The 55,143-nt window shown below is 71.7% G+C and carries 53 protein-coding genes, 1 tRNA gene, 1 pseudogene and 1 riboswitch (1 of these 56 only partly in view); of the genes and pseudogenes, 35 read left to right on the top strand and 20 right to left on the bottom strand.

The features are described 5' to 3' along the window. On the top strand, positions 1-675 hold the 3' portion of the coding sequence (locus V2J85_RS28510; protein ID WP_261951197.1) for a dihydrolipoyl dehydrogenase family protein. The gene continues 807 nt to the left of window position 1, outside the view; 675 of the gene's 1,482 nt are visible here — the last part of the coding sequence; its start codon lies beyond the left edge, outside the window; the stop codon is at positions 673-675. Positions 676-718: 43 nt separating this feature from the next. Here V2J85_RS28510 and V2J85_RS28505 read toward each other — a convergent pair whose 3' ends face one another. Then, complete coding sequence (locus V2J85_RS28505; RefSeq protein WP_330823134.1) at positions 719-1,204, bottom strand: SsgA family sporulation/cell division regulator; 486 nt, start codon at positions 1,202-1,204, stop codon at positions 719-721. On the opposite strand from V2J85_RS28505, the pseudogene V2J85_RS28500 reads away from it, so the two are divergent. The 3 genes and pseudogenes from V2J85_RS28500 to V2J85_RS28490 form a co-directional block, all read left to right on the top strand. Next, positions 1,203-1,538: pseudogene (locus tag V2J85_RS28500) on the top strand (hypothetical protein); the annotation flags it as partial. The gene V2J85_RS28505 and the pseudogene V2J85_RS28500 sit on opposite strands and share 2 nt — an antisense overlap. Position 1,539: 1 nt before the next feature. Further along, positions 1,540-2,946, top strand: coding sequence for an RDD family protein (locus V2J85_RS28495; protein ID WP_330823133.1), 1,407 nt, complete (start codon positions 1,540-1,542; stop codon positions 2,944-2,946). Between the two features lie 129 nt (positions 2,947-3,075). After that, on the top strand, positions 3,076-3,819 hold the full coding sequence (locus V2J85_RS28490) for an RDD family protein (protein ID WP_330823132.1): 744 nt from the start codon (positions 3,076-3,078) through the stop codon (positions 3,817-3,819). A 29-nt stretch (positions 3,820-3,848) separates the two neighbouring features. Here the strand turns inward: V2J85_RS28490 and V2J85_RS28485 are convergent, their stop codons facing one another. Beyond that, entirely contained in the window at positions 3,849-4,178 is a 330-nt protein-coding gene (locus tag V2J85_RS28485; RefSeq protein WP_261951201.1) for a hypothetical protein, read from the bottom strand. Positions 4,179-4,618: 440 nt separating this feature from the next. Between V2J85_RS28485 and V2J85_RS28480 the strand changes: the two genes are divergently transcribed. Beyond that, positions 4,619-7,009, top strand: a complete 2,391-nt coding sequence (locus V2J85_RS28480; protein ID WP_330823131.1) for an immune inhibitor A domain-containing protein — start codon at positions 4,619-4,621, stop codon at positions 7,007-7,009. 123 nt (positions 7,010-7,132) lie between these two features. After that, entirely contained in the window at positions 7,133-7,549 is a 417-nt protein-coding gene (locus tag V2J85_RS28475; RefSeq protein WP_261951203.1) for a hypothetical protein, read from the top strand. Between the two features lie 306 nt (positions 7,550-7,855). Here V2J85_RS28475 and V2J85_RS28470 read toward each other — a convergent pair whose 3' ends face one another. Continuing rightward, on the bottom strand, positions 7,856-8,452 hold the full coding sequence (locus V2J85_RS28470) for an isochorismatase family protein (protein ID WP_261951204.1): 597 nt from the start codon (positions 8,450-8,452) through the stop codon (positions 7,856-7,858). Positions 8,453-8,899: 447 nt separating this feature from the next. After that, a complete protein-coding gene (locus V2J85_RS28465; RefSeq protein ID WP_261951205.1) occupies positions 8,900-10,228 on the bottom strand; it encodes a nicotinate phosphoribosyltransferase in 1,329 nt (442 codons plus the stop codon). A 344-nt stretch (positions 10,229-10,572) separates the two neighbouring features. Between V2J85_RS28465 and clpS the strand changes: the two genes are divergently transcribed. The 8 genes from clpS (at position 10,573) to V2J85_RS28425 (ending at position 16,837) form a co-directional block, all read left to right on the top strand. After that, positions 10,573-10,926, top strand: coding sequence for an ATP-dependent Clp protease adapter ClpS (clpS, locus tag V2J85_RS28460; RefSeq protein WP_051733358.1), 354 nt, complete (start codon positions 10,573-10,575; stop codon positions 10,924-10,926). Continuing rightward, positions 10,923-11,519: a DUF2017 domain-containing protein gene (locus tag V2J85_RS28455; RefSeq protein ID WP_030414512.1), complete on the top strand. Its 597-nt coding sequence runs from the start codon at positions 10,923-10,925 to the stop codon at positions 11,517-11,519. Before clpS ends, V2J85_RS28455 begins: the two co-directional genes overlap by 4 nt. 462 nt (positions 11,520-11,981) lie before the next feature. Next, complete coding sequence (locus V2J85_RS28450) at positions 11,982-13,433, top strand: amino acid permease (protein WP_261951206.1); 1,452 nt, start codon at positions 11,982-11,984, stop codon at positions 13,431-13,433. A 112-nt stretch (positions 13,434-13,545) separates the two neighbouring features. After that, positions 13,546-13,971, top strand: coding sequence for a M67 family metallopeptidase (locus V2J85_RS28445; RefSeq protein WP_261951207.1), 426 nt, complete (start codon positions 13,546-13,548; stop codon positions 13,969-13,971). Positions 13,972-14,170: 199 nt separating this feature from the next. After that, positions 14,171-14,344, top strand: a complete 174-nt coding sequence (locus V2J85_RS28440; RefSeq protein ID WP_199816418.1) for a putative leader peptide — start codon at positions 14,171-14,173, stop codon at positions 14,342-14,344. A gap of 175 nt (positions 14,345-14,519) precedes the next feature. Continuing rightward, complete coding sequence (locus tag V2J85_RS28435; RefSeq protein WP_261951209.1) at positions 14,520-14,798, top strand: MoaD/ThiS family protein; 279 nt, start codon at positions 14,520-14,522, stop codon at positions 14,796-14,798. A 2-nt stretch (positions 14,799-14,800) separates the two neighbouring features. Then, entirely contained in the window at positions 14,801-15,751 is a 951-nt protein-coding gene (locus V2J85_RS28430; RefSeq protein WP_261951210.1) for a PLP-dependent cysteine synthase family protein, read from the top strand. A 333-nt stretch (positions 15,752-16,084) separates the two neighbouring features. Further along, entirely contained in the window at positions 16,085-16,837 is a 753-nt protein-coding gene (locus V2J85_RS28425) for an MBL fold metallo-hydrolase (RefSeq protein WP_261951211.1), read from the top strand. A 100-nt stretch (positions 16,838-16,937) separates the two neighbouring features. Here V2J85_RS28425 and V2J85_RS28420 read toward each other — a convergent pair whose 3' ends face one another. Together V2J85_RS28420 and V2J85_RS28415 are read right to left on the bottom strand one after the other, a co-directional pair. Then, positions 16,938-18,191 carry a PTS transporter subunit EIIC gene (locus tag V2J85_RS28420; protein ID WP_261951212.1) on the bottom strand — a complete coding sequence of 418 codons (1,254 nt, stop codon included), beginning with the start codon at positions 18,189-18,191 and terminating at the stop codon, positions 16,938-16,940. A 226-nt stretch (positions 18,192-18,417) separates the two neighbouring features. Continuing rightward, complete coding sequence (locus tag V2J85_RS28415; RefSeq protein ID WP_261951213.1) at positions 18,418-19,719, bottom strand: PTS transporter subunit EIIC; 1,302 nt, start codon at positions 19,717-19,719, stop codon at positions 18,418-18,420. 251 nt (positions 19,720-19,970) lie between these two features. On the opposite strand from V2J85_RS28415, the gene V2J85_RS28410 reads away from it, so the two are divergent. The 4 genes from V2J85_RS28410 to rdgB all read left to right on the top strand — a co-directional run bounded on the left by V2J85_RS28410 (position 19,971) and on the right by rdgB (position 22,471). Further along, positions 19,971-20,210: a PTS sugar transporter subunit IIB gene (locus tag V2J85_RS28410; protein WP_261951214.1), complete on the top strand. Its 240-nt coding sequence runs from the start codon at positions 19,971-19,973 to the stop codon at positions 20,208-20,210. 120 nt (positions 20,211-20,330) lie between these two features. After that, on the top strand, positions 20,331-21,062 hold the full coding sequence (gene rph / locus V2J85_RS28405) for a ribonuclease PH (protein WP_330823130.1): 732 nt from the start codon (positions 20,331-20,333) through the stop codon (positions 21,060-21,062). A 293-nt stretch (positions 21,063-21,355) separates the two neighbouring features. Beyond that, positions 21,356-21,757 carry a hypothetical protein gene (locus V2J85_RS28400; RefSeq protein WP_261951216.1) on the top strand — a complete coding sequence of 134 codons (402 nt, stop codon included), beginning with the start codon at positions 21,356-21,358 and terminating at the stop codon, positions 21,755-21,757. 78 nt (positions 21,758-21,835) lie between these two features. Beyond that, positions 21,836-22,471, top strand: a complete 636-nt coding sequence (gene rdgB, locus V2J85_RS28395; RefSeq protein WP_330823129.1) for an RdgB/HAM1 family non-canonical purine NTP pyrophosphatase — start codon at positions 21,836-21,838, stop codon at positions 22,469-22,471. Between the two features lie 48 nt (positions 22,472-22,519). Here the strand turns inward: rdgB and V2J85_RS28390 are convergent. From V2J85_RS28390 to V2J85_RS28375, 4 genes are all read right to left on the bottom strand, one after another. Continuing rightward, positions 22,520-22,594 (bottom strand) — tRNA-Leu (locus tag V2J85_RS28390). Positions 22,595-22,606: 12 nt separating this feature from the next. Then, a complete protein-coding gene (locus tag V2J85_RS28385) occupies positions 22,607-23,473 on the bottom strand; it encodes an HNH endonuclease signature motif containing protein (protein WP_261951218.1) in 867 nt (288 codons plus the stop codon). Continuing rightward, positions 23,470-24,096, bottom strand: a complete 627-nt coding sequence (locus tag V2J85_RS28380; RefSeq protein WP_261951219.1) for an HNH endonuclease signature motif containing protein — start codon at positions 24,094-24,096, stop codon at positions 23,470-23,472. The genes V2J85_RS28385 and V2J85_RS28380 overlap by 4 nt, the downstream gene beginning before the upstream one ends. A 110-nt stretch (positions 24,097-24,206) precedes the next feature. After that, entirely contained in the window at positions 24,207-25,745 is a 1,539-nt protein-coding gene (locus tag V2J85_RS28375) for an MFS transporter (protein ID WP_330823128.1), read from the bottom strand. A gap of 335 nt (positions 25,746-26,080) precedes the next feature. On the opposite strand from V2J85_RS28375, the gene V2J85_RS28370 reads away from it, so the two are divergent. Beyond that, the gene (locus V2J85_RS28370; RefSeq protein WP_261951221.1) at positions 26,081-26,587 is read left to right on the top strand and encodes a hypothetical protein; all 507 of its coding nucleotides are present in this window, start codon (positions 26,081-26,083) and stop codon (positions 26,585-26,587) included. A 38-nt stretch (positions 26,588-26,625) separates the two neighbouring features. Continuing rightward, complete coding sequence (locus V2J85_RS28365; RefSeq protein ID WP_261951222.1) at positions 26,626-27,861, top strand: sensor histidine kinase; 1,236 nt, start codon at positions 26,626-26,628, stop codon at positions 27,859-27,861. A gap of 4 nt (positions 27,862-27,865) precedes the next feature. Here the strand turns inward: V2J85_RS28365 and bcp are convergent, their stop codons facing one another. Then, positions 27,866-28,333 (bottom strand): thioredoxin-dependent thiol peroxidase, encoded by a 468-nt coding sequence (gene bcp / locus V2J85_RS28360; protein WP_261951223.1) that lies wholly within the window; start codon positions 28,331-28,333, stop codon positions 27,866-27,868. Between the two features lie 181 nt (positions 28,334-28,514). Between bcp and V2J85_RS28355 the strand changes: the two genes are divergently transcribed. The 3 genes from V2J85_RS28355 (at position 28,515) to V2J85_RS28345 (ending at position 29,796) form a co-directional block, all read left to right on the top strand. Beyond that, the gene (locus tag V2J85_RS28355) at positions 28,515-28,832 is read left to right on the top strand and encodes a DUF3618 domain-containing protein (RefSeq protein WP_030805917.1); all 318 of its coding nucleotides are present in this window, start codon (positions 28,515-28,517) and stop codon (positions 28,830-28,832) included. A 167-nt stretch (positions 28,833-28,999) separates the two neighbouring features. Further along, on the top strand, positions 29,000-29,302 hold the full coding sequence (locus V2J85_RS28350) for a GroES family chaperonin (protein ID WP_051798423.1): 303 nt from the start codon (positions 29,000-29,002) through the stop codon (positions 29,300-29,302). Positions 29,303-29,374: 72 nt separating this feature from the next. After that, positions 29,375-29,442, top strand: a riboswitch (guanidine-III (ykkC-III) riboswitch). A 33-nt stretch (positions 29,443-29,475) separates the two neighbouring features. Further along, positions 29,476-29,796 (top strand): DMT family transporter, encoded by a 321-nt coding sequence (locus V2J85_RS28345; RefSeq protein ID WP_261951224.1) that lies wholly within the window; start codon positions 29,476-29,478, stop codon positions 29,794-29,796. A 36-nt stretch (positions 29,797-29,832) separates the two neighbouring features. Here V2J85_RS28345 and V2J85_RS28340 read toward each other — a convergent pair whose 3' ends face one another. Beyond that, positions 29,833-32,034 (bottom strand): transglycosylase domain-containing protein, encoded by a 2,202-nt coding sequence (locus V2J85_RS28340; protein ID WP_261951225.1) that lies wholly within the window; start codon positions 32,032-32,034, stop codon positions 29,833-29,835. A gap of 292 nt (positions 32,035-32,326) precedes the next feature. Between V2J85_RS28340 and V2J85_RS28335 the strand changes: the two genes are divergently transcribed. The 4 genes from V2J85_RS28335 (at position 32,327) to V2J85_RS28320 (ending at position 35,856) form a co-directional block, all read left to right on the top strand. Next, positions 32,327-33,124, top strand: a complete 798-nt coding sequence (locus V2J85_RS28335) for an ABC transporter permease (RefSeq protein ID WP_261951226.1) — start codon at positions 32,327-32,329, stop codon at positions 33,122-33,124. Between the two features lie 85 nt (positions 33,125-33,209). Then, positions 33,210-33,974 (top strand): ABC transporter permease, encoded by a 765-nt coding sequence (locus V2J85_RS28330; protein WP_330823150.1) that lies wholly within the window; start codon positions 33,210-33,212, stop codon positions 33,972-33,974. Between the two features lie 56 nt (positions 33,975-34,030). After that, positions 34,031-35,065 (top strand): ABC transporter ATP-binding protein, encoded by a 1,035-nt coding sequence (locus tag V2J85_RS28325; RefSeq protein WP_261951227.1) that lies wholly within the window; start codon positions 34,031-34,033, stop codon positions 35,063-35,065. Positions 35,066-35,133: 68 nt separating this feature from the next. Further along, positions 35,134-35,856 (top strand): DUF1707 SHOCT-like domain-containing protein, encoded by a 723-nt coding sequence (locus tag V2J85_RS28320; RefSeq protein WP_261951228.1) that lies wholly within the window; start codon positions 35,134-35,136, stop codon positions 35,854-35,856. 72 nt (positions 35,857-35,928) lie between these two features. Here V2J85_RS28320 and V2J85_RS28315 read toward each other — a convergent pair whose 3' ends face one another. Next, entirely contained in the window at positions 35,929-37,239 is a 1,311-nt protein-coding gene (locus tag V2J85_RS28315) for an SGNH/GDSL hydrolase family protein (protein WP_330823127.1), read from the bottom strand. Between the two features lie 283 nt (positions 37,240-37,522). Here V2J85_RS28315 and V2J85_RS28310 point away from each other — a divergent pair, with 283 nt between their 5' ends. The 3 genes from V2J85_RS28310 (at position 37,523) to V2J85_RS28300 (ending at position 40,972) form a co-directional block, all read left to right on the top strand. Further along, complete coding sequence (locus V2J85_RS28310) at positions 37,523-38,854, top strand: DUF445 domain-containing protein (protein ID WP_261951230.1); 1,332 nt, start codon at positions 37,523-37,525, stop codon at positions 38,852-38,854. A 394-nt stretch (positions 38,855-39,248) separates the two neighbouring features. Continuing rightward, positions 39,249-39,467, top strand: a complete 219-nt coding sequence (locus tag V2J85_RS28305) for a DUF3311 domain-containing protein (RefSeq protein ID WP_261951231.1) — start codon at positions 39,249-39,251, stop codon at positions 39,465-39,467. Beyond that, on the top strand, positions 39,464-40,972 hold the full coding sequence (locus V2J85_RS28300) for a sodium:solute symporter family protein (protein WP_330823126.1): 1,509 nt from the start codon (positions 39,464-39,466) through the stop codon (positions 40,970-40,972). Before V2J85_RS28305 ends, V2J85_RS28300 begins: the two co-directional genes overlap by 4 nt. Here V2J85_RS28300 and V2J85_RS28295 read toward each other — a convergent pair. From V2J85_RS28295 to V2J85_RS28285, 3 genes are all read right to left on the bottom strand, one after another. Further along, entirely contained in the window at positions 40,956-41,918 is a 963-nt protein-coding gene (locus V2J85_RS28295) for an SCO0930 family lipoprotein (RefSeq protein ID WP_261951233.1), read from the bottom strand. The two genes, V2J85_RS28300 and V2J85_RS28295, sit on opposite strands and share 17 nt — an antisense overlap. 152 nt (positions 41,919-42,070) lie before the next feature. After that, the gene (locus tag V2J85_RS28290; protein ID WP_261951234.1) at positions 42,071-43,621 is read right to left on the bottom strand and encodes an NADH-quinone oxidoreductase subunit NuoF family protein; all 1,551 of its coding nucleotides are present in this window, start codon (positions 43,619-43,621) and stop codon (positions 42,071-42,073) included. Beyond that, positions 43,618-44,376, bottom strand: a complete 759-nt coding sequence (locus V2J85_RS28285; RefSeq protein WP_261951235.1) for a hypothetical protein — start codon at positions 44,374-44,376, stop codon at positions 43,618-43,620. The genes V2J85_RS28290 and V2J85_RS28285 overlap by 4 nt, the downstream gene beginning before the upstream one ends. 590 nt (positions 44,377-44,966) lie before the next feature. Here V2J85_RS28285 and V2J85_RS28280 point away from each other — a divergent pair. Beyond that, entirely contained in the window at positions 44,967-45,767 is an 801-nt protein-coding gene (locus V2J85_RS28280; protein ID WP_261951236.1) for a PucR family transcriptional regulator, read from the top strand. A gap of 147 nt (positions 45,768-45,914) precedes the next feature. Here V2J85_RS28280 and V2J85_RS28275 read toward each other — a convergent pair whose 3' ends face one another. Next, positions 45,915-46,529, bottom strand: a complete 615-nt coding sequence (locus V2J85_RS28275) for a TetR/AcrR family transcriptional regulator (protein ID WP_261951237.1) — start codon at positions 46,527-46,529, stop codon at positions 45,915-45,917. A 121-nt stretch (positions 46,530-46,650) separates the two neighbouring features. On the opposite strand from V2J85_RS28275, the gene V2J85_RS28270 reads away from it, so the two are divergent. Beyond that, the gene (locus V2J85_RS28270) at positions 46,651-47,610 is read left to right on the top strand and encodes an alpha/beta fold hydrolase (protein ID WP_330823125.1); all 960 of its coding nucleotides are present in this window, start codon (positions 46,651-46,653) and stop codon (positions 47,608-47,610) included. Positions 47,611-47,716: 106 nt separating this feature from the next. On the opposite strand, the gene V2J85_RS28265 is transcribed toward V2J85_RS28270, so the two are convergent. The 3 genes from V2J85_RS28265 to V2J85_RS28255 form a co-directional block, all read right to left on the bottom strand. After that, on the bottom strand, positions 47,717-49,198 hold the full coding sequence (locus V2J85_RS28265) for a DUF1996 domain-containing protein (protein ID WP_330823149.1): 1,482 nt from the start codon (positions 49,196-49,198) through the stop codon (positions 47,717-47,719). Between the two features lie 195 nt (positions 49,199-49,393). After that, positions 49,394-50,041 (bottom strand): DUF4142 domain-containing protein, encoded by a 648-nt coding sequence (locus V2J85_RS28260; RefSeq protein ID WP_261951239.1) that lies wholly within the window; start codon positions 50,039-50,041, stop codon positions 49,394-49,396. Between the two features lie 235 nt (positions 50,042-50,276). Continuing rightward, a complete protein-coding gene (locus tag V2J85_RS28255) occupies positions 50,277-52,355 on the bottom strand; it encodes an AMP-dependent synthetase/ligase (RefSeq protein ID WP_261951240.1) in 2,079 nt (692 codons plus the stop codon). A 172-nt stretch (positions 52,356-52,527) separates the two neighbouring features. Between V2J85_RS28255 and V2J85_RS28250 the strand changes: the two genes are divergently transcribed. The 3 genes from V2J85_RS28250 (at position 52,528) to V2J85_RS28240 (ending at position 54,986) form a co-directional block, all read left to right on the top strand. Further along, a complete protein-coding gene (locus V2J85_RS28250) occupies positions 52,528-52,833 on the top strand; it encodes a DUF6412 domain-containing protein (RefSeq protein ID WP_261951241.1) in 306 nt (101 codons plus the stop codon). 133 nt (positions 52,834-52,966) lie between these two features. Beyond that, positions 52,967-53,989: a YidC/Oxa1 family membrane protein insertase gene (locus tag V2J85_RS28245; RefSeq protein WP_330823124.1), complete on the top strand. Its 1,023-nt coding sequence runs from the start codon at positions 52,967-52,969 to the stop codon at positions 53,987-53,989. A 139-nt stretch (positions 53,990-54,128) separates the two neighbouring features. Beyond that, positions 54,129-54,986: a fumarylacetoacetate hydrolase family protein gene (locus tag V2J85_RS28240; protein ID WP_261951243.1), complete on the top strand. Its 858-nt coding sequence runs from the start codon at positions 54,129-54,131 to the stop codon at positions 54,984-54,986. Positions 54,987-55,143 lie beyond the last annotated feature (157 nt).

The following is a 55,143-nucleotide window of genomic DNA, read 5'->3' as shown; positions in this document are numbered from 1 at the left end:
GGAGGCGCCGGCCGGGACGACATCGTCGCCGACGAACTGCTCATCGCCACCGGACGCGCCCCGCGCACCGCCGACATCGGCCTCGAAACGGTCGGCCTGGCGCCCGGCTCCTGGCTCGACGTCGACGACACCTGCCGGGTCACCGGCGTGACCGGCGGCTGGCTCTACGGCGTCGGCGACGTCAACCACCGCGCCCTCCTGACCCACCAGGGCAAATACCAGGCCAGGATCGCCGGCGCCGCCATCGCCGCGCGCGCCCGCGGCGTCCCCATCCTGGAATCCGACCCCTGGGGCGCGCACGCCGCCACCGCGGACACCCGCGCCGTCCCCCAGGTCGTCTTCACCGACCCCGAAGCCGCCTCCGTCGGCCTGACCGCCGCCGCGGCCGAACGCGCCGGGCACCGCTTCCGGGTGGTCGACCAGGACCTCGGCGCGGTCGCCGGGGCCTTCCTGTACGCCGACGGCTACCGCGGCCGCGCCCGCATGATCGTCGACCTGGACCGCGAGGTGCTGCTCGGCGCCACCTTCGTCGGCCCCGGCGTCAGCGAACTGCTGCACTCGGCAACCGTCGCGGTGGCCGGCGAGGTCCCCATCGAGCGGCTCTGGCACGCGGTCCCCGCCTACCCGACCATCAGCGAGGTGTGGCTGCGACTGCTGGAGACCTACCGCGGCTGACCGCCCGCCGGGGGAGGCCCTTCCCCATACCCCCGCGCGGCCCCTACGCCCCCGGCTCCGGTGAGTCGTCCGGCGACCAGCCGGACGACTCACCGCCCGGCCGCGGCTCGTCCCGGGACGCCATCGCGAACAGCTCGCTCAGCCCTTTGTCCAGGCCCAGATACCCCTGCTCCGCACCGGGCGGCACCACCCGCAGAGTGCGCTCCAGCCACGCCGAGACCGCCGTCGCCGGCGCCTCCAGCAGGGCCTCCCCGTCCGGCGAGTCCAGCGCCATGCACACCAGGCTCCGGCCGTCCACCTTCACCGGCCACACCCGCACATCACCCTCACCGCACGGCCGGAACACGCCCTCCACGAGCAGCTCACGGGCGAACGTCCAGGTCACCGGCGCGTCCGAACCGACATGGAAGGTGACATGGACGGCGTAGGGGTCATTCGTCCGGTACGTCAGCCGCGCCGGCACCGGAACGCTGCGCTCCGGGGACAGCACCAGGCCCAGTTCCAGTTCTCGTTCCACCACGGTGTGCATGAGGTCCGCCTCTCCGATCCCGTCTGCGCGGACGCCCTGGGAGCGGGCCCGCACCAGGAGAGAGGCACCAGGTGCCGGACTCTTACACGACTTCGTACAACTTTTTTCCCGGGCCTCTTCCAGGTGGTCGAAGGCGGGCACGGGCACCGTCGTGACCCGGGGTCTGATAGATGTGGACGCCGCGTTGCGGCAGACTGCACCCCACACCCACCAGGCCGAGTACAGATACGGGACTTCGGACATGAGCGCCCCTACCTCAGGATCCGCCGGCGGCAGCCCCACGCCAGGCTTCTACCCGGACCCGTCCATCCCCGGCTACATCCGGTACTGGAACGGTGCCGCATGGGTGCCGGGCACCAGCCGCCCCGCCACCCACCCCCGCCGTCGAGGAGACCGGCCCGGTCTTCCTCGACGAGGACGAGCCGGCCGCCGGCGACGCCGGGCTGCCCGTGGTGCGCCGCGGCGGCGAGGTCGAGACCCGCCCCGCCGCCGCGGGCTGGGACGACCCGGCCCGGCTGCACGGCGCCGGCCCGGAACCGGCCCCCGCCTGGCAGGCCGACGCCTCCCGGCAGAGCGGCTTCGGCAACGAGGCCGACCGCCGCATCTCCTGGGGCGCCCACGACCAGGCCCCCGCCGGCACCCCGTCCGGCGCCGCCTCCTGGGGCTCGGTGCCCCCGCAGCGCGACGAACAGCCCGCCGCCGACCCCGCGTCGGGCGACGTGCCCGGCACGTCCTCCTCCGCGACGCCCGCGCCCGGCGCGCCCGACGCCCCGTCCGACGGGACGGTCGCCATCCGCGCCGTCAACCCGGCCGCCCGCCGCGGGAACTCCGGCGACCAGGGCACCACGGCGATCCGCGCGGTACGCCCCGGCGCCGCCGCGCCCGCCAAGGGCAACGAGACCATGGCGATCCGCGTCGCGGGCGGCGGCCGCAACACCTCCCCGACGCCCGGCGGCGCCCCGCAGTCGCTGCCGTCCGTCGGCGCCCAGGCCCGGCAGAACCCGGCCCAGCAGAGCCCCGCACCGCAGCACCCGGCCCCGCAGCAGGCGCAGCAGGCCCCCGGCGGGCAGCAGCCCCCGGCCGGCTTCCCGGCGCAGCACGCCGCCGCGCCCACCCCGTCCGCGCCTCCCGCCTCCGCGTCTCCCGCCTCCGCGCCTCCGGCCTCCGGGCCCGCCCAGGGCGCCGGCGCCGAGGGCGTCATCCCCTGGAAGCCGCCGAGCGCCGCGGACCCCTTCTTCGCGGCCGCCCAGGCCGCACAGGGCCACCCGGCCGGACTCGGCCGCCGGCTCGCCGCCCGGCTGATCGACACCCTCGTGCTGGGCGCCGCCACCGCCGCCGTCGCGGTCCCGATGTGGAGCACCGTCACCGACCACATCGACGCCAAGGTCGAGGCGGCCCGGCAGTCCGGCCGGCAGGTGACGGTCTATCTGATCGACGGCACCACCGCCCCGGTCTTCGCCACGATCCTCGCCGTCCTGCTCATCGGCGGTGCGCTCTACGAGGCGCTGCCGGTCCTCAAGTGGGGCCGCACGCTGGGCAAGAAGCTGTGCGGTGTACGGGTGCTGGACATCGAGAGCCACGACACCCCGATGCTCGCCGCCGCGCTCAAGCGCTGGTTCTGCTACAGCGTGCTCGGCGTCCTCGCCGTCGGCCTGGTGAACGTCGTCTGGTGCGTGTTCGACCGGCCGTGGCGGCAGTGCTGGCACGACAAGCTGGCCCGGACGTTCGTCGCCGCCGACTGATCCGCCCCCGCCCGGGCCGCGACCGATCCGCCCGCCGCCCGGGCCGCGACTGATCCGCCCGACCGGAATCCGTCCCCCGAACGGACTTCGCCGGATGCGGCCGGTCGCGACAAGCGGTCGACTCGGGCCATGAGCACCGACCAGCCCGGCAACGGCTCCCCCCGTAACAACGCACCGCAGGGCGGCGGCACGGGCGGCGGCGAAGGCGGCGCACCGCCCCCGGGCGGAACCCCACCGCCGGGCGGAACCCCGCCTCCTGGCGGTACGCCCCCGGGTGGGCCCCCGCCTCCTGGCGGCACGCCCCCCGGTGGGCCCCCGCCGCCCGGTGGGACGTCGCCCTACGGTGGCCCCCCGTACGGCGGCGGCCCCTACGGTGACCCCTACGGCAGCGGGTACGGTGCCGACCCGCTGGCCGGTATGCCGCCGCTGGCGAACCGCGGCCGCCGGCTGGTCGCGCGCATCATCGACGCGATCCTCATCGGCGTCCCGGTGTCCATCATCATGACCTTGATCGTCGGCGGGGTGGACTACTTCAGCACGAGCAGCGTCGAGGCCGGCCGGCAGTCGACGGTGTCGGGCGTGACCATGCTCGCGTATCTGATCTACGAAGGGCTGATGCTCGCCAACCGGGGCCAGACCGTCGGCAAGATGGCGATGAAGATCCGCGTGGCGATGCTCGCGAACGGCTCGATCCCGACCGGCCAGGCGGCCTGGATCCGCGCCGCCGTCTACACCCTGCCGGAGATCGTGCCGTGCTGCGGCTTCATCTTCTGGCTGGTCAACGTCCTGTGGTGCACATGGGACAAGCCGTACCAGCAGTGCCTGCACGACAAGGCGGCGAAAACGGTGGTGGTCTCCACGGAGCCGCGGTAGCGCCGAGCCCGGCGTTCAGCGCTCGGCGCTCAGCGCGAGTGCTCGCCGACCCGGGCCTCCGGCGCGCCCGCCGTCTCGGTCAGCCGCGGCCGCGGCACCCGGTCGTACGGCGACGGCACGGCCCTCAAGGGGGCGGGCGCGGCGGGCGACTTGGCCCGTACGACGTGCCGGCGGACGACCCGGGACACTCCGGGCATCGGTGCCGTCATGGCGACCAGCAGGCCGAGCCCGAGTCCGGCGATGGCGATGACCGCGACCCCGATCCCGGTCCGCGTCTGCGAGAGCAGCAGCATCGCGAGGGTGGAGAGAAAGACGGTGGCCGAACCGTAGGCGAGCTGGGTTGCGGTAGGACGAGGCATGGCGGAATCCGTCCTCGGAGGGTCGGCAGGAAGTGTCGGTCAAGGGCGCGCCATCACACGAGCCTACGGTCCTTACTGCCCGAGCGGAACGGCAAGTAAGCGTGACCTAACCCACCGCGCGGAGGCACAGGGGGCGCACACGGCAAGCGCGTGAACGTATGTGCGGGAGCGTCCTGGCTGTTGACACAGGGGGCGCATGCCCGGCAGGCATATACGCCCGGCGCCTGCGCCGGTTATCCGGAGCCGATTCTTCCGGCCTGTTCCCAACCCCTCTGCCCGACCGGCGTGTTCACCATTCGGACGACTGTCCGATACCCGTAATCGGCGGACCGGTTAACGTACTTCGCTGACGTGACCAAGTCAAGACCTGTCTTTTCCCCCGTACTTCCGGTCGAATGCCCTCGAACAGTGACCGTGTTCGAAGGGGAGGACCGCTCCAAGTGAGAGAGCAGAGAAGACCGTTCAGACCGGCCGCCTTGGCCACGGCGATCGCCGTGATCGGGGCGGCCGCTTTGTCTTCCGGGGTGGCGATGGCCGACGCGCAGGGCCCGTCGCCCGTGGCCCGGCACCAGGACCCGGCGCCCGAGCGCAGCGTGGACCACGACCTCAAGGGCCCCTACAGCGACCGGCAGGAGACCGCCCGCAAGGAGGCGCTCCAGCAGGTCATCTCCGGCAAGGCCAAGGCCACCGACCGGGGCGGCTCGAAGGTCGTCAAGCTCGGCCGCAGCAAGTACGTCGAGCTGGCCCGGCAGAAGACCGACAAGATCTTCACCATCCTCGTGGACTTCGGCGACAAGGTCGACAACACCACGATGTTCGACCCGGACGGCGACGGCCCCAAGCCCCCGATCAAGAAGTACGGCGGCGACCCCGGCCCCGCGCACAACCAGATAGCCCAGCCGGACCGTGCCAAGGACAACAGCACGGCCTGGCAGAAGGACTACAACCAGCAGCACTTCCAGGACCTGTACTTCTCGCACGACAAGAAGAAGCAGTCGCTCGCCAAGTACTACGAGAAGCAGTCCTCGGGCCGCTACTCCGTCAACGGCGAGGTCTCCGACTGGGTCAAGGTCGACTGGAACGAGGCCCGTTACGGCTCCAACTACTGCGGCCAGACCAACTGCGCCAACGCCTGGGACCTGATCCGCGACGGCGTCAACCAGTGGGCCAAGGACCAGAAGGCCAAGGGCCGCACCGACGCCCAGATCAAGGCCGACCTCGCCAAGTACGACCAGTGGGACCGCTACGACCACGACGGCGACGGCAACTTCAACGAGCCCGACGGCTACATCGACCACTTCCAGATCGTGCACGCCGGTGAGGACGAGTCCGCCGGCGGCGGCGTCCAGAAGACCAACGCGATCTGGGCGCACCGCTGGTACGCGTACGGCAGCGACGCCGGCAAGACCGGCCCCGCCGCCAACAAGGCGGGCGGCACGCAGATCGGCGACACCGGCATCTGGGTCGGCGACTACACCATGCAGCCGGAGAACGGCGGCCTCGGCGTCTTCGCCCACGAATACGGCCACGACCTGGGCCTGCCGGACGAGTACGACACCACCGGCAGCGGCGAGTCCTCCGTCGACTTCTGGTCGCTGATGTCCGCCGGCTCCTGGCTCGGCACCGGCAAGGATGCCATCGGCGACCTGCCCGGCGACATGAGCGCCTGGGACAAGCTGCAGCTGGGCTGGCTCAACTACGCCAAGGCGAAGGCCGCGACGAAGTCCACCCACAAGCTGGGCGTCGCCGAGTACAACACCAAGGACAAGCAGGCGGTGGTCGTCGAACTGCCCGCCAAGGCCGTCAAGACCGATGTCGTCCCGCCCGCCGAAGGCTCCAAGCAGTGGTGGAGCGGCATGGGCGACGACCTGAAGAACACCCTCACCCGCTCCGTGGACCTCACCGGCAAGGCCAAGGCCTCGCTGAACCTCAAGGGCTGGTGGGACATCGAGAAGGACTACGACTTCCTCTACGCCGAGGTCTCCACGGACGGCGGCGCCAACTGGACCGCCCTGGACGGCACCGCGGGCGGCAAGGCCATCCCGCGTGACGGCAGCGACAAGCCCGCCCTGACCGGCACCGTCGCCGCCTACCAGGACCTCGTCTACCCGCTGGACGCCTACGCCGGCAAGAAGATCGACCTGCGCTTCCGCTACCAGACCGACGGCGGCGCCGCCCAGAAGGGCTTCGCGGCCGACAGCATCAGCGTGGTCGCCGACGGCACGCCGCTGTTCAGCGACAACGCCGAGGGCGACGACAACGGCTGGACCAGCAAGGGCTTCTCGCGCATCGGCGGGTCCTTCACCAAGGACTACCCGCAGTACTACATCGCCGAGAACCGCCAGTACGTGTCGTACGACAAGACCCTCAAGGTCGGCCCGTACAACTTCGGCTGGCGGACGGCCAAGCCGACCTGGGTGGAGCACTTCCCCTTCCAGAACGGCGTGCTGATCTGGCTGTGGGACACCTCGCAGGCGGACAACAACGTCGGCCAGCACCCGGGCCGCGGCCTGATCCTCCCGGTCGACGCGCACCCGACGGCCGAGCACTGGGCCGACGGCACGCTGATGCGCAACCGCTTCCAGTCCTACGACTCGACCTTCACCCGGTTCCGGACCGACGCGCTGACCCTCCACAAGGACGGCACACCGGTCAAGATCAGCTCGAAGAAGGGCGTCACGCTCTTCGACGACCGGCACGGCGTCTACTACGACAAGGCGAACCCGACCGGCGGTGTGATCGTTCCTGACACCAACACCCGGATCAAGATCACCAAGGAGGCCCGGGACGGCTCCACGGTGACGATCAAGGTCGCCCCTGCCGGTAAATAAAAGATAAAACCAGCAGGTCAACGCCCGATCGGCCGTCGCCCCCTAGCGGGCGGCGGCTGATTCGCGTTTAGATGCGTCCTACAGTTCCTTGTTGACGCCAAGTCTCACGGGGGAGATATGCACATGTCCGGTGGCGGTTTCACCAGGCTTCCCGGCGGAAGCGTGGTGGTCGCCCTGTCCCTGCCCAGACCGGCCCACGGCCCGCGCTCCGGCCCGTACGAGTGCGGCTGCCGGGTCCGGGTCCTGGTGCACGCCGTGAACCGCCAGCGCGCCCTGACCAGGCTGCGCAACCTCGGCCTGCGCGCGGTCTACCTCCGCGGCAACACCGAGCCGCCCACCCCGGACGAGGTCACGGCCGTCCTGCACCACCCCGACGGCCTCGTCTGGCGCGAGACCCCCGACGACGACACCGAGTCCTGGCACCCCATACGCGCCCTCTGGCGCCCCCGCCCGGTCCACCCGACCCGCGCACCGCACACGGCTCCCGATAGGGGCCCTCTGGCCACGGGAGACGAGGACAGGCCGGCCTCGGCGGCCTGAGCGGCCCGAGACGCAGGGCGCGCGGGGCCTTGGATGCGAGGGGCCGCGCGCCGGGCGGAGACGCGTCGGGCCGCGGGTCGAACGGAGACGCGCGGGCCGGGCGGAGGCGCGCCGGGATGCGCGTCGGACTGCGGGGCGGGCCGGGACTCGCTGGGATGTGGGCCGGGCGTCCGGCGTCCGGCCCGCGGCGTACGGCGTCCGGCCCGCGGGGGTCCGGCGTCCGGCCCTCGGCGTGCGGCGTCCGGCCCGCTGGGTGTCTGGCCGGCTCCGCGCTCGGCCGCCGGGTCGCCGGCCGGCGCCCAGCCGTCAGCCGCCCAGAACGACCGGCTTGCCCGTCAGCTCCGCGCCGGCCGCCCGCAGCTCCTCCAGCGCCCGCTCGGTCGTACGGGCGGCCACCCCGGCGGTCAGGTCCAGCAGTACGTGCGTACGCAGCCCGGCCCCCACCGCGTCCAGGGCGGTCCGCCGTACGCAGTGATCGGTGGCGATGCCGACCACGTCCACCTCGGTGACGTCGTGCGCCCGCAGCCAGTCGCCGAGCCCGGTGCCGTTCTCGTCGGCGCCCTCGAAGCCGCTGTACGCGGCGGAGTGCGCGCCCTTGTCGAAGACCGCGTCGATCGCGCCGGAGGCGATGGCCGGGGCGAAGTTCGGGTGGAAGCCACTGCCCTCCGTGCCGGCCACGCAGTGCACCGGCCAGGAGTGCTCGTAGTCCGGGTGGTCGGAGAAGTGGTCGCCCGGGTCGATGTGGTGGTCCCGGGTGGCCACGACGTGGCGGTAGCAGCTGCCGGCGGTCTCGGCGATCAGATCGGTGATGGCCGCCGCGACATCCGCACCTCCCGCCACCGCGAGGCTGCCGCCCTCGCAGAAGTCGTTCTGCACGTCAACGACGATCAATGCCCGGTGCATGGTGCGTGCCTTCCGGCTGGAAATCGGTAAGAGGGCGCGGAGCGCGGAGCGGTGGTGTGACCGAGGGTAGCCACTGCCGGGCATTTCCGGGAGTGCCCCACCATCCCACCCTCGGGTAGCTACACACTGTGATATCTTACGAGGAACAAATCACGCTCCGTAATCGTTGCCGGAAAAGAAGGAGGCCCGCCCGGCCCGAGCAAGATCAGGCGCCCCCGCAAGACAGGCCCCTCCACGGGCCCCTCGGTAGGCCCCCTCAACAGGCCAGATGCAGGAGAGGCCGAGCCGGATGCAGAAGAGGCCGACAGGCCGGGCCGAATACAGAAGCAGGAGGCCAACAGGCCGGGCCGAGGTCAGTGGTACACGCCGACGCGACCGCTCCCCAGATCAACGGATCACACGCATCCCAGGTCAACGGATCACACGCAACGGATCACGCGCAACGGGTCACACGAACTCCGTCGGCAGCACCGGCTCGCCGCGTGACAGCTGGGTGGCCGACAGGGGCAGGCGGGCCCGGGCGGCGATGTGGCGGTCGCGGGCGGCGTCCAGCGGCTCGCGGGCCACGACCTCGCCCCCGGTCACCAGCGGCACCTGCAGCTGGTGGTCCGCCAGTTCCGCCGGGACCGGCCCCGTGCCGAGGACCTCGGCTTCCGCGACGCCGTACTCGTCGAGCCGGCGGGCGGCCCATTTGCGGCCGCCGACCGAGGACTTGGCGCCCATCGACTTCTTCGCGACCGGCCGCAGCGGGGCGCCCGGGGCGTTGCTGTCGGCGCGGGCGACCAGCTTGTAGACCATCGAGCAGGTCGGGTGTCCGCTGCCGGTGACCAGCTGGGTGCCGACGCCGTACGCGTCCACCGGGGCGGCGGCCAGCGAGGCGATGGCGTACTCGTCCAGGTCGCTGGTGACCACGATCCTGGTCTTCTCGGCGCCCAGCTCGTCCAGCTGCTGGCGCACCCGGTGGGCGATCAGCAGCAGGTCGCCGGAGTCGATGCGGACGGCGCCCAGGTCCGGGCCGGCCACCTCGACGGCGGTGCGCACCGCCTCCGCGACGTCGAAGGTGTCCACGAGCAGGGTGGTGCCGCTGCCGAGGGTCTCCACCTGGGCGGTGAAGGCGTCGCGCTCGGTGTCGTGGAGGAGGGTGAAGGCGTGCGCGCTGGTGCCGACGGTGGGGATGTTGTAGCGGAAGCCGGCGGCCAGATCGGAGGTGACGTGGAAGCCGCCGACGTAGGCGGCGCGGGACGCGGCGACGGCGGAGAGTTCGTGGGTACGGCGGGCACCCATCTCCATCAGGGGGCGGTCGCCGGCGGCGACCGCCATCCGGGAGGCGGCCGCGGCCACCGCGGAGTCGTGGTTGAGGATCGAGAGGATCACCGTCTCCAGGAGGACGGCCTCGGCGAAGGTGCCCTCGACGCGCATGATCGGCGAGCCGGGGAAGTAGGTCTCGCCCTCGGGGTAGCCCCAGATGTCGCCGCGGAAGCGGTAGTCGGCCAGCCAGGCCAGGGTCGGCTCGTCGAGGATGCCGCGCTGGCGCAGGAAGTCGAGGATCGTGTCGTCGAAGCGGAAGTTCTCCACCGCGTCGAGCACCCGGCCGGTGCCGGCCACCACGCCGTAGCGGCGCCCCTCGGGAAGCCGGCGGGTGAAGACCTCGAAGACGGCGCGCCGGTCCGCGGTGCCGGACCGCAACGCGGCCTGCAGCATGGTGAGTTCGTACTGGTCGGTGAAGAGCGCAGTCGACGGCACGGCCACCGGCAGCCCCAGGTCTGCTGTGTTCATGAAGGAGATGCTACCCCCAATACTCGTCACTTTGACGATAGTGGGTGAGGTGCCGATCCGACCCGCGTACGGGCCCGGCTCCGACCCCCGTGCCGACCCTCACTCCGACCCCCGTGCCGCCCCTCACCCCGGCTCCTCTACCGGGCCCGCCCCCGGCTCCCGTGCCGCGGCCGCCGACCGGATCCCGTGACGCGCTCCCCCCAGCCCCCGTAACGCGCTCACCCCACCCCAGCCCCCCATTCGCCCCTCGCCCCGCCCCGGCCCCTTCTCCCCGGCTCTCCCCGACACGGCCCAGGTGAGGGGCATTTGTGCATGGCAGGCCCCTGGGTGGCAGCATGGGGCGTGTGAGCGCCCACCCGTCACCCACGATCACGCTCCGGCCGCATCACTGCACGCTCAGTGTGCCGGTCGAGATCGAGCGTCCCGAGTCGAGCGAGGCCCCGTTCGAGGTGCCCGAGCCGGATGTCCCGTGGGTCACGATCGTCCACAACGACCCCGTCAACCTCATGAGCTACGTCTCCTATGTCTTCCAGACGTACTTCGGTTACTCCAAGGACAAGGCGCACCAGTTGATGCTCGACGTCCACCACAAGGGCCGCGCGGTCGTCTCCAGCGGCAGTCGCGAGGAAATGGAACGGGACGTACAGGCCATGCACGGCTACGGCCTGTGGGCGACCCTGCAGCAGGACCGCCGATGACCGGACACTTCGAGCCGCTGCCCGACGGCGGCGCGGCGGTACCGCTCGACGAGGTCGAGATCTCCATCCTGCGCAGCCTCGCCGTACAGCTGATGGAGCTGATCGGGCCGGGCGAGCAGGCCGCCGACGACGAGGGCGAGGACCTGCTGGCGTCGGTGTTCAACGACGGCCCCAGTGAGCCGCCCGCCGACCCGGTCCTGGCCCGCCTCTTCCCCGATGCCTATGGCGGCCCGGACCTGGTGCCCGACGACGACGTGCGCGCCGCCGCCGCGGAGTTCCGCCGTTATACGGAGAACGATCTGCGTGCCCGTAAGCGGACCGACGCCCTCGCGCTGATCCGGGCGCTGGACACCCTCTCGCCGTCCGGTGGTGACCCGGCGGTGCTGCGGCTGACCGCCGACGAGTGCCGGCAGTGGCTGGGTGCCCTCAACGACCTCAGGCTGGCCATCGGCACGCGCCTGGAGGTCACCGACGAGGAGGACGGCGGCGAGCTGCTGCGGCTGCCGGACAGTGATCCGCGCAAGCCGATGGTGATGGCGTACCTGTGGCTGGGCGGGCTGCAGGAGACGCTCGTCGAGTCGCTGACGGCCTGAAATCTCCTTGCGGGGGGCCGGGAGCCCGGTTGCCGATGGCGGGCGGAGCTGCCCGTGGGGGCGTGTGGTGCGGGATTCGGCCACGCGTCGGGGGCCGGCGACACGTAGAAGGCCACTCGAAGGGGAGGGAGTCGGGCATATCGCCCGACGGATCCGGGTGTGCCGGGGGAGTGGTGTTCGCTCAGCGGAGGCTCAAATCCGGATAACGATCGCGTCACACCAGGCCGTGCAGTGCGCTGACATTCGCACCTCTTGTCCCAATTTGCCCGTGGTGTGACGTATCTCATCCCTAGGCGATCAACGTAACGCCGTGATAAATGTTCACGACCTGCCGCGCGTGACGCCACCCTTGTCGCCGCGGGAGCGCTGAGCCGGCCGACCGTCGGCGTGCAGGACTCCATCCGGGGGGATCGGGACCCGATCCGGACAGACCGGGTCGGTATGGAGAAAGGCGCACCACTCATGACCTCTGTGCAGGTCGACAAGCAGCACGACGGCAACGAGGCAGCTGGAAAGGCCCCCGAAGAGGGCTACCAGCGGGGTCTGGGCAACCGGCAGATCCAGATGATCGCCATTGGTGGCGCCATCGGTACGGGCCTGTTCCTGGGAGCAGGCAAGGCTATTTCGATGGCCGGGCCGAGCATCATCCTCGCCTACGCCATCGTCGGTCTGGTCATCTTCTTCATCATGCGGGCCCTGGGCGAACTGCTCATGTACCGGCCCGTTTCCGGGTCTTTCTCGGAATACGGCCGGGAATTCCTCGGCCCGTTCATCGGCTTTGTGACCGGCTGGACGTACTGGCTTTTCTGGGTCGTCACCGGAATTACCGAGGTCACCGCCGCGGCCACCTATGTCCAGTACTGGAACAAGGGCATACCGCAATGGGTTTCGGCGCTGGTCTTCACCGTCGCGCTCTTCGGCATCAACCTGATCTCGGTGAAGCTCTTCGGTGAGCTCGAATTCTGGTTCTCGATGGTCAAGGTCACCGCGATCATCGGCATGATCCTGATCGGCATCGGCGTGATCACCCTCGGCTTCTCCGACGCCGGTGACACCGCCTCGTTCACCCTGCTCTGGTCCCACGGCGGATTCTTCCCCAAGGGCATCGGCGGCACGCTGATGACGCTCCAGATCGTGATGTTCGCCTTCCTGGCCGTCGAACTCGTCGGCGTCACCGCCGGTGAGGCGACGAACCCGAAGAAGGTCCTGCCGAAGGCGATCAACACCGTGCCGTGGCGGATCGGCCTCTTCTACATCGGTGCGCTGATCATTATCCTGTCCGTGGTCAGCTGGACGGTCTTCAAGCCGGGCGTGAGCCCGTTCGTCGCCGCCTTCCAGCAGATCGGCCTGCCCGCCGGCGCCGGCATCGTCAACTTCGTCGTGCTGACCGCCGCGCTCTCCTCGGCCAACTCCGGCATGTACTCCACCGGCCGGATGCTGCGCGACCTGGCGCTCAACGGCCAGGGCCCGAAGTTCTTCACCAGGCTCAGCAAGAACGGCCTGCCCACCTGGGGCACCGGCGTCTCCGTCGCGATGATGCTGGCCGGCGTCTGGATCAACTACCAGTGGCCCGGCGACGCGTTCAACTACGTCGTCTCCTTCGCCACCATCTCCGGTATGTGGGCCTGGATCGTCATCCTGCTCTCCCAGCTGCGCTACCGGGCCAAGGCGAACCGCGGCGAGCTCCCGCAGTCCGAGTTCAAGGCCCCCGGCAGCCCGTACACCTCGGTGTTCGCGCTGGCCTTCATCGCCATGGTGATCGTGATGATGGGTGTCGACCCGGACGCCCGGATCTCGCTGTACGCGGCTCCTGTGTGGGCGCTCATCATGGGCGTCGGCTACCTGTGCATCCAGCGCAAGAACGCCGCGGCCGCCGCCGCCGAGGCCGTCGAGGCCCCGGCGAACCAGGGCTGACCGACCGGCCGTCCGGCACCGCCGGCCGGCCGCCAGGACCGGCTGTCCAGCATGCGGGCCGGTGCGTACCACTCTTCGGTACGCACCGGCCCGCGTGTCTATTCTTGGCGCCATGCTGACCCTCACCAAGGCCCTCTACGACCAGATCGTCGAGCACGCCCGCCAGGACCACCCCGACGAGGCCTGCGGCGTGGTCGCGGGCCCGGCCGGCAGCGGCCGCCCCGAGCGGTTCATCCCGATGCTGAACGCCGCCCGCTCGCCCACGTTCTACGAGTTCGACTCCTCGGACCTGCTCAAGCTCTACCGCGAGATGGACGACCGGGACGAGGAGCCGGTGATCGTCTACCACTCGCACACCGCCACCGAGGCCTACCCCTCGCGCACCGACATCTCGTACGCCAACGAGCCCGGCGCCCACTACGTGCTGGTCTCCACCGCCGACACCGACGACGCCGGGCCCTTCCAGTTCCGCTCGTTCCGGATCGTCGACGGCACGGTCACCGAGGAAGAGGTCGAGATCGTGGCGGAGTACTCCTGACCCGGCACTCCTGACCCAGGTGCTCCTGACCCAGGTGCTCCTGACCTGGTTCTCCCGGCCCGGTGCGAGGGCCGGTACGGGTGCGCGTACCGGGCCGTGCGGCGGCCCGGGAAGATCGCGTCCCAACTGGCGTACACCAACCGTCCGCATGATGGGACGTGGTTCCAATACCCGGACCGGGAATCGATACGATGCCCGCATGGTTGACCACGACGTGAGCGAGAAGAGGCCGGGCATGCTGCTGCTCGCTCCGCTCGCCACGCGTCGCTCCGCATCGGCCCTGCTGGGCGCGTTCGGCTGCGGAGCCGCACGGCTGCACGTCGATCTGTGCCGCCTGTCCAGCGCCATCTGTCCGCGCTGCGCCGCCGGCTGACCCGGCACGCCCGGGCACGCGGCGCGCGCCCCGGCACGCCCGGGCACGCGGCGCGCGCCGCCGGCACCCGCACTTCCGCAGTTCCCGCGTCACCCGCCGCCCGCCCGGCTGATCCGCCGCCGTGCGACGGGACGCACCGCACCCGCCACCGCACCCACTCCCCAGGAGCTCTCCCATGGCCATCGAGGTCCGAATCCCGACCATCCTGCGCACCTACACCGACGGCCAGAAGGCCGTCGAGGGCACCGGCGACACCCTCGCCGAGCTCTTCGCCGACCTCGACAGCCGGCACGCGGGCATCCGCGAGCGCCTCGTCGAGGGTGAGCAGCTGCGCCGCTTCGTGAACGTCTACCTCAACGACGAGGACGTGCGCTTCCTCGAAGGCATCTCCACCAAGCTGGCCGACGGCGACAGCGTGACGATCCTGCCGGCCGTCGCCGGCGGAATGGTCTGAGCGTGCGGTACGACTCCCCGCTGGCGGCGGTCGGGAACACCCCTCTCGTCCGCCTCCCGCGCCTCTCGCCCTCCGAGGACGTCCGCATCTGGGCGAAGCTGGAGGACCGCAACCCCACGGGCTCGGTCAAGGACCGCCCGGCGCTGCACATGATCGAGCAGGCCGAGAAGGACGGCCGGCTCACCCCCGGCTGCACGATCCTGGAGCCCACCAGCGGCAACACCGGCATCTCGCTCGCCATGGCGGCCAAGCTCAAGGGCTACCGCATGGTGTGCGTCATGCCGGAGAACACCTCCTCCGAGCGGCGCGAGCTGCTCGCCATGTGGGGCGCCGAGATCATCTCCTCGCCCGCGGCCGGCGGCTCCAACACGGCCGTCCGGGTCGCCAAGGAGCTCGCCGCCGAGCACCCGGACTGGGTGATGCTCTACCAGTACGGCAACCCCGACAACGCCGGTGCGCACTACGCCACCACCGGCCCCGAGATCCTCGCCGACCTGCCCTCGGTCACCCACTTCGTGGCCGGCCTGGGCACCACCGGCACCCTGATGGGTGTCGGCCGCTATCTGCGCGAGCAGGTCCCCGGCGTCCAGATCGTGGCCGCCGAACCGCGCTACGACGACGTGGTCTACGGCCTGCGCAACCTCGACGAGGGCTTCATCCCCGAGCTGTACGACGAGTCGGTGCTCACCACCCGCTTCTCGGTCGGCTCCGAGGACGCGGTCCGCCGCACCCGCGAACTCCTCGCCGAGGAAGGGATCTTCGCCGGCATCTCGACGGGCGCGGCGCTGCACGCCGCGATCGGCGTCGGCCGGAAGGCGGTCCGCGCCGGGCAGGCCGCCGACATCGTCTTCGTCGTCGCCGACGGCGGCTGGAAGTACCTCTCGACCGGCGTCTACACCGCCGAGTCCACCGAGGCGGCGATCGCCACGCTGCACGGGCAGCTCTGGGCGTAGCGCGCCCCCGGCGCCGGGCCGCTCCAGCGGGGGCTGGGGCGGGCCCGGCAGCGCACGCCGTACGGCCCGGTAACGGGGCGGGCTGCGGAGGGCGTCGTACGGCCGGCGAGGGGGCTCTCGGGCGGGCGTCGCACGGCCGTGCGGGCCGTCAGCCCGGACTGGTGATTCCGCCCACAGCTCGCCCCGCCGGAGGAGCCACCGGACCTTTTGCGCCTTACGCTCGTGGGCACCGCACAGAACGCCCAAGACCCGGCAGCACCCGGCAAAGGCCCCGCCGGGAGTACCCGCACGGACCGCCGGCCGCCGCCCCCGCCCACGGAGGTTCACCCCCGTATGAAGCTCACTGTCGTCGGATGCTCGGGGTCGTTCCCTTCGACGGAATCGGCCTGTTCGAGCTACCTCCTGGAGGCCGACGGCTTCAGGCTGCTCCTCGACATGGGCAACGGCGCCCTGGGCGAGCTGCAGCGCCACTCCGGCCTGTACGACCTGGACGCGGTGATCCTGTCGCATCTGCACGCCGATCACTGCATCGACCTGTGCGGCTATTTCGTGGTGCGCTACTACCGCCCGGACGGCGGCCGCTGCGACCCGATGCCGGTCTACGGGCCGGCCGGCACCGAGCGGCGGCTCACGGCCGCGCACGCCGATGTGCCGCACGACGGCGCGATGAGCGAGGTCTTCGACTTCCGTACGCTGACGCCGGGCACGTTCACCGTCGGGCCGTTCACCATCCACGCCGAGCGGGTCAGCCACCCGGTGGAGGCGTTCGGCTTCCGCATCGAGCACAACGGCCGGTCGCTGACGTACTCCGGCGACACCGGGCCGTGCGAGGCGCTGGACTCCCTGGCGGCGGGCAGTGACCTCTTCCTGTGCGAGGCGTCGTTCACCTACGGCAAGGAAGACATCCCGGACCTGCACCTCAACGGCCGGGAGGCCGGCGAGCACGCCCGGCGGGCGGGCGTCGGTCGGCTGGTGCTCACCCACATCCCGCCGTGGACCGACCCGGAGATCAGCGTCCGCGACGCGCAGAAGGTCTACGACGGGCCGGTCGAGGTCGCCCGGGCGGGCGCGGCCTACGAGGTCTGAGCGGGCGGACCGGCCCCCGCCGCACACGCAAAGGCCCCGGAACCACAGCTGGTTCCGGGGCCTTTCGCGTGGTGGGGCCGGACGCCCGTGGGCGCGGCGGCTACGCCTTCGTCAGGTCCTCGATCTCCTCCTCGGGCTCCCGGCCCGGGGTGGTCAGGTTGAACTTGCTGATCGCGAAGCGGAACAGCACGTAGTAGACCACCGCGAAGGCCAGACCGATCGGGATGATCATCCAGGGCTTGGTGGCGAGGGGCCAGTTGATCGCGTAGTCGATGAAGCCGGCCGAGAAGGTGAAGCCGTCGTGCACGCCCAGGGCCCAGGTCAGCGCCATCGAGACGGCGGTCAGCACCGCGTGGATGGCGTACAGCACCGGGGCGATGAACATGAACGAGAACTCGATCGGCTCGGTGATGCCGCAGACGAACGAGGTCAGCGCCAGCGAGATCATCATGCCCAGCACGGCCTTGCGGCGCTCGGGGCGGGCGGCGTGCGCGATGGCGAGGGCGGCGGCCGGCAGGCCGAACATCATGATCGGGAAGAAGCCGGACATGAACTGGCCGGCGGACGGGTCGCCGGCGAAGAAGCGGCCGATGTCGCCGTGCGCGACCTTGCCCGCGGCGTCGGTGAAGTCACCGAGCTGGAACCACGAGACGGTGTTGACGAACTGGTGCATGCCGATGGGCAGCAGCGCCCGGTTGATCAGGCCGAAGAGGCCGGAGCCGGCCGCGCCGAGCCCGGTCATCCACTCGCCGAAGCTGGAGATGGCGCTGCCGACCGGCTCCCAGACGAGGAGGAACAGCACGCCGACGGCGGTGCCGACGAACGCCATGATGATCGGGACGAGCCGGCGGCCGTTGAAGAAGCCCAGCCATTCCTTCAGTTGCTTGCGGTGGTAGCGCTGCCAGAGGACCGCGGCGAGCAGGCCCATGACGATGCCGCCGAGGACGCCGGGGTTGTTGACGACCGGCTCGACCCACTTGCCCTTCTCGATGTGGCCCTCGGTGACCGGGAACGCCTTGAGGACGTTGCTGTAGACCAGGAAGCCGACCAGGGCGGCGAGCGCGGTGGAGCCGTCGGACTTCTTCGCGAAGCCGATGGCCACGCCTATGCAGAACAGCAGCGGCAGGTTGTCGAAGACCGCGCCACCGGCCGCGGCGAAGACCTTGCTGACGTCGATCCAGCCCAGGCCCTTCTCACCGAAGACGTCCGGCTGGCCGAGGCGGTTGAGGATGCCCGCGGCGGGCAGTACGGCGATCGGCAGCTGGAGGCTGCGGCCGATCTTCTGCAGGCCCTGGAACAGGCCGGAGCCCCGCTTCTTCGCGGGGGCCGCCTTCGCGGCGGTGGCCGAACTCATCGGATTCCTCCTGGTGAAGCGGGCACACGAAGGGGGAAGGCCCGCTGGTTGGTCTACACCTTGGTCTACACCACCGGTGGTTTAGACCATTCTTAGCATGTAGCCCGGGCATAAAGGAATCCATTCTTCCAAGTGGTGTGGACCACAGGGCGACCGGCCCCCGAAACGCCCTGCTCACGGCCCCGCGGGCCCGTCCGGCGGCCCCCGTGCGCCGGACGCCCCGCCCCTACTTCACGTTCTCCCGCTCCATCGCGTCCCCCACCTCGTCCGGCTCGCGCCCCGGTGTCCGGAGGTCGAACTTCGTGATCACGAAACGGAAGATGAGGTAGTAGACGGCGGCGAAGCACAGGCCGATCGGAATGATCAACCAGGGTTTCGTCGCCAGCCCCCAGTTGATGACGTAGTCGATCAGACCGGCCGAGAAGCTGAAGCCGTCGTGCACCCCCAGCGCCCAGGTCACCGCCATGGAGGCGCCGGTGAGCAGCGCATGGGCCGCGTACAGCAGCGGTGCGATGAAGAGGAACGAGTACTCGATCGGCTCGGTGATGCCGGTCACGAACGAGGTCAGTGCCACGGAGAGCATCAGCCCGCCGACCTCCTTGCGGCGGTGCGGCTTGGCGCAGTGCGTGATCGCCAGGGCGGCCGCCGGGAGCGCGAACATCATGATCGGGAAGAAGCCCGAGGTGAACTGGCCGGCGTTCGGGTCGCCCGCCAGGAACATGTTGATGTCGCCGTGCACCACCGTGCCGTCCGGCTTGGTGTAGCTGCCGAACTGGAACCAGATGGGCACGTTGAGGAACTGGTGCAGCCCGATCACCAGCAGCGCTCTGTTCGCCACGCCGAAGACGCCCGCCCCCCAGGAGCCGAGGTCGCTGAGCCATCGGCTGAAGCTCTCCAGCGCGTCTCCGATGGGCGGCCAGACCCACAGACACAGCGCGGCGAAGGCGATCGCCACGAACGCCATGATGATCGGGACCAGCCGGCGGCCGTTGAAGAAGCCGAGCCAGTCGACGAGTCTGGTGCGGTGGTAGCGGGCCCAGAAGAAGGCGGCGAGCAGCCCGATGACGATGCCGCCGAACACGCCGGGATTCTGGTACGTGAACGCCGTGGCCGTCGCGTCCGGGGCCACACAGCCGACCCCGGGCACGGGCTTCGCGCCGCCGGCGCAGACCTTGGGGAACTGCCGCAGGACGCCGTAGTAGACGAGGAAGCCGGCGAGGGCGGCAAGAGCGGTGGAGCCGTCGGACTTCTTGGCCATGCCGATGGCCACGCCCACACAGAAGAGCAGGGGGAGCCCGAGGGCGCCGTCGAGGAGGGCGCTGCCCGCGCCCATCATGACCTTGGAGACCGCGTCCCAGCCCAGCCCCTTGGCGCCGAACACGTCCGGTTGCCCGAGGCGGTTGAGGATCCCCGCCGCGGGCAGGACCGCAATCGGCAGCTGCAGACTCCGCCCCATCTTCTGCAGCCCCTGGAAGAGGTCCGACGCCCGGTTCCTCCTCGGCTCCGCCGCCGCTGCGTCCGCACTCATCCGCGCCGTCCTCCCGGCAGCCGCCCCGTCGACGGCCGGCCCGCTGCGTACCGCATACTGGTGGTGTAGACCACTTGGCGGTGGGCGCCGAACGTGCGCCCGCCGTCGCGTGATCACCGTCCCGGTGATCGCCCACCCGGTGATCGCCATCCTTCGTCAGATAGCGGACAAACGCCCACATAGTTGGGCTGAACGTGCGTTACGGTGTGAAAACCGCACGGCGGAACCGCCGGCGGCCGAGACAAGCAGGAGTGGACATGGCCAGCAAGGCTGAGAAGATCGTCGCCGGCCTCGGCGGACTCGACAACATCGAAGAGGTCGAAGGCTGCATCACCCGCCTCCGCACCGAGGTCTCCGACGCCTCCCTCGTCGACGAGGCCGCCCTCAAGGCCGCCGGCGCCCACGGCGTCGTCAAGATGGGCACCGCGATCCAGGTCGTCATCGGCACCGACGCCGACCCCATCGCCGCCGAAATCGAAGACATGATGTGAGGACCTGAGCCCGCCGGGCCGGCCCCCGACCGCGCCCCGCTCACCCTCCGCAAGGCCCCGCCCCCGGACGCCCCACCGCCCGGAACGGGGCCTTCACCATTCCCCGATAGGGTCTACGCCATGTCTCGCATCGACGGCCGCACCCCCGAACAGCTCCGCCCCGTCACCATCGAACGCGGCTGGAGCAAGCACGCCGAAGGCTCCGTCCTCATCGCCTTCGGCGACACCAAAGTCTTCTGCACCGCCTCCGTCACCGAAGGCGTACCCCGCTGGCGCAAGGGCACCGGCGAGGGCTGGGTCACCGCCGAGTACTCGATGCTGCCCCGCTCCACCAACACCCGCGGCGACCGGGAATCCGTCCGCGGCAAGATCGGCGGCCGCACCCACGAGATCAGCCGCCTCATCGGCCGCTCCCTGCGCGCCGTCATCGACTACAAGGCCCTCGGCGAGAACACCATCGTCCTCGACTGCGACGTCCTCCAGGCCGACGGCGGCACCCGCACCGCGGCGATCACCGGCGCCTACGTCGCGCTGGCCGACGCCATCACCTGGGCCCAGCACAAGAAGCTGATCAAGCACGGCCGCAAGCCGCTCACCGGCACCGTCTCCGCGGTCAGCGTCGGCATCGTCGACGGCACCCCGCTCCTCGACCTCTGCTACGAGGAGGACGTCCGCGCCGAGACCGACATGAACGTCGTCTGCACCGGCGACGGCCGCTTCGTCGAGGTCCAGGGCACCGCCGAGGCCACCCCCTTCGCCCGCGACGAACTCAACGCCCTCCTCGACCTCGCGGTCGGCGGCTGCACCGAACTCGACACCATCCAGCGGACGGCGCTGGAGCGGACGCTCTGACGCGGGCGCTCTGACGCGAGAGGTGCTGCGAGCGGGGTCCCTGCCGGATGGTCGGGGGCCCTGCCGGATGGGCGGGGGCCCTGCCGGATGGGCGGGGGCCCTGCCGGGGTCCTGCGGGTGGGGGCGACCTGTGGCCGGATCGCGCCCCCGTCCCGCCGCCCGACGGCCGGATCACGCCGCCGCCGGGCCACCGGGCAACCAAAAAGCCCCCACCCCGCGTTTCCTCCTTTGCCTGCACATGACCCGGGGCGCCCGCCCCGGCTCATGCCCCGCCGAGGAAGGAAACGCACTCCATGGCCCCCCGCACCCTCCGCCGCCCCGCCCCCGTCGCCCTCGCCGCGTTAGCCGCCGTCACCCTCACCGTCCCGCTCCTCTCCTCCTGCGGAGCCGTTCAGAAGGCCGTGGACTGCGCCAAGACCGCCACCTCCGTCGTCAACGCCGTCGACAAGCTCCAGCAGGCCGCGGACAACGCCCTCACCGACCCGAAGAAGACCGAGCAGGCCCTCGACAACATCGACAGCAACCTGCGCAAGCTCAGCAGCGAGGCCAACGACCCCGAGCTGTCCAAGGCCATCGACAAGACCAACACCGGCATCAAGAACGCCCGCAAGGACATCGAGAACAACAAGGCGCCCGACATCCAGCCGATCGTCGACGGCACGAGCCAGGTGACCAAGATCTGCACCCCGGGCTGACCGGCGGGCCGACCGGCGTACGGCGGTGGTGCCCCGCCCCGGGGCACCTCCCGGTACCACGCCCGGGATAATCGGCCCATGCAGCCAGAAACCGGCGGACGCCCCGCGACCCCCCGACGCCTGATCCTCGCCACCCGCAACGCCGGCAAGATCCGCGAACTCCACGCCATCCTGGACGCGGCCGGCCTCGACGTCGAACTCGTCGGCGCCGACGCCTATCCCGAGGTCCCGGACGTCAAGGAAACCGGCGTCACGTTCGCCGAGAACGCCCTCCTCAAGGCGCACGCCCTGGCCCGGGCCACCGGCCACCCGGCCGTCGCCGACGACTCCGGCCTCTGCGTCGACGTCCTCGGCGGCGCCCCGGGCATCCTCTCCGCCCGCTGGTCCGGCAAGCACGGCGACGACCAGGCCAACCTCGACCTCCTGCTCGCCCAACTCGCCGACATCGCCGAGGAACACCGCGCCGCCCACTTCGCCTGCGCCGCGGCCCTCGCCCTCCCGGACGGCACCGAACGCGTCGTCGAGGGCACGCTCGAAGGCACCCTCCGCCACACCCCCTCCGGCACCGGTGGCTTCGGCTACGACCCCATCCTCCAGCCCCTCGGCGAGGACCGGACCTGCGCCGAACTCACCTCCGACGAGAAGAACGCCATCAGCCACCGGGGGAAGGCGTTCCGGGCGCTGGTTCCGGTGGTGCGGGAGTTGTTGGGCTGAGCAACAGCGAAGGGCGCGGCACCGATGGGGTGCCGCGCCCTTCCGCTGTGGGCCCGGTGGGACTCGAACCCACGACACACCGGACCTAAACCGGCGCCCTCTGGCCAGCTGGGGTACGGGCCCGCGGCGCCTACTCTACTGTGCTCGATCACCCGGCCGTCCGGGGATGGCCGGACCGCAGGACCGGCGGGAGAAGGTCCGGGTCTGGCTGTGGCAGGAGGGACACAGATAACGCAGGTTCTCCAGGCGGTTGTCCAGCCGGTCACCGTTGACGTGGTCGATCTCCAGGACGAGGCGTTTGCCCTGCCAGCAGTCCCCGAGCCCGCATGCGGCGCAGCGCCGCGGCACGCGCTTCTCGTCGAGAGCACGACGCAGCAGCACCGTTCTCTCCCGGCGGGAGCCGGAAGGGCGTTGCCGGAGGATGTCGTCCGCCCGCCTCCGGTGCGGGGAAGGGACGCCCCGACCGTGCGCCTGGCCGGTGAAGTGCGCGGTCGACAGGCCGTACGCGTCGATGTCGCGCCGCACGGCCCGGCGGGATGAGCTGCCGACGGGCAGGCCGAGCTGACGCAGCACGCCGGCGATGCTCCGGGAGGAGGCCACGGCCGATGCGAGGGCGTTCCGGGGGAGCGGTGGAGCGCCCCGTTTCCGTCGGCGGAAGTGGGAGGTGTCGATGCCGAACTGGTCCAGCTTGCGGTGCAGATGGGTGTAGGCGCTGTCGTAGGGCGGTACCCCCAGGTACTCCAGCATGTCCCGGATGCTGTGGGAGTGTGCGGCGGCTTCGCTCAGCAGCGCTGCGGTGTAGACGCGGCGCGGTCGGCGGGGGAGCGGCTCGTCGACGAAGTGCGCGGTGCTGATCCCGTAGTGGTCGAGCCGCTTTCGAACGTAGCGCAGGGAAGCACTGCCCAAGGGGGAGCCGAGCTTGCGCAGCAGGTCGACCAGGCTGACGGACGAAGCCGCCGTACGGGCCAGCAGGTCGTGCGGGTAGCTGGTGCGCCGACTCATGCCGCGGTCCTTCGCCTGCGGCCGCGATAGGTGTCCGTTACCGCATGGCAGTTGGGGCACAGCAAGCGCACGTTGTGCGGCCGGTTGTCCCACCACTCGCCGTTGATGTGGTCGACCTCCAGGCGCAGTGGCCGGTCGTTCCATTCCGTGCCCGTCCCACAGTCCGCGCAGCGCTCCGGAACTCCCTGCCGTAGTAGCTCCCTGCGCAGCCGCTCGCCTCCGACGCGGCCGTCCGCCGGCGATCCGAGGACCAGCCAGTCGCGGGTGGCGACTTCACCGCGCCGCCGCGGAGTCGCGGTGAAGTGGGAGGTGTCCACGCCCAGTTCGGCGATGCGGCGGCCGATGTGTGCCTGGTTGCCGCCGACGGGGCTGATTCCGAGGCGGCGGACGACCTCGGCGACGCTGTGCGAGAGGGCCACCAGTTCGCGGAGTGCGGCCTCGGTGTGGCGTACGCGTCCGGAGGTGAAGTGGGTGGTGTCGATACCCGCTTCGAGCATCTTGGCGCGCAGATACCGTCTGCTGCCGGGCGTCGGCGTCCCGCCGAACCACCGCACCGCATCGTCGTACGACGTCGATGCGCGCGCCGCTGCCACCAGCCGCTCGTAGGTGTACTTGACCGGCATACGTCCCCCTCGTCCCACGCGCCGGACCGCCCCGGCGCCCGCTCGAACAGAACAACGATCGAACGCCGGGGCGGTTACGCAGGGTCAGGAGGAGGAACGGCGGGGGCGGGTCAGAAGCGGGGTTCCTGGGTTTGGGCGGTGATGAGTTCGACGGCCTCTTCCTTGGTGGCTACCGAGGGCGGGGAGCCGTCGAGGGGCTGCTGGGCGGTTTCCTTCATGCAGGCGACGGCGATGACGCCGACGAGGGCGGCGCCCATCGTGTAGTAGGCGGGGACCATCACGTTGTTGCCGAAGGCGTCCATCAGGGCGGTGATGACGAGCGGGGTGGTGCCGCCGAAGAGGGAGACCGCGAGGTTGTAGCCGATGGAGAGGGAGCCGTAGCGGACGTTGGTGGGGAACAGGGCGGGGAGGGCCGCGGACATGGTGCCCAGGAGGCAGACCAGACAGAGGCCGAGGAGGGCCATGCCGAGGCAGACCGTGAGGATCGTGCCCTGTTTGACCAGCAGGAAGGCCGGGATGGCCAGGAGGAAGAAGCCGAGCATGCCGGCCATCAGGAGGGGCTTGCGGCCGTAGCGGTCGTTGAGTTTGCCGACCGAGGAGATGACGCACATCAGGGCGATCATCGCGCCGAGCAGGATCAGCAGGCCGTGGGACTCCTCGTAGTGGAGGGTGTCCGTCAGGTAGGTCGGCATGTAGGAGAGCAGCATGTAGTCGGTGATGTTGTACGCGCCGACCAGGGCGATGCAGAGGATGAGGGTGGGCCACTGCTGGGCGAAGATTTCGCCCAGCTTCTTCTTCGGGGCGTTTTCGGAGAGGTGGGAGAACTCCCCTTCGGCCTCGACGACGGAGCCGGTGGCGCTGTGGGTGTGGGACGCCTCGAATTTCTGGAAGGCGGGGGTTTCGTCGAGCCTGACCCGCAGGTAGAGGCCGACCAGGCCGAGCGGGCCGGCGATGAGGAAGGGCAGGCGCCAGGCCCAGGAGTTCATCGCGTCGTCGCCCAGCAGGGTGGTGAGGAGCAGGACGATGCCGGCGGCGCCGGTGTAGCCGATGAGGGTGCCGAGTTCGAGGAAGCTGCCGAAGAAGCCGCGCTTCTTGTCGGGGGCGTATTCGGCGATGAAGGTCGAGGCGCCGCCGTATTCGCCGCCGGTGGAGAAGCCCTGGATGAGGCGGAAGAGGATGAGCAGGGTCGGGGACCAGAAGCCGATGGTGTCGTAGGACGGGATCAGGCCGATGCAGAAGGTGCCCAGGGCCATCATGATCATGGTGAGGGCGAGGACCTTCTTGCGGCCGATGCGGTCGCCGAGCGGGCCGAAGTAGGCGCCGCCGAGGGGCCGTACGAGGAAGGCGACGGCGAAGGTGGCGAAGGACGACAGCAGGCTGGTGGTGTCGCTGCCGCCGGGGAAGAAGACCTTGCCGATGGTGACCGCGAGGTAGCTGTAGATCCCGAAGTCGAACCACTCCATGGCGTTGCCGAGGGCGGCGGCCTTCACCGCGCGCTTGACGACGCGCTCGTCGGTGACGGTGATGTCGGTGCGCCGGAGCCGGGGATTTCTTCGCCGGGCGACGGCACGGAAGAGCCACCGGTGGCGCTTGAGCGCTTCCCGGTCCTGGTCGGGAGCGCGTTCGGCTTCTGTGCTACCGGTCGGCACGAGGCGGTCCTCTCGGTCGGTCGGCGCGCGGGGCGCGGCGGGTGCGACGGATACGACAGGTGCGCCTGCGCAGTGGAGCGCGGATCAAACCACTCTGGCGGTATGAAGCGACGTACGTCACGTGTGGGTGGGCCGTCCGGGGTGGGGTGGGGCGGATCATCGGGGGTGCGCCAGGGGTGCGGCAGGGCTTGTTACAGGACTGGTACACAGCCGCGCGGTGACCGCAGTATTCGGGCAATCAGCCTGTGTGGCGGGGGCGGGAGAGTGGCGGCGTCGGGCGTGGCAGTCGTGTTTGCTGGTGGGGTACGGGGTGTGGTCCCCGGGAGGAGATCGTGATGACGGACCGCGAAGGGTCCCGCTGGGTGCGGGGGCGTACCGCGCTGGTGGCCTTTGTCGTGGTGACGGCGCTGGCGGCGGGCGGGGTGTGGTTCAGCCAGGTGTCGGACCGGGCGTCGGCGGTGGACGCGGCGCCGAAGACGGCGGCGGTGCAGGACGTCAAGGAGGACGCCAAGCAGTCGGGGGGTCTGCCGGGGGTGCGGGACTGCGGTATCGGGGAGCCCGAGGTGAAGCCGCAGGTGATCACGTTGACGTGTGCGGACGCGGGGATGGTGGCGACCGCGATCACGTGGAAGAAGTACGGGGCGCGGGATGCGCTCGGGGTGGGTGTGGTGCAGGTGGAGAAGACCGCCGCCGGTGTGGGGACGGATTCGGGTTTTCCGGCGACGTTCCGGCTGTACAACCCGAAGCCGGTGGACGGCGGGTTGGCGTTCACGGGTCTTGAGGTGACGTACGAGGGGTCGACGCCGCTCGGGGACACGACGGAGATGTACAACCTCGCGTGATGGGGATTCGAGGCCGGATCGCTCTGGCCATTTCGTGTATGACGGCGCTGGCTGTGGTGGTGCTCGGGTTCGCCGTGCACCACATAGCGGATGCGGAGCGGGAGCGTTCGGCGCGGTCGTATCAGGACGACCGGCTGAGTTCGGCGCTGCAGATCTATGAGCGGGACGGGACGCTGGCGCTGGGTGCGCAGCTGGATGACGCGACGTTGCCGGGGCCGTTGCGGGATGCGGTGTTCAAGAACCGTTCGGGGACGTACGTCAGCGGTGGTGAGGATCCGCGGGTGTGGGCGGCGACCGGGGTCGGTGACGGTGCGGGGGGCCGGCCGGCGCGGTCGTTGTCGGTGTCGGCGGCGTATCCGGATGACGATCCGGCGCAGGTGGCGTTGGACCGGGCGTTGTTGATCGCGGGGTGTGGCACGGTCGCGTTGATGGCGGTGGTGTCGTGGTTCGTGGCGCAGCGGTTGTCGCGGCGGTTGCGGCTCAGTGCGGCGGCGGCGCGGCGGATCGCGGCGGGGGAGCCGCCGGATGCGGATGCGCTGGCGAGCAACGGCCGGGACGAGGTGGCGGAGCTGGGCCGGAGTGTGCATCACATGGCGACGTCGTTGGCGGCGCGGGTGGAGGCCGAGCGGGAGTTCACGGCGGATGTGGCGCACGAGTTGCGGACGCCGGTGGCGGGTCTGGTGGCGGCGGCGGAGTTGTTGCCGCAGCCGCGGGCGGTGGAGATGGTCCGGGACCGGGCGCAGGCGATGCGGCGGCTGGTGGAGGATCTTTTGGAGGTGTCGCGGCTGGACGCGGGGGTGGAGCGGGCGGATCTTGACGCTTGTGAGCTGCCGTCGTTGGTGCGGGGGATCGTGAAGCGGGCGGCGCGGCAGCGTGGGGTGGACGAGGTGTCGGTGTCCGTGGAGGGGGAGCCGCGGATCGTGGAGACGGATCGGCGGCGGGTGGAGCGGGTGCTGGTGAATCTGCTGGCGAACGCGGCCAAGCACGGGAAGCCGCCGATCGAGGTGGTGGTGGCCGGGTCGCGGATCGTGGTGCGGGATCACGGGCCGGGTTATCCGGCGGAGTTGTGTGCGGAGGGGCCGCGGCGGTTCCGTACGGCGGCGCCGGAGCGGGGGACCGGGCACGGTCTGGGGTTGACGATCGCGGCGGGGCAGGCGGAGGTGCTGGGGGCGCGGCTGGACTTCGGCGCCGCCGCGGAGGGCGGCGCCGAGGCCGTGCTGGAGTTGCCGGACCGGGCGGCGGTGGGGCTGGCGGTGCCGGCCCCTGGCCTGTGAGGGGTTACAGCCCGAGGTCCTTGATGATCTTGGCGACGTGGCCGGTGGCCTTGACGTTGTAGAGGGCGCGTTCGACCTTGCCGTCCTCGTCGAGGATGACGGTGGAGCGGATGACGCCGGTGACGGTCTTGCCGTAGAGCTTCTTCTCGCCGAAGGCGCCGTAGCTCTCCAGGACGGTCTTGTCGGGGTCGCCGAGGAGGGTGACCTTGAGGTCTTCCTTCTCGCGGAACTTGGCGAGCTTCTCCGGCTTGTCGGGGGAGATGCCGATGACGTCGTAGCCGTGGCCGGTGAGGAAGTCGAGGTTGTCGGTGAAGTCGCAGGCCTGCTTGGTGCAGCCGGGGGTGAGGGCGGCGGGGTAGAAGTAGACGATGACCTTGCGGCCCTTGTGGTCGGCGAGCGAGACCTGCTTGCCGTCCGCGTCGGGCAGGGTGAAGGCGGGGGCGGTGTCGCCGGGCTGCAGTCGCTCGCTCATGGCTCTCCTCGTACGGCGGTGTCAGCGGGATCGGTACGCCTTCGACATTAGCCACCGGCACCGACAGCCGGGGCGTGTGGGGCGTGCAGGGCGCGCGAAACGGGGGTGCTGTGGGGCGCACGCGGGTGTGAGCTGACAGACTGTCCATCATCGAATGGCGCGAGACGACGGAGGCAGCGCGGTGGCGGAGGCCAGGACCCCGGCGCAGATCGAGGCGGACATCGTCCGCAGGCGGCAGGAGCTCGCCGTCACGCTCGACGAGATCGGTGTGCGGCTGCACCCGAAGACGATCATGGGTGAGGCGAAGGCGAAGGCGATGTCGGCGGTGGACCGTACGGCGGGCCGGGCGTATGTGGTCACCCACCGTGCGCTCGCGGACGTGCGGGGGCAGTTGGTGTCGGAGGACGGGGCGCCGCGGCTGGAGCGGATCGTTCCGGTGGCGTTGATCGGGGTGGCCGTGGTGGGGCTGCTGACGCTGCGGGCCAGGCGGCGCGACTGAGCGGCGGGGCCGGTCGGCGCGACCGAGGGGCGCGGTGGAGCCGCCGCGCGGAGGTCGGTGGCCGGGCCGACGCGGGCTGCGGTGCGTGATCGGGGCGCCGGGCCAGGTACGGTCATGGCGTGAGCCCGAATAACACCAAGGACACCCACGACAAGCTGCCGATCCGGATGCTGCACGACCGTGTGCTGGTCCGGACGGACATTCCCGAGGGCGAGCGCCGCTCGTCGGGGGGCATCGTCATTCCCGCGACCGCGGCCGTCGGCCGGCGCCTGGCCTGGGCCGAGGTCGTCGCCGTGGGGCAGAACGTGCGGACCGTCGAGGTGGGCGACCGGGTGCTGTACGACCCGGAGGACCGGGCCGAGGTCGAGGTGCGCGGTGTGGCGTACGTGCTGATGCGCGAGCGGGATCTGCACGCGGTGGCCGCGGAGCGGCTGGAGGGCGCGGACGACGCGACGGGGCTGTACCTGTAGCCGGTGGCGGTGGGTACGCAGGACGAGTGCGGGCGGTGACCGGGGTCACCGCCCGTTCCGCTGTCCGGACCTGCCCGTTTTGCTAGCCTCGAAGGACCCGACGAGACGCGCCGTACCGGGTCAGGACAAGACGACGCACCCCTGTTGAAGCTGAGGTTCACGGAGGTGCCGTCATGGCGTGGGTCCTGCTCGTGGTCGCCGGTCTGCTGGAGGTCGGCTGGTCGATCGGGATGAAGTTCACCGAGGGGTTCACCCGGCTGTGGCCGAGCGTGTTCACCGGTGCGGGCATCGTCGTCAGCATGATGCTGCTGTCGTACGCGGCCCGGACCCTGCCGATCGGTACGGCCTACGGCGTGTGGGTCGGCATCGGGGCGGCCGGTGCCGCGGTGGTCGGGATGGCGGTGCTCGGTGAGCCCGCCACGGCGGCCCGGATCTTCTTCATCTGTCTGCTGCTGGTGGCCGTGGTCGGTCTGAAGGCGACGTCCGGCCACTGACCTGACCCTGCCCCCTTCTCCGGTGCCCGACGTGCGTCACATGCCCCATCGGGCGCGCAGCCGCCGGCTCAGTGCGTCGCCGTCCGGGCCCGCGGTGGGGAACTCCTCCGTGGGCTGGGTGGTCGGCGGGGTCGGGGTCGGGAAGGTGGGGGAGGGCGGCCGGGTGGTCGGCGGGGTGGGCGGGCCGGTGGTCGGGGTGGGCCGGGTCGGGGAGTCGGACGGCCCGGGGGAGGGCGGGGCGGAGTCGCTGGGGGACGGCGACTCGCTGTCGGAGGGTTCCACCGACGGTGAGGGTTCGGCGCCGTCCGCGAGCTGCAGGTCGAAGTCGTGGACCGGGCGGCCGCGCAGGGCGGCCGCGGTGTAGTCGGCCCAGATCTGGGCGGGGAAGTCGCCGCCGTTGACCCGGTCCAGGCCGGCGGCGCCGTACAGCGGCTCCTGTGCGGCGGTCTCCGGGTGCTGGCCGAGGACGGCGACGACGGTGGCCAGGTCGGGGGTGTAGCCGGCGAACCAGGCCGCCTTGTCCTGCTCGGCGGTGCCGGTCTTGCCGGCGGCGGGGCGCCCGGCGGCCTGGGCGGCGGTGCCGGTGCCGCCGTCGACGACGCTGCGCAGGATGGAGGTGGTGGTGTCGGCGGCCTCGCGCGGGATCGCGGTGGTTGTCTCGCGGTCGGGCAGCTCGATCTCCTCCTCGCCCTTGGTGATCTTGCCGATGAGGGTGTACGGGCGGCGTTCGCCGTGCCGGGCGAGGGTGGTGTACGCCTGGGTCATGTCCAGGACGCTGGGGGTGGCGGTGCCCAGGGCGATCGCGCCGCGGGAGGCGGCGAGGCCGGGGGCGTCGGCGGGGATGCCCAGGTCGACGGCGGTGTCCTTGACCTTGTCCGGGCCGACGTCGATGCCCATCTGGGCGTAGACGGCGTTGACGGACTTGTCGGTGGCCTCGGTGACGGTGATCGGCCCGTAGGAGCGGTCGTCCTCGTTGGCGGGCGCGAATCCGGTGGCGTGGCCGTTGCTGACGGTCATCCGCTTGTTGTCGCCGTCGTAGACGGTGTTCGGGGTGATGGGGTCGCCGTCCTGGGTGGTGGCGTGGTGCTGCACGGCGGAGGCGAAGACGAGCGGCTTGAAGGTGGAGCCGACCTGGTAGTCGCGGCGGGTGGCGCTGTTGACGTACTGCCTGGCGTAGTCGATGCCGCCGTAGAGGGCGACGACCCGGCCGGTGCGGACGTCGATGGAGGCGCCGCCGGCGCGGACGTAGCCGTCGGTGGTGCGGGAGTCGTCGAGCCGGTCCATCAAGCGGGTGTCGACGGCGCGCACGAAGGCGTTCTGGCGCCGTCTGTTGAGGGTGGTGGTGATGCGGTAGCCGCCGGCGCGCAGGGTGTCCTCGTCGAGGATGTGGTGGTCGGTGAGGTAGTCCTTGACCGCTTCGACGAGGTAGCCGCGCTGGCCGGTCAGTCCGGGCGAGGTGCGGGCGGGCCGGGGCACCGGGAAGCGCATCGCGGCGCGTTCGCCGGGGCCGAGCCACTTCAGCTTGACCATGCCGTCCAGGACGTAGTTCCAGCGGGCCAGTGCGCGCGGGGTGTTGGCGGGGTGGGCGGTGACGTCGTAGACGCTGGGGGCGTTGAGGAGCGCCGCGAGGTAGGCGCCCTGGGCGGTGGTGAGCTTCGCCGAGTCGACGCCGTAGTAGGCCTGGGCGGCGGCCTGGATGCCGTAGGCGTTGCGGCCGTAGTAGCTGGAGTTGAGGTAGCCCTGGAGGATGTTGTCCTTGCTGACCCGGCGGTCCAGTTTGACGGCGATGAAGAACTCCTTGGCCTTGCGGGTGAGGGTCTGTTCCTGGCCGAGGTAGTAGTTCTTGACGTACTGCTGGGTGATGGTGGAGCCGGACTGCTTGCCCTTGCCGGTGAGGGTGTTCCAGGCGGCCCGCAGCATGGCGGCCGGGTCGACGGCGGACTCGGAGTAGAAGTCGCGGTCCTCGGCGGCGAGCACGGCCTGCTGGACGGACCTGGGCACCTGGCCGAGCGTCACGTTCTGCCGGTTGACGTCACCGTCGCGGGCCAGTTCGGAGCCGTCGGAGTAGAGGTAGACGTTGCTCTGGGCCTTGGCGGCGCTGTTGGCGGGCGGGATGTCGACGAGCAGGTAGCCGGCGATCAGTGCGCCGATGAGGAGCAGCAGGAAGCCCAGCACGGTGCCGAGCACCGTGCGCCAGCTGGGCAGCGCCCGCCGCCAGACTGTGCGATGTCCGCTCATGTCGGTATGGACTCCTCGGCCACCGCCGAGGGTTGTACCGCGGCGGAACGCTCTCGTGTCGGGGGATGTGCACCGTACGCCGGAAAAGCACCTGTTGCCCGTGGGGAAACTTTCGCATCATGTGTCCCGTTCAGCGGGGTTGGCGCGCACCTGTTCCCGCCACCGGACCGGCCGAATGGCGCCCATGGCTCACCCGGACGGGTGGTAATTCGATGGTGCCCGCCGTGCCCACGACTTAGGCTCCGGTGCTTTGCCGTCCGAACGGGAACGAGAACGGGCCGGGTGAGCGTGCGTGTGGTGCGTGGCGGTGGCGGCCGGCAGCTTCCGGCGGTACGCCACCTATCGGGTCGCGACGGCGGCCGGGGTGTTCACCAACACCGTCTTCGGCTTCATCGTGGCGTACACCTTCGTCGCGCTGTGGGCCGAGCGGCCGCATCTGGGCGGCTACGGCCAGGCGCAGGCGCTGACCTTCGTGTGGGTCGCGCAGGCGCTGCTGGCGGCGGCGGCGCTGATGGGCGGCGGCGGCCTGGAGGAGCTGCAGGAGCGGATCCGGACCGGTGACGTCGCGGTGGACCTGTACCGGCCGGCGGACCTGCAGCTGTGGTGGCTGGCCGCGGACCTGGGCCGGGCCGGGATGCAGCTGATCGGCCGCGGGGTGGTGCCGATGGCGGTGGGCGCGCTGGTCTTCCCGCTGGCGCTGCCCGGGGACGCGCTGACCTGGGGCTGGTTCCTGCTGTCGGTGCTGCTGGGCATCGTGGTCAGCTTCGGGCTGCGCTATCTGGTGGCGCTGGCGTCGTTCTGGCTGCTGGACGGCTCGGGGCTGTCCCTGATCAGCGGGCTGGCCTGCATGTTCTTCTCCGGGATGCTGCTGCCGCTGCGGGTCTTCCCCGGCGGCTTCGGGGAGGTGGTCCAGTTGCTGCCGTGGGCGGCGATCCTCCAGGTGCCGGCCGATGTGCTGATCGGCGCGCGCAGCGGCGGCGCGCTGCTGCGCGGGCTGGTGTTCCAGGCGGCGTGGGGGGCGGCGCTGCTGGCGCTGGGGCGGCTGGTGCAGTCCGCGGCGACCCGCCGGGTGGTGGTGCACGGTGGCTGACGACGGCGGGCGGCCCGCGGCGGGCCGGGACGGGTGGCGGGCGGCCGCGGCCCAGGGGCTGTACGCGTACGGGCTGATCGTGCGGATGTGGGTGCGCTCGACGCTCGCCTACCGGGCCTCGTTCGTGATGATGGCGGTCGGCAACTTCGCCGCCTGCGCACTGGACTTCGTCGCGATCCTGCTGATGTTCTCGCGGATCGACGCGCTGGGCGGCTTCTCGTTGCCCGAAGTGGCCTTCCTGTACGGCACGTCCGGGCTGTCGCTGGGCCTCGCCGACCTGCTGCTGGGCAGCATGGACCGGCTGGGCCGGCGGGTGCGCGACGGCACCCTCGACGTCCTGCTGTTGCGCCCGGCCCCGGTGTTCGCGCAGGTCGCCGCCGACCGGTTCGCGCTGCGCCGGCTCGGCCGGATCTCCCAGGCGCTGCTGGTGCTCGGCTGGTCGGTGACCCGGCTGGAGGTGGACTGGACGGTGGGGCGGGTGCTGCTGGTGGTGCTGATGGCGGTCTGCGGTACGGCGATCTTCGGGGCGGTCTTCACCACCGGTGCCGCCTTCCAGTTCTGGGCGCAGGACGCCGCCGAGGTGCAGAACTCCTTCACCTACGGCGGCAACGCGCTGCTGCAGTACCCGCCGAAAGTGTTCGCCAAGGACCTGGTGCGCGGCGTCACCTTCGTCGTCCCGCTGGCCTTCGTCAACTGGCTGCCCGCCCTGCGCCTGCTGGGCCGCCCCGACCCGCTCGGCCTGCCCGGCTGGGTGGACTTCCTCGGCCCCGCCGTGGCCGCCCTGATGTGCGCGGGCGCGGCGCTGGCCTGGCGGTACGGCCTGCGCGGCTACCGCAGCACCGGCAGCTGACGGCCCGTCGGTCCACGTTCCCCTACGACGTCCAACTCCCCGAAAGGAAGCGCAGGATGACGGACCCCGCCGGCACCGACCCGGAGCCGCTGATCGACGTCCGCGGCCTCGAGAAGGTCTTCACGGTACGGCGCAAGGCGGGCCGGCTGCGCCGGGTGCGCGAGGAGGTGCGGGCCGTCGACGGCATCACCTTCCAGGTGCCGCGCGGTGAGATGGTCGGCTACATCGGCCCGAACGGCGCCGGCAAGTCCACCACCATCAAGATGCTGACCGGCATCCTGGTGCCCAGCGGCGGCCGGCTGCGGATCGCCGGGATCGACCCCGCCCGCGAGCGGACCCGGCTCGCCCGCCGGATCGGGGTGGTCTTCGGCCAGCGCACCACCCTGTGGTGGGACCTGCCGCTCGCGGACTCCTACGAGCTGGTGCGCCGGATGTACCGCATCCCCGACGCCGTCTACCGCGCCAACCTGGCGCGCTGCGTCGAACTGCTCGACCTGGCCCCGCTGCTGGCCGTACCCGTGCGGCAGCTCTCCCTCGGGCAGCGGATGCGCGGCGACATCGCGGCGGCCCTGCTGCACGACCCGGAGGTGCTCTACCTCGACGAGCCGACCATCGGGCTCGACGTCATCAGCAAGGCGAAGGTGCGGGAGTTCGTCCGCGAGGTGAACGCCGAGCGGGGCACCACGGTCCTGCTCACCACCCACGACCTGACCGACATCGAGCAGCTGTGCCGTCGGGTGATGGTCATCGACCACGGCCGGCTGGTCTACGACGGCGCGCTGGACGGGCTGCGCGCGGCGGCCGACGGCGAACGCACCCTCGTGGTCGACCTGGAACGCGAACTGCCGCCCATCGACGGCGTTCCCGGCGCCCGTACGGTCCGGGTGGAGGGCCCCCGGCAGTGGCTGGTGTTCCCGGCGGCGCAGAGCGCCGCGCCGCTGGTCACCGCGGTCGCCGAGCGCTATCCGCTGGTGGACCTGTCCTTGCGCGAACCGGACGTCGAGTCGCTGATCGCGGAGCTGTACGCCCGCGGCGCGACCGGCACCGAGCCCGGCCGCCGCACGCCGGACGGCCAGGGCGCCCCGGCTTGAGGAGGCGAGGCGGGACGGGAGGGCTACGCATCGGCCCGCCGCCCGCCACCGCCACTTACCCTGTCCGTATGACTGACGACCTCCCGGCGCCGCGGGCCTCCGCCGCCGAGTTGCGTGCCTCCGACGCCGACCGTGACCGGGTCGCCGAGATCCTGCGGGACGCCCTCGCGGAGGGGCGGCTGGAGATGGCGGAGTTCGACGAACGGCTGGAAGCCGCCTATCTGGCCCGTACGTACGGGGAGTTGGCGCCGCTCACCGCCGACCTGCCGGCCGCGACGGCACCCGCCCCCGCACCGTCGGCCCCCGTGTCGCTGCGCAAGGACACCGCCGCGGTGGGCTCCTGGGCCGGCCGGATCGTCAGCGACGCCCGCGGCTCGACGAAGGGCCTGGCGGTCCTGGGCGGCTTCCAGCGCAAGGGCCGCTGGACGATCGGCCGCCGCTTCACCGCGGTCTGCTGCATGGGCGGCGGGGAGATCGACCTGCGCGAGGCCGACTTCGCCGCGTCGGAGGTCGTGATCGACTGCTGGGCGTTCATGGGCGGCGTGAACGTCGTCGTGCCGCCGGGCGTCGAGGTCGACGTACGCGGGCTGGGCATCATGGGCGGCTTCGACTCCCACGAGGACGGCGTCCCCGGCGACCCCGGCGCCCCGCGGGTGATCGTCCGGGGCCTGGCGCTGATGGGCGGCGTCGGCGTCGAGCGCAAACTGCCCGCCTCCGAAAAGCGCCGCCTGAAGGAGGAACGCCGCCGCCTGAAGTCCGAGGACCGCGCCCGCCGCAAGGAACTCGGCTGACCCCGGCGGCCTTTCAGGGCCCGCCCGGCGGGGAGGTGACCACCCGGACGGCGCATCGTGCCGGGACAGGTGTTACAGCGACGCCGGGGCGGACTGCCTGAGGAGGTCGAGGTCGACCGTGTGGGCCATGGCGCGGTAGCCCTCGTCGCTCGGGTGGAGGTGGTCGCCGGAGTCGTAGACGGGGCGGAGGCGGACCGGGGCGGCGGGGTCGCGGAGGGCCTTGTCGAAGTCGACGACCTGGTCGTAGACGGTGCCGGAGCGGATGATGCGGTTGACCCGTTCGCGGACCGAGTTCAGCTGGGCGGAGTAACCGCGGTGTCCGCCGAACGGCGTAAGGGTGGAGCCGGTGACGCGCAGGCCGCGGGCGTGCGCGTCCCGGACGATCTGCCGCATGCCGGCGACGATCTTCTGCGGGTCGAGCTGGCGCGGGGACTTGAACAGGTCGTTCAGGCCGATCTCGACGATCACCGCCTTCACACCGGTGCGGGAGAGCGCGTCGCGGTCGAGGCGGGACAGCACGCTGGGGCCGTTGTTCGGTGAGAAGCGGCTGCCGTTGACCAGCAGGCGGTTGCCGCTGATGCCCTGGTTGAGGACGCCGTAGCGGGGTGCGCCGGGCTCGTTGCGCAGCCGGGCGGCCAGGAAGTCCGTCCAGCGGTGGTTGGCGCCGGCCGTGGAGGTGATGCCGTCGGTGATCGAGTCGCCGATGGCGACCACCGAGCCCTGCGCCTCGGTGCTCCACACGTCGACCCCGGTCAGATAGCGCCAGTAGGGGCTCTGCTCGGTGTAGGCGGCGCCGGTGCCGTCCTCGGCGCGGTCGCCGCGCGCCAGGTAGGAGGTCTGGCGGGCGTACGGGTGGTAGGTGGCCGGGCCGGACGGGGAGGGGGAGTACGTGGTGACCAGGAGGTCCGCGTCGCCGGGGACCTTCAGCCGGGTCGGGTCGCTGGTGACCGCGCCGCCCGCGGGGATGGTCACCGCGGGTTTGCCGCCGAAGGACAGCCGGCGCATCGTGCCGTCCGCGGCGGTCGGGTCACTGGGGGCCGCGGCCAGGGCCACCGAGGCGTGGCTGACCACCAGCGGCCGGGTGCCGTAGAGGTTGGAGAGCTGGATGCGGACGCCGGAGCCGCCGACGCTGGTGTGCACGACGTTGCGTATCGACATCCCCGCGTAGCCGTCCAGCGTGCCGGGCTCGGCCGCCGCCGCGGCCGCCGACCAGGTGCCGACCCACTGCCCGGAAACCGCCGGTGCGGCGGGATCGCGCGGTTTGTGCGGGGAGCTGCCCGGCCCGCCGTCCTCACCGCCGAAGCCGGCGAATATCGCGGTCGAGATCAGCACCACCACTGCCGCCAGGCCGGCGAGCAGGGCGTAACCCACACTTTTCTTCATGCGGGAGGGGTCTCCTGGGGAAAGCGGAGCTCCAGGCTCCGGGCGGGCAAGGGCAGCGGGTGGGCAGCGGCACCGTTGGCGTCCGGTCGGTCCCCCATGATCCCACGGACCTCCTGGGAGCCGCCCGGCGCCCCGCTCGGTGCCGCCCCCGGCGGGTGCCGGGAACTCGTGGTTGGCTCCGGGAGTAGGTCACAGTGGGACATACGGCCGGACCGGTGGCCGGACCCGCGGCGCAGCATAGGCCGTGGGAGTGGTGGGGGGCACGGCGGGAGCGGTGAAGCGGATGGAACGCACGAGAACGGACAGGGCGTCGGCGGGGGACGCGGCGCCGCGCGGCCCGGTGGCGCCGGCCGGCGGCTTCGTCTACGGTGCCGCCGACGAGGAGCGGCGGCACGCCGTACGCCGGATGAAGGCGCTGGCCACCGGTCTGCTGCTGGCCGTCGCGCTGGTCTACGCCCTGGCGACGTGGGCCGGCCGCGCGGGTGCGGGCGGCTGGACCGGGTTCGTCGCGGCGGCCGCGGAGGCCGGCATGGTCGGTGCGCTGGCCGACTGGTTCGCGGTCACCGCACTGTTCAAACGGCCCATGGGACTACCGATCCCGCACACCGCCATCATCCCCACGAAAAAGGACCAACTCGGACAGAGCCTGGGGGATTTCGTCGGTGAGAACTTTCTCTCCGCCGAGGTCGTCCGCCGCCGGCTGCGGTCCGTGGGCATCGGCCGCCGCCTCGGCGGCTGGCTCGCCGAGCCGCGGAACGCGGACCGGGTCACCGCCGAACTCTCCACCGCGCTGCGCGGCGCGCTGACCGTACTGCGCGACTCCGATGTCCAGGCGGTGGTCGGCGAGGCGATCACCCGCCGCGCCGACGCCCAGGAGATCGCGCCCGGCCTCGGCACCATGCTGGAGAAGGTCGTCGCCGAGGGCGGCCACCGGCGGGTGGTGGACCTCGTCGTCGCCCGCGCCCACGACTGGCTCGTCGAACACGGCGACTCCGTCATGGCGGCGGTCTCCGGCGGCGCCCCCGGATGGACGCCCCGGTTCGTCGACCGCAAGGTGGGTGACCGGGTCTACAAGGAACTGCTGCGCTTCGTCACCGAGATGCGGGACATGCCCGAGCACCCCGCCCGCGCCGCCATCGACCGCTTCCTGCGGGACTTCGCGGACGACCTGCAGACCGATCCGGACACCAGGAGCCGGGTCGAGCACCTGAAGTCCGAGGTCCTCGGCCGCGGCGAGGTCCAGGACCTGATCGCCTCCGCCTGGGCCGCGGTCCGCGAGATGATCGTCGCCGCCGCGGAGGACGAACACAGCGAACTCCGCCTCCGGGTACGGGCCGCACTGCTCTCCCTGGGCCGCCGGCTGTCCGACGAGGAGCGGCTGCAGGCCAAGGTGGACGGCTGGCTGGAGGGCGCGGCGGTCTACGTCGTGACGACGTACCAGCACGAGATCACGTCCCTGATCACCGACACGGTGGCCGGCTGGGACGCCACCCACACGTCCCGCAAGATCGAGGCCCACATCGGCCGCGACCTCCAATTCATCCGCATCAACGGCACGGTGGTGGGAGCGCTGGCGGGCCTGGCCATTTACACCGTTTCACATGTGTTTGGCTGACTTCCCACGTAGCCGTCTGTCCCGCCGCGGGTCGTCTCGCCGTTGCGCCTGGCGGCGGGCGTTTGTGTGTCGGGTGCGGTGCCGGCCCTCCGGACTTCGTCCTCCGGTCCAGCCCCTCCCGTGAGTGGGAGTTTCTCAGCTGGTTGGGGGCGTGCGTAATCCGTTGCCTGCGCGCACGCAGGCATTACCTGCACCCCCACCGTCCTTCACTTCTCCTCTCACGGGAGGGGACGGGCCGGAGGGGCCGGTTGTGTGGACGTAAAGCGTCAGCAGTCCACACAACCGGCCCCGGAGGCCCGTCACCGCACCCACAAACCACCCAGCCCGCCGCAGGCGCAACGGCGAGACGACCCGCGGCGGGACGGCCAAGTACGTGAGGCCCTACCCTCACCCCGTGAAACAGAGACCGCGCCACCCGGCGCTGACATGGCTGCTGCTGCCCTACGTCCTCTTCCTCGCGGTGCTGCCGGCGGCGAACCGTGTGGCGCCGACCGTGTTGGGGCTGCCGTTCCTGTTCTTCTGGATGCTGGTGGCGACGCTCGCCACCCCGCTGGCCGTGTGGCTGGCGCGGCGCGGTGACCGGGCGCGGGGCCGGGGCGGTGAGGGGGCGTGAACGCGACCGTCTCCACCGCCCTGTTCGGCGGGTTCATGGTCGTCACCGTCGTGCTCGGGCTGCTGGCCGTCCGGGGCCGGGGCTCCGGCGGCGGGCTCGCCGAGTGGTCCGTGGGCGGCCGCAGTCTCGGCACCGTCTTCATCTGGGTGCTGATGGCCGGCGAGAGCTACACCAGCTTCAGCTACCTCGGCGCGGCCGGCTGGGGCTACAACTTCGGTGCGCCGGTGCTCTATGTGGTGGCGTACATGTCCTGCGGCTACGCACTCGGGTACGTCGTCGGGCCGATGCTGTGGGCCTACGCCCGCCGGCACGGCCTCGTCGGGATCACCGACATCGTCGCCCACCGCTACCGCCGGCCCTGGCTGGGCGCCGCGGTCGCGGTCCTGGCGACGGTGTGCCTGCTGCCGTACATCCAGCTGCAGATCACCGGCATGGGCGTGGTCGTCTCGACCATCTCGTACGGGACGATCAGCCTCAACTGGGCGTATTTCCTGGGGTTCGCGGTGACCTGCGGGTTCGTCGTGGTCAGCGGGCTGCGCGGCAGCGCCTGGGTGTCGGTGCTCAAGGACGTCCTCGTCATCGCCACCCTCGGCTTCCTCGTGGTGTACGTGCCGCTGCACTACTTCGCCGGTTACGGGGAGTTCCTGCACCGGGTCACCGCCGAGAAGGCGCAGTGGCTGACGTTCCCGGGGCACGGCTCGGGCGGGCTGGGGCAGGTCTGGTTCGTCACCACCACCGTCGTCAACTCCCTCACCGTCGTGATCTTCCCGACGACCGTGGCGGGCTACCTCGGTGCCCGCAACGCCGAGGCGCTGCGCCGCAACGCGATGTATCTGCCGTTCTACAACGTGCTGTTGTTCGTGCCGATGCTGCTGGGGCTGGCGGCGCTGTTCGTGGTGCCGGGGCTGACCGGCGCGGATTCCAATCTCGCGTTGTTCAAGCTGGTGGTGGACTCCCTTCCGGCCTGGGCCGTGGGCCTGATCGGGGTGGCCGCGGCGCTCTCCTCCATCGTGCCGATGGCCGTGTTCATGCTGGTCATCGGCACGATGTGGGGGAGGAGCGTGCTGGGTGCGGTACCGCGCCTGGCGACCCGGCAGAAGCTGTGGTCGCAGGTGGTCGTGGTGGCGGCCGGTGCGCTGGCCCTGGTGCTGACGTACACCGCCCCGAACACCCTGGTCCGGCTGTCGCTGATCTCGTACGAGGGCATGGCGCAGCTCGTGCCGATGTTGCTGCTGGGGCTGGTGTGGCGGCGGCTGACGTGGCTCGCCGCGGTGAGCGGCCTGGTGGCGGGGTTCGCTCTGGTCTGTGTCCTGGTCTTCGGGGGACACGACCCGGTGTGGGGGATGAACGCGGGGCTCGTCGGGCTCGCGGTGAATCTGGCCGTGGCGCTGGCGGTCACCTGGCTCGGGCCGCGGGAGGCGGACGACCGGCCGGACGCCGAGGTGCTGGCGGTGGACGACGAGTTCCCGGAGGGGGAGGCCGAACCGGTCAGGGCGTCGTCGTGAGCTTCTTGCCGTCCTTGGAGACCGCGAACCACAGGCCCATCTTGCCCTGGCCGTTGATGTCGCCGGGCTGCTTGTCGCCGGTGAAGGTGTAGACGGGCCAGCAGTCGACGGCCAGCTGGCGGATGCCGTCGGGGCGGGTGACGGTGGAGATGAGCTTGGGGGCGATGCCCTTCAGCTTGGAGCGGTCGGCGGGTTTGGCGGGCTTCCAGGTGTCCAGGCAGGCGTCGTTGCAGCCGAACTTCATCGGCCAGGCGCTGTCCTTGTTGAAGCGGTAGAGGGTCATGCCGTTGCCGTCGACGAGGATCTGGCCGAGCTCGGGCTGGTTGAGCACCGAGACGTCCGTGGGCTCCTGGTCGACCGCCTTCTTGCCCTCGGCGGTCAGCGCGTTCCAGGTGCCGCCGACGCCCTGGCCCTTGGTGTCGCCGGCCTTGGTGTCCTTGGCGTAGCGGTAGGCGGGCCAGCCGCCGATGGTCAGCTGTTTGGTGCCGTCGGCGCGGGTGACCGAGCCCAGTGCGCTCTTGGCGATGCCCGCGGGGGCCGAGGAGCCGTCGGCCGGCACCGGGGGCCAGGCGGTGGCGCAGGAGCCGGAGCAGTTGGACTTCGGCGGCTCGGCGGTGTCCTTGTCGAAGCGGTAGAGCGTCATGCCCTTGGAGTCGGTGACGATCGGGCCGAGCTTGGCGTCCTGGTGCAGCGCCAGCGTCCCGGCGCTGGGCCCGGTCGCCGCGGACTTGCCGCTGTCCCCGCCCGCCTGCCCGCCGTATCCGTCGGTGCCCTGTCCGGAGCCGGAGGAGCCGTAGCCGTAGGCGTTGGTGCCCTGGCCGGCGGGCTGGACGTTGTCGGTGGTGGTCGTTCCGGCGCTCTGGTTGTCGCTGCTGCCGCAGGCGGCGGTGAGCGCCAGGGTGGCGACCGCGGCGGCCGCGAGTCCCGCACGACGTCGAGTGATCATTGTGTCTCCAATGCCGTTGGGCGAAGTCGATGGGTGAGGTGGTGCGTTGCTTGCCGGTCGGTTGCCGTCGCCCGGGGATACGGCCTGCGGGGCGTCCGGCGTTCAAGCCGCGCGAAGTTTTTCTCCGTCGGCCAAAAACCGTGCCCGAGCGGTCAGTTGCCGCCCTGGACGCGCAGGGCGAGGGCCGGGCAGCGGCGTACCGCGAGCTGTGCCCGGCGCCGCATCCGGGCCGGCAGCGGCATGCTGGCCCGCTCCGGGTAGCCGTCCGGGCCGAGCTTGATGACGCCCGGCACGACGTCCGCGCACAGGCCGTGGCCGCGGCACAGCGTCCAGTCGACCAGCAGCCGTTCCTGCGGCGGGGCGGCGGGCTTGGCCGGGGCGGGCACCGGCGCGGGCAGCGCGGCGGGCGCCGGCCGGTGCCCGGTGACCGGCAGCGCTCCGGTCACCGGGCGGCCGCACCCGAACCCCCGCGCATGGCGCTCGAACTCCTCGGGGAAGGCGGCGAGGGCCGAGGCCACGAACCGCGCGGTGCCGTCCGGGTGGCTGCATGCGCCGCGCTTCTCGACCGCTCGCATGCGGCCCTGCACGGCTTCCAGGGCGGCCTCGCCGCCGCCCCGTACGGCCAGGTCGAGCTGGTCGGCGAGGGCCGGCAGGCCCAGGACGCACGGACCGCACTGCCCGGCGGACTCGGCGGCCATCCACTGCGCGACCCGTACCGTCTCCCCGGCCGGACAGGTGTCGTACGGCAGCGGCAGCACCGCGCCCGCGCCCAGTACGGCGCCGCACTCGGCCAGCGAGTCCCGGGACAGCGTCACGGTGAGCGCGTCCGTGGGGGAGACGAACGTGCCGTGGTAGCCGCCGATCAGCACGCCCTGCCCCTGGTCCATCCCGCACAGCGCCAGGACCCGGGCCAGCGGCACGCCGTAGGGGACCTCCACCACCCGGTTGCCGGCGACGGTCAGCAGCAGGGTGCCCGGCTCGGTGGGCAGGCCCGCGGTCCGGTAGCCGAGGGCGCCGAGCCGGGCCGCCACGGCGAGCTGGGCGTAGGTCTCGGTGTTCGACAGCAGCGTCGGCACCCCGTTCAGCCCGCGCTCGCTGGAGCGGATCTTGCGGCCGGAGGGCAGTCCGGGGCCGCCGCCCAGCCCGTTGGTCATCGCGCTGCCCTCGCCGGTGACGAACCGCTCGGTCAGCAGGGTGACCCGTAAGGCCGGCCGCACCGGGCCCCGTTCGGCGATCGCCCGCCGCACCGAGTCCTCCACGTCCGTGCGGGTCACCCCCAGGGCGACCTCCTGGGCGCCGAGCGCGTCGGCGGCCAGCAGCGCGCCGTCCAGCACCAGATGCGGGGCGTGCAGCAGCAGCGCGGTGTCCTTGAGGCAACTGGGCTCGCCCTCGCTGCCGTTGACGACTACCGCGGCCTTGCCCTCGGCGCGCCGCATCCCGTCCAGCACCGCGGACACCTTGCGGGCGAACGGGAAGCCGGCGCCGCCGCGGCCGCGCAGGTCGATGTCCTCGGCGAGCGCGACCAGTTCCGGCGCGGTGAGCTGCGGCAGGCTGCCGTGCCGGGCCAGATGCGCCACCCGGTCCATGCGCGGCATCTCGTCGAGCCCGGCCAGCAGCCGCGGCGGGCCGAACGACGCCAGCGTCGGTACGGGCTCCGACGCGGGCAGCGCCGGCAGCAGACGGGTGGGGGCGGGGGCGGTCATGGGAGTTCTCCTGAGTTCGTGCGGGCATCGCGCAGCCGCAGGGCCAGCCGTACGGCCACCGCGGCGAGACAGATGGCGTATCCGGCCAGCGCCCAGCCGGCCGCGGCACGGCCCGACTTCAGGCCGTGCACCAGCGCCAGCCCCCACGCCAGGTACGCGCTCATGTGCAGCGCCCGCCACCAGCGGGAGGCCGCGATGCCGGTGAAGGCACCGCGCACCGCGCCGGTCACCGCGACGGCGATGAACACGTAGGCGGCGAGCGTGCCCAGGCCGATGAGCCCCGGGCGGGCGCCGTCGGTGAAGGGCACCGCGGCGGACACCCCTGTGGTGTGGCCCTCGGCGATCTTGACCCAGATGTGCAGGCCGAGGAAGCCGAGTCCGGCGACGCCGGTGCCGCGGTGCACGGCCTGGGCGAGCAGCCGGTGGCCGGTCTGCAGCACCATGCGGTCGGTGGCCGCGAGGCCCCAGAGGACCGTCACCGACAGCGAGACCAGCGCGAGGACCCCCGCGCCGAAGTCCAGGAAGCGCATCAGGGTGTCCATCGCGCCGGAGTGCAGGGTGACGGCGATGAAGAGCAGCAGCGCGGCCGGAAGTGCCGGGCGCAGCAGGGCGGTCGGCGCGGGGCCGCCGGGCGTACGGCGGCCCGGCGGCCCGGGTTCTTTCGGGGGCCGCCGGGCGCGCATGCGGTCCGGCGAGGGCCGGGCGCGGTGTGAGGCGCGGCGGCTCTGACGGGTCTGCAAACGCGGTGCGGACATCGGACCTCCCGGTGTCGGGGCACGGGTGCGGGACGCGAATTCCGGTGAAATTCCGTCGGCGGGGTATTTGCCCGAAGCTATTGCGGGGCTTTTGTGCGGGTGACCCCCGGTAACACTAAACATTCCGTAACCGGGTGGATACACAGGGCCGTTAAACCGGATGTGCAAAAGCATCTACGAGCGCGTTCAGGCTTTCGTAAGGTTTATCGCGCTGTGACAAATTCCTGCAGCGGCGTCGCGATCGCGCCGGGGGACTCCGGATGATGCCCAGTCAGGCGCACGGGGGCGCCCTTCCCCAGTCCAACCCCCCATCCCCGCCAGGATCGAGGTAGCTGATGTGTGATCTCCTGAACCGCATCTGGTCGCGACCCCGAGGCGAGTGGACCCGGGTAGTGAGAAATGCACTCCCGGGCCTCGCCGAGGAGGTCGTCGCGGAGTTGCAACGCGGATTTCCCGCATTGGCGGCACTTCTCGGCGATACCCCTGTAGAAGAGGCTCAATGGGCCCTGGAACAGGCGCTGCTGACAGTTCTGGGTTACCAAAAAGAGTCGGAAAGTAAACGTCCGGCCCTGACGTCGGTTGTCACGCCGATGCCGGTGGCCCGGGCCCGCCAGGACCTGTTCGAGGTGCTCGCCGGCCAACGGGAGACCCCCGAGGAGGGGCTGGGCGACCTGGCCCGCGCGGCCGGCTGGCCGGTCCCGGACACCCTCCAGGCCGTCGTCCTCGCCACCCCCGCCGAAGCGCCGCAACTCGCCGCCGCACTGGGCCACGCGCTCATCGGCACCGTCGACGGCTACACCTGTCTCTTCGTGCCCGACCCGGCCACCCAGACCCGGGCCCGGCTGGAGGCCGCCCTCAAGGGCCGCGCCGCCGCGGTCGGCCACGCCGTACCGGCGACCGACACCGCCTCCTCGCTGCGCTGGGCCCGCTACCTCCTCACGCTGGGCCCCGGCCGGGTCGGCCCGGAGGCCCGCCCCGCCTTCGTCGACGACCACCTCTCCGCCCTGCTCCTCCTCCAGGACGAGTCCCTCGCCGACGCCCTCACCTCCCGCTGGCTCGGCCCGCTGGAGGAACTGACCCCCCGCCAGAGCGAACGCCTGGAAGTCACCCTGCTCGCCTGGCTGGAGGGCGGCGGCGCCCCGGAGGCGGCGAAACTCCTGCATGTCCACCCGCAGACGGTCCGCTACCGCCTCCGCCAGATCGAGAAGCTCTTCGGCCCGGTCCTCCGTGACCCCCGCACCCGCTTCGAACTCGAAATGGCCCTCCGCAGCCGCCGCCTGATGGCCCACGTCCGTTCCTACCGTGCCCGCGCCGGCCGCCGCGCCCGCGCCGTCGCCTCCTCGATACGACCACTCGGCATGGCCCGGGAGGCCCGGGTCAACGGGTTGTGAGCGCACGGGTTTTGAGCGGAGCCGCCTGGTGCGTCCGCTGATCTGACGACGGCTGTCCGCCGTTCGCGTGCGGCCCCGTCCCGGTATCCGGGGCGGGGCCGCAGTGTTTCCCGGACCGTGCCGACCGCCCGGGAAGCGCCGCCGCTGTCAGTCCCGGCCCTCCCTCTCGAAGGCCCGGTCCAGTTGGTGCCGGAGGACCGTGGTGGCCGCGTCGGGGGTGCGGTGGCCCACCAGGATGCTGGTGCCGAGGCCGGCGGCGAGGGCGAGGAGGGTGATCGCTTCGGTGCGGGCGTCCAGGCCGGGGCGGGTGAGGCCGGCGGCCTGCGCCTGGCGGAGCAGGTCGGTCAGGGCGTCCTCGGCGGCGCCGGGCCGCTGGAGGAACGGCTGGGCGGCGAGGGCCGGTTCGGTCACGGACAGCACCGCGTACGAGGTGTAGACGAGGTGGAAGGTGCGGCTCTCCTCGTCGGTGGGGAGGGACGCCAGGAGCAGGGATTCCGCGGTGGCGCGCGGGCCGGCGGCGGCGCCGGCGGAGCCGGCCCGGGCGGCGACGCGTTCGCCGAAGCGGGCGGCCAGGTGCTCCAGTCCGTACAGCAGCAGCTTCTCCTTGGTCTCGAAGTAGTACTGCACCAGCCGCAGGGAGACGCCGGCCTCCGCGGCCACGTCCCGCATGCCGACGGCGTGCAGGCCGCGCCGCCCGGCGACCCGGACGAGGGCCTCGGCGATCTGGGTGCGCCGTTCTGCGTGGTCCACGCGCTTGGGCATGGGGCGTTGTCTCCGCTCGTGGGTTCCGTGACCGGGCGGGAAACCCGGGGATCGATTTTGATGATACCGCCGTACCAACAACGTGGTACGGTCGTATCACGAAAATCAGACGCCCCTGGAGGTGACCGTGTCCCCGTCCACGACCCGTAGCCGGGCCGATGTCGGCCGCTATGTGAACGACACCCTGCGCGACCGCTACTTCGCGGCCTGTGATGCGGTCTACGCCCTCGGCGCGCCCATCCGTGAAGAGTTCGACGTGGAGACCGGGTACGGCACCACGCACGTCTACCGGTACGGCCCGGCGGACCCCGCCGCGGCGCGGCGCACGCCCGTCGTCCTGGTGCACGGATCGGGCAGCTGCTCCGCGATGTGGTACCCGAACACCCCCGCGCTCAGCGCCGAGCGGACGGTCTACGCGATCGACACCCCGGGCGACGCCGGCCGCAGTGTGCACCGCGAACCCCTGCACCGGCCCGAGGACGCCGCGCGGTGGCTGGACGAGACGCTGGCCGCGATCGGCCTGGACCGGGTGCACCTGGTCGGATCCTCGTACGGCGGATGGCTGGTCCTGAACCAGGCGCACCGCGCGCCCGGCCGGCTCGCCTCGGTCACGCCGCTGGACCCGGGCGGCCTGGAGAAGGTGGGACTGCGCTTCTTCGTCTGGATCTTCATCAGCCTCTTCGCGACCTCCGCGCCGCGGTCGTTGCGTCCCATGCTGGCGAAGTGGCTGGAGCAGCCGGTGCTCATCGTGCCGGAACTGCGCACGATGATCCGGGCGGGCGTCCGTGCCTTCCGCATCCGCCGCCCGGCCCCGCTGCCGCTGTCCGAGGACGAACTCCGCACCATCCGCACCCCGCTGTACCTGGTGCTCGGCAAGCGGAGCCTGCTGCTGCACCCGAAGCGGCAGGTCGAGCGGGTGCCGCGGGTGATTCCCGGGGCCCGCGCCGAGATCGTCTCCGCGACCGGGCACGGGCCGCAGATCGATCACGCGGACCTGGTCAACGAGCGGATGCTGGCGTTCATGGACTCCGTGGACCGGGCGGACGACCAGCGGAACGTGCCGTCCGGCCGTGCGGGGTGAATGACCCCACGCACCGATGACCGCGGTTCCGGCCCCGAGGGCGGCCGGTCCGCGTGCGAGGGCCCCGGGGCGGACAGCCGCCCCGGGGCCCTGGCGCATCACTGGATCATTGGCACTTGCGGCCGCTGTTGATGCAGGAGACCGCCTTGTTCATCAAGTCGTCCGAGAGCACGTTGATGAAGTCGCCGTGGTCGGTGACGGGTTTGTGCAGCTGCTCGGGGAAGCTGTCGACGGCGAAGCTGGCGCCCTGCGGGACGTCGTAGGTGATCCGCTCGACCAGCTGCGGGATCGCCCGGAAGTTGTTGGGGCAGTTGCCGTTCCGGTCGGAGAACGCCACGTGGTCGCGGTGGTTGCCGCTGTCGATGTTCTGACCGTCCCAGCAGTTCTGGAACGCGAAGGTGCGGACGACCTGCGAGCCGTTGGGGCAGAGCGGGTACTTGTCCTTGAGCTGGCGGTCCTCGAAACCGGTGCAGGACCAGGAGGCGTTGGCGTTCTTCGTGCCGTTGGTGAACGCCTTCGCGTCGCCGGTGATGATGCGCAGGAAGCGGGGCATGGCCTGGACCTGGCCGGCCTGGCTGCCGCGGTAGGTGAGGGTCACCGTGGCCGGGGTCAGCACCGAGCCGACGTTGGCGTCCTGGGCGGCTCCCGGCTTCTGCTCGGCGTTCCCGTCGAGCTTGCGCAGCACCGGCCAGTAGTAGGTGGACTGGTCGCCGTTGGTGCAGGTGGTGTCGGAGGCGGCGAGGGAGTCGTTGGTGGAGAAGGCGTCGGTGGTCTTGTTGCCGACGTAGTCGTGGGTGTGGTGGGCGCCGTTGCTGACGCCCGGCGTGACGATGACGTTGTCGGGGTTGAAGTGGCCCTCCTCGTTGCGGCCGCACTCGGTGGTGAAGGTGCCGGTCGTGGCGTTGCCGCCCTGGGGCGCGGCGAACGGCGGGTCCCCGGCGTTCGGCTGCACGGCGGTGATGTCGACGAAGTCGTCGGGGGAGGGCCCGCCGGGCCGGCCCTGCTGGTCACCGTTCTGGCCCTGCTGCTGGCCACCGTCCTGACCGGGTTGCTGGCCCTGCTGCTGGCCGCCGTCCTGCCCCGGCTGCTGGCTCTGCTGCTGGCCGCCGTCCTGGGGCTGCGGGGGCTGCTGGCCCTGGTACCAGCCGTCCTGGGTGGACTTCGTCGAGTCGTGGCCGCCGGTGCCCGCCCCCTCGTCGGCGGGCTTCATGGTGCAGCCGCTCATCTTCCACAGGTACGACGGCCGTTTGGCGTCCCGGGCGATCGCGGTGATCATCGTGTTGATGGTCCGCTGCCGCTGCTGCTTGAGCTGGGTCAGGACGGTGCTGCCGCTGCCCTCCATCATCCGGTGGTAGGCGTCGTGCACCTGCCGGTCGAGCGTGGCCAGGCCCTTGGAGACCTGGAGCTGGGCGCTGTGCGGGACCTGGCGGAGCCGTATCCCCACGTCCGGACAGGAGATCGTGCTGGCCAGGACGGTGTGCTGGTGGCCGGCTGCCGGCTCCGAGTCGGAGCCGCCGGCCAGCGCCGTGGTCGCGACCGCTGCGAGGCCGCCGCCGCCCAGCAGGAGCGCGGCCGCGGCGACCAGCATTCTGTTCGTCAGGCGGGAGCGTTTGTGGGACTGCTGCCGCTGCTGCCGTGGGCGGTGCCCTTGCCGTTGCGTCATGAGATCACTTCGCTTCGTCCGGTGTGAGGGGTGGGGTGAATGCGCCTTGCGGGGTCGGCCGGTCGGCGTGCGCCCCGGCTGCCGTCCGCCGCGGCCGGGAACGGCCCGCCGCTGGACGGCTCAGCTGCTGTGCAGGGTGTTGAAGTCGACCTTGCCGGTGTTCTCCAGGACCGTGATGTGGTCCAGCACGGTGGAGTTGGCCTTGTTCGCCAGGGAGCGCACCATCGTGTTGCGGGTCTGGTCGCGGACCATCGCGATCAGCCCGAAGACCTTGCCGTGCGACCGGCGCAGCAGCTCGGCGAAGAGGCCCGGGTACTCGGCGTCCGAGGCGGAGTTCAACTGCCCGAGCCAGCCCTGCTGTTCGGCGGTGGGCTGGTTGGGCAGCGGGATGCCCAGCGCCCGCCCGGCCTCCACCGACCGCCGGTCCAGCTCGGTGTGCCCGGCCACGAGGTGGTCGCCCGCGGTACGCACCGCCGCCGTCTTGCCGCGCTCCTGGGCCTGCCGGCCCGCGGGCATCTCCCACAGCCCGGCCAGCCTGACCTTGCGCACGAAGTCCCGGTCCATGGCGGTCAGCGGGCCGTAACGGGTGTTGACCGTCCCGCCACCGTCGTCGTCGTACGAGACCGTGTTCGTCGCCGCCGACGCGCTCTCCCCGAAGAGCTGTACGGGCAGCAGCAGCGCCGCGAGCGTGGCCACCAGCGCGGCGACCACCAGTCCCGTGGCGATGGACCGCCCGGATGCTGCGGAATTGCTGAGGATCGACCGCACGGAGCGCCTCCCGGTTCGTCCCTACGGGAATGGACTGGAATGCCACCGGACGCTAGGCCGCGCACCGGGTCCGTGGACGCGGGTTCTCACCCCTGGACAAATTACGGCCGGGCCCGCCGCGACACTGCTACGGTGCCGCGGGCGGGCCCGGCCGGGACGGTGCGCGGGCGGGCAGGCGTGTGCCCGGCGTGCGGGCGGGGCCGTGCCCCTGGCCCACCGCCGGGGGCCGCGCCGTTCAGCGTGCGTACAGGCCCGCCGCCGCCCACCGGCGGCGTTCCTTGCGGGTCTCCGGCGCCTGGCGCTCGCCCTGCGCGTACAGGGCGTCGATCTCCGCCGCGTAGGCCCGTACGATCGCCGCCCGGCGCAGCTTCATCGACGGCGTCACCAGGCCGGACTGCTGGCTGAACTCGCCCGGCAGGATGCGGAAGGCGCGGATCGACTCGGCGCGGGACACCGAGGCGTTGGCGCGCGCCACGGCCCGCCGGACCTCCGCCTGCAACTGCTCCTCCGGCGACGGCCCCGAGTCCGCACCGCTGCCGCCCGTACCGCCCTCCTCCGGCTCGCCGCGCAGCTTCCGCCACTGCGCCAGTGCCTCCGGATCGAGGGTGATCAGCGCCGTCACGTACGGCCGGTTGTCGCCGACGACCACGCACTGCGAGATCAGCGGATGGGCACACAGCCGCTGCTCCAGCCCCAGCGGGGCGACGCTCTTGCCGTTGCTGGTGATGATGATGTCCTTCTTGCGGCCGGTGATGACCAGATAGCCGTCGTCGTCCAGGTGCCCGAGGTCGCCGGTCGGCAGCCAGCCGTCGTACAGCCCGCTGGCGGGAGCGGTGCCGGTGCGGGGACCGTGGCCGCCGCCGGGGCCGTGGCCGGCGCGGGGTCCGTGGCCGGTGCCGGGGGAGGGGCCGTTGCCCGCGCCGCGCCGGTGCCGGCCGCCCGGTACGGCCCCGGCACCGGCGGCCTGGGCGCCGACCCCGCCCCCGTCGTCCTCCTCGTCGTCCAGATAGCCCGCGAACACCACCGGCCCGCGCACCCACACCTCGCCGTCCAGCGCCAGATGGATCGCGCTGCCGGGCAGCGGCAGGCCCACCGTCCCGAAGCGGACCCGGCCCGGCGGCTGGGCGGTGATCGCACCGCTGGTCTCCGTCAGGCCGTAGCCGTCGTAGACGGTGATGCCGATGCCGGCGAAGAGCAGTCCCAGCTCCCGCAGCAGCGGCGAACCGCCGGACACCGCGGTCCGCACCCGGCCGCCCAGCAGGTCCCGGATGCGGGAGTACACCAGCCGCTCGTAGAGCGCGTGCCGGGCCCGCAGGAAGGGGTCGGGGCCGCGCCCGGTGCCGCGGGCCTCCGCGGCCTGCGCCTCGGCGTAGCGCACCGCGACCGTCATCGCCGCGTCGAACGTCCGCCGTCGGCCGGCCCGTTCGGCGGCGAGCCGGGCACGGGCGCAGATCTTCTCGAAGACGTGCGGCACCGCGAACAGGAACGTCGGCCGGAACGACGCCAGGGCGGGCAGCAGCTCCTCCGAGGTCGGGTCGGGCTGATGGGCGAGCTTGACCCCGCCGCGCAGGCACGCGACCTGCACCACGAGCCCGTAGACGTGCGCGAACGGCAGGAACGCCAGCAGCGACGGGCGTTCGCCGGGCGGGGCCAGGAGTCCGCCCCAGCCCGCGTAGAGGGTGTCGCACTCGGCGGCGAGATTGGCGTGCGTGATGACGCAGCCGCGCGGGCGCCCGGTGGTGCCCGAGGTGTGCACGATCGCCGCGGTCGAACCGGGCGTGACGGCGTGCCGCAGCCGGTGCACATCGGCCTCGGTCAGCCGGGTGCCCTCCTCCATCAGCCGCTGCACGCAGTCCAGGTCCAGCTGCCACAGCCGGCGCAGCCGGGAGCGCGCGTCGCACGCCTCCGCCACGGTCATGGCGTGCGCCTCGTGCTCGACGACGATCGCCGTGACGTCCGCCCCGTTGAGGATGCAGCGCAGCTGCTCGGCCGACGCGGTCGGGTAGACCGGCACCAACTCCCCGCCGATCGCCCACAGCGCATAGCTGAACAGCGTCCACTCGTAACGGGTCCGGGACATCAGCGCGACCCGCGCGCCGGGCCGGATCCCGTCCGCCAACAGCCCCCTGGCCAGGGCCATCACCTCGTCGCGGAATTCCCGGGCGGTCACCTCCTGCCAGCCGTCCGGCGCCCGGTCGTCGCGCCGCGCCAGCTGGGCGAAGTCCGGCTGGTGTGCGGCGGTGTCGAAGACGGAGTCGGCGAGACCGCCGGTCCGCAGCGGAGCCGCCAGGGCCGGAACGCTGATGTCGCGCACAGCACCTCCTAGGTGTTCCCCCTTGGTCCCCGGTCCCCCCTCCCGGTCCACCGCCGTCCCGACGGCAGGGAGGGCAAGTTACCCACAGGTGTCCCGGCTGCCCAGGTCTACGGCTACTCTTGAGCGGAAGACGACAAGTCCTGGTAAGCGGGTAGGCGGAAGGGGGCGCAGCATGTACCGCCTCGTCGATGCATGGCGTCTGTACACCTCCGCGATCCTCTTCCTCCTCGCCGGCCTCCTCCTCGCCCAGACGGGCCTGACGACGGCGCTGACCGCGGCCGCGACCACCGCGGCGCTGCTGCTGCTGTGCAGCGCCTTCCTGATCGCGTCCTGCGCGCAGCCGGTGCCACCGGGGCGGATCCGTACGGCGATCCGCGACCGTGAGCGGCGTACGGCGTTCCTGCCGCAACGCGACCCCGACGCGGCCGGCCGGCCGCGCCCCCGAGCACCGGGCCGTTCCCTCCCGACGGCCGCGTAGACGCACGGGCACAGCCCGCATTCCTGACGGAATTCCCGTATCCCGGGCTCCCGTTTCCCTTTCTCGCGTCCACGCAGCTCGTCACGCCGCATTCCTGTCTCCCGGCACGACGAGACCCGTGGAGGGCTCACCCATGTCCATGTTCGGCTTCCTCGGCGATGCGCTCGGGCGCGGCGCCGCAGTCCTCGAACCGCTCTTCGGCGGTGCGGCCGTGGCCGTCACCATCGTCCTGTTCACCCTCGCGGTACGCGCCGCGCTGCATCCGCTCGCCCGCGCCGCGGCCCGCGGCGAGAAGGCCCGCGCGGCCCTCGCCCCGCAACTCGCGGCACTCCAGCGCAAGCACAAGAACGACCCCGAGCGGCTGCAGAAGGCGATGGCCGACCTCTACGCCAGGACCGGCGCCTCGCCGCTGGCCGGCTGCCTGCCGACGCTGCTCCAACTGCCCGTGTTCTTCGTGATGTACCACCTCTTCTCCACCGGGGGCAGCGGTCTGCTCGACCACACCCTGCTGGGCGCACCGCTCGGCGGCCGGTGGAGCGGGGCCCTGGCGGGCGGCGGCCCCTTCGGCCCGCAGGGCCTGGTCTACCTCGCGCTGTTCGTACTGGTCACGGCGGTCGCCACCTGGAACTACCGGCGCGCCCGCGCCACCCGGGCCGAGGCACCGGCGCCGGACCGCTCGCTGCCCGGCATGGCCTCGATGGCGAAGCTGATGCCGCTGCTGTCCTACGGCACGCTGATCACGGTGGCGGTGGTCCCGCTGGCCGCCGGTCTGTACATGGTGACGACCACGACCTGGACGGCCTGCGAACGGGCGCTGCTGCAGCGGAACAAGGGGGACGACGGGAGCACGCAGCGGAAGCAGCGCCAAGGTGAGGCCCCGGCCGCCGAGGCGGGGGACCCGGCCCCTGCGAAGAAGCCGGCGGACGCACCTGTGAACGGTACGCCTCCCGTCGCCACCCCCACCCCTCGGCGCGTACCGCAGCAGCGCGCGCCCAAGAGCCGGGCGGCCCGGCAGCGGGCGGCCCGGGCGCGGGCCAACGCGCAGGCGCGAACCCGGGCCGACGCACCGGCGCGACGGCCCCTGGCAGCCGACGCTCAGGCGAGGACCCGGGCCGGCTCGGGTGACGCCGAACAGATCATTACTACCGCTCAGTAACGGTCCAGTCCGTGAACGGGGTCTTGCGGACTGGACCCCGTTCTCGGAGGATCGACCAAATCGCTCGATGGCCGTCCCCCATCGGCCGGCCCGGAAGACCCCTTCCAGGGCCGACCCTTCGACCACGGGAGTTGAACCGATGAAGCTGCTGCGTGTCGGAACGGTGGGGGCGGAACGCCCGGCGCTGCTCGACGAGGAAGGGGTCCTGCGGGACCTGTCGGGACTGGTGCCGGACATCGACGGAACGCTGCTCGCGGACGACGGGAAACTCGCCCGGATCCGCGCTGCCGCGGCCGCCGGCGACCTGCCCGCGCTGGACGCCACCGGGCTGCGCACCGGTCCGCCGGTGGCCCGGATCGGCAAGATCGTGTGCATCGGGCTGAACTACCACGACCACGCCCGCGAGACCGGCGCCCCGACCCCCGAGGAGCCGATCATCTTCATGAAGGCCCCGGACACGGTCGTCGGGCCGGACGACACGGTGCTCGTGCCGCGCGGCAGCGTGAAGACCGACTGGGAGGTCGAGCTGGCGGTCGTCATCGGCCGTACCGCCCGCTACCTGGAGACCGACGAGCAGGCGCTGGCGGCGGTGGCCGGTTACGCGGTGGCGCACGACGTCTCGGAGCGCGCCTTCCAGATCGAGCGCGGCGGCCAGTGGGACAAGGGCAAGAACTGCGAGACGTTCAACCCGCTGGGCCCGTGGCTGGTGACCGCCGACGAGATACCCGACCCGCAGGCCCTCGGCATCCGGCTGTGGGTCAACGGCGACCTGAAGCAGGACGGCACGACCGCGGAGCAGATCTTCCCGGTGGCCGAAGTGGTCCGCTACGTCAGCCAGTTCATGACCCTGTACCCCGGCGACGTCATCAACACCGGCACCCCGGCCGGTGTCGCGATGGGCCGGCCCGAACCCAAGCCGTACCTGAGGCCGGGCGATGTCGTCGAGCTCGAGATCGACGGACTGGGGCGTCAGCGGCAGCAGCTCAAGGCTGCCTGATTCCCACGTACCCGTCTGTCCCGCCGCGGGTGTTGTTCGCCGTTGCGCCTGCGGCGGGCTGGGTGGGTGTCGGGTGCGGTGACGGGCCTCCGGGGCCGGTTGTGTGGACTGCTGACGCTTTACGTCCACACAACCGGCCCCTCCGGCCCGTCCCCTC

This window comes from Streptomyces bugieae, assembly GCF_036352915.1.
GTDB lineage: Bacteria > Actinomycetota > Actinomycetes > Streptomycetales > Streptomycetaceae > Streptomyces > Streptomyces endophytica.
Note: the sequence above shows the minus strand (reverse complement) of the source record. Positions and strands in the feature narration are given on the sequence as shown.

What these genes read in the sequence shown, in the direction of transcription:
- V2J85_RS28325 (WP_261951227.1), top strand. Translation starts at nt 34,031, where the DNA reads ATGACGGACCCCGCCGGCACCGACCCGGAGCCGCTGATCGACGTCCGC.
- V2J85_RS28265 (WP_330823149.1), bottom strand. Translation starts at nt 49,198, where the DNA reads ATGCTGGTCGCCGCGGCCGCGCTCCTGCTGGGCGGCGGCGGCCTCGCA.
- V2J85_RS28485 (WP_261951201.1), bottom strand. Translation starts at nt 4,178, where the DNA reads ATGCCTCGTCCTACCGCAACCCAGCTCGCCTACGGTTCGGCCACCGTC.
- V2J85_RS28315 (WP_330823127.1), bottom strand. Translation starts at nt 37,239, where the DNA reads ATGAAGAAAAGTGTGGGTTACGCCCTGCTCGCCGGCCTGGCGGCAGTG.
- V2J85_RS28455 (WP_030414512.1), top strand. Translation starts at nt 10,923, where the DNA reads ATGACCGGACACTTCGAGCCGCTGCCCGACGGCGGCGCGGCGGTACCG.
- V2J85_RS28420 (WP_261951212.1), bottom strand. Translation starts at nt 18,191, where the DNA reads ATGAGTTCGGCCACCGCCGCGAAGGCGGCCCCCGCGAAGAAGCGGGGC.
- V2J85_RS28505 (WP_330823134.1), bottom strand. Translation starts at nt 1,204, where the DNA reads ATGCACACCGTGGTGGAACGAGAACTGGAACTGGGCCTGGTGCTGTCC.
- V2J85_RS28425 (WP_261951211.1), top strand. Translation starts at nt 16,085, where the DNA reads ATGAAGCTCACTGTCGTCGGATGCTCGGGGTCGTTCCCTTCGACGGAA.
- V2J85_RS28275 (WP_261951237.1), bottom strand. Translation starts at nt 46,529, where the DNA reads ATGCCCAAGCGCGTGGACCACGCAGAACGGCGCACCCAGATCGCCGAG.
- V2J85_RS28370 (WP_261951221.1), top strand. Translation starts at nt 26,081, where the DNA reads ATGACGGACCGCGAAGGGTCCCGCTGGGTGCGGGGGCGTACCGCGCTG.
- V2J85_RS28440 (WP_199816418.1), top strand. Translation starts at nt 14,171, where the DNA reads ATGGTTGACCACGACGTGAGCGAGAAGAGGCCGGGCATGCTGCTGCTC.
- V2J85_RS28435 (WP_261951209.1), top strand. Translation starts at nt 14,520, where the DNA reads ATGGCCATCGAGGTCCGAATCCCGACCATCCTGCGCACCTACACCGAC.
- V2J85_RS28475 (WP_261951203.1), top strand. Translation starts at nt 7,133, where the DNA reads ATGTCCGGTGGCGGTTTCACCAGGCTTCCCGGCGGAAGCGTGGTGGTC.
- V2J85_RS28490 (WP_330823132.1), top strand. Translation starts at nt 3,076, where the DNA reads ATGAGCACCGACCAGCCCGGCAACGGCTCCCCCCGTAACAACGCACCG.
- V2J85_RS28445 (WP_261951207.1), top strand. Translation starts at nt 13,546, where the DNA reads ATGCTGACCCTCACCAAGGCCCTCTACGACCAGATCGTCGAGCACGCC.
- V2J85_RS28340 (WP_261951225.1), bottom strand. Translation starts at nt 32,034, where the DNA reads ATGAGCGGACATCGCACAGTCTGGCGGCGGGCGCTGCCCAGCTGGCGC.
- V2J85_RS28240 (WP_261951243.1), top strand. Translation starts at nt 54,129, where the DNA reads ATGAAGCTGCTGCGTGTCGGAACGGTGGGGGCGGAACGCCCGGCGCTG.
- V2J85_RS28350 (WP_051798423.1), top strand. Translation starts at nt 29,000, where the DNA reads ATGCTGCACGACCGTGTGCTGGTCCGGACGGACATTCCCGAGGGCGAG.
- rdgB (WP_330823129.1), top strand. Translation starts at nt 21,836, where the DNA reads ATGCAGCCAGAAACCGGCGGACGCCCCGCGACCCCCCGACGCCTGATC.
- V2J85_RS28400 (WP_261951216.1), top strand. Translation starts at nt 21,356, where the DNA reads ATGGCCCCCCGCACCCTCCGCCGCCCCGCCCCCGTCGCCCTCGCCGCG.
- V2J85_RS28295 (WP_261951233.1), bottom strand. Translation starts at nt 41,918, where the DNA reads ATGATCACTCGACGTCGTGCGGGACTCGCGGCCGCCGCGGTCGCCACC.
- V2J85_RS28415 (WP_261951213.1), bottom strand. Translation starts at nt 19,719, where the DNA reads ATGAGTGCGGACGCAGCGGCGGCGGAGCCGAGGAGGAACCGGGCGTCG.
- V2J85_RS28250 (WP_261951241.1), top strand. Translation starts at nt 52,528, where the DNA reads ATGTACCGCCTCGTCGATGCATGGCGTCTGTACACCTCCGCGATCCTC.
- V2J85_RS28285 (WP_261951235.1), bottom strand. Translation starts at nt 44,376, where the DNA reads ATGTCCGCACCGCGTTTGCAGACCCGTCAGAGCCGCCGCGCCTCACAC.
- V2J85_RS28290 (WP_261951234.1), bottom strand. Translation starts at nt 43,621, where the DNA reads ATGACCGCCCCCGCCCCCACCCGTCTGCTGCCGGCGCTGCCCGCGTCG.
- V2J85_RS28465 (WP_261951205.1), bottom strand. Translation starts at nt 10,228, where the DNA reads ATGAACACAGCAGACCTGGGGCTGCCGGTGGCCGTGCCGTCGACTGCG.
- V2J85_RS28330 (WP_330823150.1), top strand. Translation starts at nt 33,210, where the DNA reads ATGTGGGTGCGCTCGACGCTCGCCTACCGGGCCTCGTTCGTGATGATG.
- V2J85_RS28470 (WP_261951204.1), bottom strand. Translation starts at nt 8,452, where the DNA reads ATGCACCGGGCATTGATCGTCGTTGACGTGCAGAACGACTTCTGCGAG.
- rph (WP_330823130.1), top strand. Translation starts at nt 20,331, where the DNA reads ATGTCTCGCATCGACGGCCGCACCCCCGAACAGCTCCGCCCCGTCACC.
- V2J85_RS28365 (WP_261951222.1), top strand. Translation starts at nt 26,626, where the DNA reads ATGACGGCGCTGGCTGTGGTGGTGCTCGGGTTCGCCGTGCACCACATA.
- V2J85_RS28280 (WP_261951236.1), top strand. Translation starts at nt 44,967, where the DNA reads ATGCCGGTGGCCCGGGCCCGCCAGGACCTGTTCGAGGTGCTCGCCGGC.
- V2J85_RS28320 (WP_261951228.1), top strand. Translation starts at nt 35,134, where the DNA reads ATGACTGACGACCTCCCGGCGCCGCGGGCCTCCGCCGCCGAGTTGCGT.
- V2J85_RS28245 (WP_330823124.1), top strand. Translation starts at nt 52,967, where the DNA reads ATGTCCATGTTCGGCTTCCTCGGCGATGCGCTCGGGCGCGGCGCCGCA.
- V2J85_RS28450 (WP_261951206.1), top strand. Translation starts at nt 11,982, where the DNA reads ATGACCTCTGTGCAGGTCGACAAGCAGCACGACGGCAACGAGGCAGCT.
- V2J85_RS28310 (WP_261951230.1), top strand. Translation starts at nt 37,523, where the DNA reads ATGGAACGCACGAGAACGGACAGGGCGTCGGCGGGGGACGCGGCGCCG.
- V2J85_RS28380 (WP_261951219.1), bottom strand. Translation starts at nt 24,096, where the DNA reads ATGCCGGTCAAGTACACCTACGAGCGGCTGGTGGCAGCGGCGCGCGCA.
- V2J85_RS28345 (WP_261951224.1), top strand. Translation starts at nt 29,476, where the DNA reads ATGGCGTGGGTCCTGCTCGTGGTCGCCGGTCTGCTGGAGGTCGGCTGG.
- bcp (WP_261951223.1), bottom strand. Translation starts at nt 28,333, where the DNA reads ATGAGCGAGCGACTGCAGCCCGGCGACACCGCCCCCGCCTTCACCCTG.
- V2J85_RS28385 (WP_261951218.1), bottom strand. Translation starts at nt 23,473, where the DNA reads ATGAGTCGGCGCACCAGCTACCCGCACGACCTGCTGGCCCGTACGGCG.